We start from the raw sequence: 57,671 nt of genomic DNA, 5'->3' as shown, positions 1-57,671 counted from the left end.
TAGTGCCAAAGGAATTCTCAGGCTTAGTAACATTAATATTTAAATCACTGTCAAAAATCAATCCTTCTGAAAAATCATCAAATAGCTCCAATGTCTTAATATTAACAACTGAGTGATTCTTGATTAAAATTATATCATTATTTTCAGAACCTTCACTTTCCTTAGGACCGTCGCCTAAATACAAGTGGTCCGATTCTAATAATCCATTATCTTTAACATTAATTCTTCCATGAACTTTACTAGATTGCATTTCCAATTTAGAACTAGCAACGTGTGGTTTAGTAATATCACAATTAGAGATTAACGCATAACTATCATTGATGGCACAAATTCCATTACCATTATTTTTATGTTTTACATTACAGGAAGTCAGAATGCAGTTGCTGTTCTCAAGCCAAAGCAGCGGATAGTTACTATCAGCATTGCTTTCAAAAGCAACATTATCTGCGATTAGCTTACTATCATTTTTAATATTACATAGATTATATTGTGCGCCTTCGTTAATTAAGCTTATTTTTTCCAGCTTTGCTGTACCACCACCATTGATAATCAAGTGCGTATGCAAAATAACATCATCTGGAGAATTACCATTACCACAAAGTTCAACATAACCTTTATGCGGAATCTCCAAGTTATCAATCTTGTATTCACCTGGATCTAAAATAATGCGGTCACCACTTTTAGCTTGATTAATTGCATCCTTAAGGTTATGGCACTTCCCAAAACCATCACCCACTAAAATTACATGTTTCATTAATATCACTCCCCCCAATTACTTATAAAATCTCCTTGCTTGCACAACGATATAAATTAATCCAAATAGCCCCGTCAAAAAACTAAAGGCATATCTCAACATAAAGATAAATAGTTTTATCAAAATCCAGATAATAACGGCACGGGAGCCCAGACCATTAACTGATAACGAGAGCGATGATGCAAAAAACATTTGGCTAAAAGTGCTACTATCACCAACTTTGCTGCCAATTTCTCTTAAAATCGTAACTGTAAATGGATATAATACCAAATTCAATAAATTATATATTCCTGAATTAATAAAAAACCAGCCATAAATAATAAAACCAATGATTCCGAAACCATATTGAACCAACCAAAAGCTTAGTGGTTGCATTTTAAAAACATTGATTATCCATTCAAGGACTGCTATATGACCATTTTTGTTCCGATTGTTAAGCCTAGAACTATTATTAACTTTTCTATGTAATCGCGATTTATTTTGATCATCATCATTATCAGAATAAGTGCCAAATCTTGGCTTATCACCCATAAACAACCACTCCCATATATAATTTAACTTAATATAATTTTATTATAAGACTAGTAAGTGTGCAAAGTTAATTATCTAAATGTTTAGTGGAATGGTATCGTAGGTTAATGGGACGAAAGCAAACAAATACCTTGTACACAATCTATTTTGTGATATCATGAAAGATGTTAATTGATATTTATTAACCCCCAATATTATTCAGTTGAAATGATTCAGCGAATAACCAAAAAGAAGCGCTATTATAACGCTCCTTTTTTGTAGGTAGATATATTAAGGAGGAAGCAGCATGAAGAATCCACAATACGATTACGATGTAATGTTCATTGGCGCAGGGCATGCTTCGGACGGGGCGTCACTACTAGTTCGAAATGGCTACAAAGTTGCTAAAATCGAAGCTGAACGCGTCGGTGGCACCTGTGCGAACTGGGCTTGTAACGCTAAGGTCGTTTTAGATGGTGCCGTTGAACTAGCTAGAACCCAGGAACGATTAGCTAAGATCGCACGGGGCGATTTAAAAATGAGCTGGGATGCTAACATGGCACATAAGCATCAAGTGATTAGACCGCTAGATAAGAATATGGAAAAACGATTCGTCAATGCGGGCATCGATGTCATTCGGGGCTGGGCTAAGTTATTGGATGCCCATACTGTCGACATTGATGGGCACAAATTCACTTCGGATCAATTCGTAATTTCAACTGGGCTGCACCCAAATAAATTAAACGTACCAGGAATTGAATTGACTCATGATAGTAAGGATTTCTTAGACCTTGAACCGCTCCCCAAACGAATGACGATCATCGGCTCTGGCTACATCAGCATGGAATTTGCAACGATTGCCAATGCATTCGGTAGCGAAGTCACCATCATGATGCACGGTAACCGCGCGTTACGTAAATTTCATGAACCATACGTTCAAAAGGTAGTCGATGACCTCACTAAGCGTGGCGTTAAATTTATCCCCAACGCAAACGTAACTGGTATTACTCAGGATAATGACCAGCTCGTTGTTGAATATCAAGATGGCCAAAAATTAGCTACTGATTGGATTTTAGATGCTACTGGACGGAATCCCAACCTCACTGGTTATGGACTAGATGAACTAGGAATTAATTATAGTGACCGTGGGATTCAGGTTAATGGTAAGATGCAGACCAACATTGCGAATATCTTTGCCGCAGGTGATGTTGCTGATACCGACCAACCTAAGTTGACCCCGACCGCAACTCATCATTCTAATTACATCGCCCACTTTATTATGGGCGATACTGACAAGGACATGCAGCCCTACGTGGTTCCGACCGTGACATTTACATCACCTCGCATCGCTGAAGCTGGGGTATCAGTTGAGGAAGCAAAGGCCCATCCCGAACAATACAAATTAGTTGAAAGCGACGTTACGGGAGCATGGTTTCGACAAATTACTCAAGATCAGATTGCTGATCAAGCATTAATTTTTGATCATGATGACCATCTAGTTGGTGCTACTGAAGTAAGTGAAGAGGCCGAAGATTTCATTAATGGAGTTTTACCAGCAATCGCACTGAAGCTCAACCGTGAACAAAGGGAACAACTGGCGCCACTATTCCCTTCGATCATGCATGAAGGTTGGAAAAATTTAATCTAATTAAAATTTACACTTGCTTTAATATTTTCTTAATGATATATTAATATTAATTTAAAACGAACGGAGGAAATATTGCTATGTTATTTGTAGACCCAAAAACTGAATTTTGTATGTGTTCAATTTTAGTCGACATTGACGATTGCAATGTTTCTAGAATCTTTTTGTGCTAGATAAGTAGATTAATTGAACACACTTAATTAATAGCATGAAAAATTTAGAAAAGCCTCGTTAGATGTCGCTAGTCGACACCTAACGGGGCTTTTTTGTTTGTTAAAATTAATTTATATATATTGGAGTGAAGTTTTATGGCAACCCGTTTTAAAAAATTAAGTCAATTTGGATTAACAGCTGCACTAGCAGTATTGGTGTTAGCTGGGTGTAGCAACACCAAGAATTCTTCGGATTCTAATGCTAGTTCCAAGAAGACTTTGGAATGGATGAGTCCTGCATCAATTGCCACTCTAGATCCATCCAAAGCCGTTGATCAAATTAGTGATCAGACCCTTTATAATAGCAACCAGGGATTATTGGTCCTTGCAGGTGAAAATAAGGTTTCGCCTGGGATCGCCAAAAGTTATTCAGTATCTAAGGATGGTAAAACATATACTTTCAACCTACGTCACTCTAAATGGAGTAATGGTAAACCGTTGACTGCCCAAGATTTCGTATATGGAATCCAAAGAAGTGCCAATCCTAAGACCGCTTCTCAAATGGCCTATTACCTTGGTAACATTACTGGATACGATGCAATTCAAAGTGGCAAGGCAAAGCCAACGACCCTAGGGGTTAAGGCAGAGGGTAAATACAAGCTCGTCTTTAATTTGGTAAAACCACAAACTTACTTCAAGACGTTAGTTACGCTGCCAATCTTCTACGCCCAAAGCGAAGCCGTGGTTAAGCAATATGGATCCAGTTACGGAACCACCAGCCAAAAGATCGTTTCCAATGGACCATTCACGGTTACCAAATGGACTGGTAGCAATGATAAATGGTCGCTTAAGAAAAATCCTTACTACTGGAATGCTAGCGCCACTAAGCTAAATAATATTAACTACCACGTTATTAAAGATCCACAAACTGGTTTAAACCAATACCAAACTGGTAAATTGGATGAATTACAACTTTCTGGAAAAGAACAAGTTAAAAACTTTAAAAATAGCAAGCAATTAGTTAACCGAAACACCCTTTCAATGGTTTACCTTTCTGTTAACCAAACGACAGTTCCCGCATTCAAGAATTGGAAAATTAGACGGGCCCTTTCACTTTCGATCAACCGAAACCAATTAGTAAATGATATCTTAGGTGATGGATCGCTTGCTGCTAAGGGATTCGTTCAAGAGAAGCTCGCATCTAGAAATGGGCAGGACTTCGCTGATGCCGCTTACGTCCCAGATTCTTCTAGCTACAACCTAACAAAGGCTAAACAACTATGGAAGCAAGGCCTAAGCGAAGTTGGTATCAAGAGCCTTAATGTATCAATCCTAAATAGTGATGATGATTCAAGTAAACAGGTAAATGAATTTGTTCAAAGCCAATTCCAGAAACTACCTGGCTTAAAGGTTACGAACGAATTATTACCACACACCACAGTTACAGGTAAGACACTTAAGTCTGATTACCAAATCAGTGTTTCTGGTTGGAACCCATCCATCACAGACCCCGTTTCACCACTTCAAACTAAGGTGACCGGTAACGCGATCAACACTTCTAAGTGGTCGAACAAACAATACGACGAACTAGTTGCACGTTCAAAGGATCAAGATGCCAATGATCCAGCAAAACGGTGGGATGATTTAGTATCTGCTGAAAAGATCTTAATGAAAGATCAAGGGGTAATTCCACTTTACCAAAAGAGTATGCCTGAAGTAATTAAGTCCAATATCAAGGGGATTAAGTACTTCCCTAACGGTCCAATTTGGGATTTTGCCCATGCATACGTAGATTAGTTTTAAAAAAGCCGCTCATTGAGCGACTTTTTTTATTACCATAATCATGTATAATTAAAAATGATTAATTTGCTGTAATTTTAAATTACACAACCAGCGTTGCTTCCGAACACGGCTGGCTAAAAACAACAAGGAGATTTTTAAATGAAAACAATTAGTATCACATCATTTTGGAACGGCCTAATCCGCATCCCTAATGATTTAAGAGTTATCTTTAATCCGAAGCGAATCGTAAATGAGTTAATTTCATTAAAACCATTTACAATGATCTTAATGGTGTTAATGACCATTACAAACATTATCGTATTCATATTTGCTAAGGATTTTTCCTGGCTCGGTTGGATTGGGTTAGCTACCACGATTTCAACCGTCTTCAACCTCATCTTGGTTGACCAAGGACGAATCACCAACTACTTTTGGGGCTTGATCAGCGTCAGTGTGTGGTTAATTATCGCAGCCGAGAATCGCCTCATTGGTGATATCGCTTCCCAGTTATTTTACTGGGTCATGCAATTCGTGGGCCTATCGGTTTGGAATGCAGAAATCAATCGCCAAGATGACCACCGCGAATTGAATGCTCGGAAGATGACATTCTTACAGGGCCTTTGTTGGACAATTGTATGTATCATTAGTTACTTGGTCGTGTTACATTTCAGCAAGGCGTTAAACGGCACACAGATCTACCTCGATGCCGCCCTACTCCCGCTTGGTATCGTAGGCCAGATATTAATGACCTACGGATATAGCTCGCAGTGGGTTGCCTGGATCATTTTAAACGTTATTAGTCTTGTCATTTGGTTCAACCAATTTCAAGCGCTTAGTCCAGCATCCACAACCATGCTAGCGTTGCAAATTATGAAGTTAATCAACTCAATCTATGGGTATTGGCTTTGGCGGCATAACGAATAAACCATTTTGACCAGCAAATTAATCAATTAAATCAAACTAAAATAGCCACCATGGGGATTTCCCCTGGTGGCTTTGTTATTATTCATCCTTATATTGATTAAAATTATCGGTAATAAATTGAGCGGACTTAGCTAACTTCTCTTTTTCGTCATCAGTTAAATTAATTGGCACATCTTCAATGATGCCATGCCGTCCAACAATGACTGGATATGACATGTAGTTATTGAAATCAGGACGGTAATTGGAGACCACCACTTCGGTCTTCCCATCATTTAACACAATCGTTGCTAACCTAGTAACAGCTGCTGCAATGGCATAATTAGTATACTTTTTACCGAAAAAGACCTTATCACCATCGCTAATTGATTGTTGTGATAATGCATCTAGATCCAAGTGGCCATCTTGATTCAACTCAGCCATAGAATGACCACGAACTGAAACTGTTGACCATGCTGTAAACTGTGAATTACCATGTTCACCCAAGTTAAAGCCATTAACTGAACGGGGGTCCACGTTAAACTGTTTGCCGACAATCGTCTTCATCCGTGCTGAGTCGAGCATCGTTCCACTTCCAAACACCCGCTTTTTATCAAAACCAGTAAACTGTTGATAAACTTGGGTGATTACATCACATGGATTGGTAATGACAATTAAAACACCTTGATAATTAATTGCCTTGAGCTTTGCACTAACCTGCTTAGCCTGTTGGATATTGAACACCATTTCACCAAAGCGATTGCCATCTTCTTCAATGCCAATGTTACCTAGTGCTGAAATCACAATATCTGCATCTTGTAACGCATCGTAATCATTCGTTATAATATTCGTTTTGGTTGCTAGATTTGGCATTGCTTGTAAGTAGTCCAAACTATCCGCTTGTAACTTTTCTTCGTTTGGATCAATCAATACTAAGTCATCAACTAATCCAGCAACGATAATTTGATGGGCTACCGTTGAACCAACGTGTCCCAATCCAATAATTCCAATTTTTCTAGCCATAAATTCAGCCCCTTTATCATCTAATTGGGTTAATTATAATCCAATTTGACTACTTATGATATGGTGATCCAGCATTGATCATAAATGCACGGTAAATTTGTTCAGTTAATACTAAACGCATCAATTGGTGGGGAAGTGTAAACCGCCCGAATGAAATCTGGGTATCGGCACGTTTTAATACCGCTTCTGATAGCCCTAGCGATCCACCAATCACGAACGTAATGTCGGAATGACCATAAGTCGCCAGTTGATCGATTTCCTTAGCAAATTCTTCGGAAGAGCGTTCCTTCCCTAAAATAGCAAGTGCATATACATACTCCCGATCACTAACTTTTGCTAAAATTCGGGCCCCCTCTTTTTCGATCACATCATTCATTTGGGCTTGACTTAGGGACTCGGGAGCTTGCTCATCGGGGACTTCTACGATTTTAAATTTGCAGAATCGCGAGAGGCGTTTAGCATATTCTTGGATCCCCGCTTTAAAATACTTCTCCTTTAATTTGCCAACCACTACCAGTTTTATGTTCATTTTTATACATCTCCTTATTAGTTATCCACAGTTTTTCATAAACCTGTGGATAACTTGTGGATAACTACCCCTGTATTTTGTGTTTGGGACAATTTTTTTACCCATATATTGATTTTTGATAAGTGATTAATCCAATAACAGCATAATAATGAATAATTACTATTAAAACAACGTGAAGCGCAATTGTTTCACGTTGTTTATTTTGATATTTCACAAAATGCTAAATTAACTTCCTTATAAACACTAGAATATTTTAACATTTTAAAAATTATTTTTCACAATCAATTCAGCTTGTTTCCCAAAATGAATATTTAAGAATAAAAAAGACCTTGATCATCAATCAAGGTCTCACATAATTATTTTTCTTCATTCGTTAGTACAGCTGGTGAAAAAAGATGTTCAATTTCATCAATTGGTAATAACTTCTCTTCGATCGCAACATTTTTAACGGATCGATTTTCTGCTAAGCCCTTTTTAATTAGGCGAGTTGTTTTTTCATAACCAATCTTAGGACTTAGAACGGTTGCAGTAACTGCGGAATTATCAACATCAGCAGCACACTGTTCTTCATTTACTTTAAGATCATTCAAACAGTTATCTACCAAAGTTTTAATCGCCCCTGTTAAATGCTCTTCAGCAGTCAAAATGCTCTTAAACATGATTGGTTCAAAGGCATTCAATTCTAGTTGACCAGCCTCTGCAGCCATCGAAACTGTCGTATCAAAACCAGCGACCTCAAACGCCACTTGATTAACTACTTCAGGAATTACCGGGTTAATTTTATCTGGCATAATAGATGAACCCGCCTGGCGCTTAGGCAGGGCCAATTCGTTCAATCCTGCCTTAGGACCACTTGCTAACAATCTCAAATCGTTACTTACCTTTGAAAGGTCAAGTGCCAATGTCTTTAACACCCCAGAAAACGTAACAAAATGGTCGCTGTTTTGAATTGCGTCAATTAAATCTTCATCAGTCGCTAATTCTAGTCCTGAAACAACGTTCAAAGCTTCTACTACATGTTTCTGGTAATAATCAGTCGCATTAATCCCCGTTCCGATTGCAGTTCCGCCAAGGCTGACGGTCTTTAATTCATTTGTTGCCGCACTGATTCGTTTTAGATCGCGTGTAAACAGAGTTGCATAAGCATTAAAACTCTTTCCATATGTAGTGGGAACAGCATCCTGTAACTGAGTCCGCCCTACTTTAATGGTTTCACTATAGCGATTGCTTAAATTTTTAAATTGATCAACCAATCGTTTTACCTGTGCACGTAAAGGTGGCAGTAGCTTTAGCATTGCCATTTTACCAGCAGTTGGGTAGGTATCATTAGTTGATTGACTTTGGTTAACGTCATCATTAGGATGAATTTTAACATCTGGATGCAATTTCATTGCGACGTTGGCAACAACTTCATTCGTATTCATATTAGTAGAAGTCCCAGCCCCACCTTGAATTGATGGAACGATAAAAGCTGAAAAGTCCTTTTCATGTAATAACTTATCACATGCATCCACAATTGCACTTGCTTTTTTTCGATCTAGAGTTTCTGCATTAGCATTGATTTGAGCCGCTGCTTTTTTAATTTCAATGTAACTTTGAATTAACAAGGGGTCGTTCTTTTCCTTTGTTATTGGGAAGTTACCAGCTGCTCGTAAAGCATGAATCCCATATAAAGCATCGTCTGGAACTTTCATTTCGCCAACACAATCTTTTTCAATCCGCATCAAAATGCATCTCCTTAAATTCACCATATGTTATAAAACGTTACATTAAGTATACAAGGAATAAAATATTTGTCAATATTAGTGGCTTAATTTATGTTAAAATACGGTTAATAATAATATGAGCATTGAGGGGAATTCAACTTGAACAAATCAATTAAGGGATTGAGTGCAATTATTGCAATCCTATTTTTAACAATTAGCCTTGCGGGTTGTGGTAAAAAAGCAACGCGAGTAAAAATCGGCATTATTGATACTGACGTTAAAATATGGCAACCAACAGTTGATAAACTCAAAAAGCAGGGCATCGACCTAGTCCTAACCCAGTTCAGTTCGTATGATCAACCCAATGGCTCTTTGTTCCACAATGAGATTGATATCAATGCCTTTCAAACTAATGCCTACCTAAAGGATTGGAATCATGAAAATAAGGCTAACTTAACGGCAATTGGTAAAACTTATACGTCACCAATGGGGATTTATTCGCGCTCCATCAAAAAGTTATCGGAGCTTAAGCGTGGAGATACGATTGCATTGCCAAGTGATGATGCTAATAAAGCACGTGCACTGCGCCTATTACAGGATGCAGGGGTATTAAAGCTCAATCACGATCCAACACCCCAAGTTAGCGATGTAACCAAAAATCGGCATAAATTTAGATTTTTCACAGTTGATGCATCCCAAACCGTCCGTGATATGAGTGATTCTACAATTGCGGTCGTAAATAATAACTTTGCAATGGCAAACCATTTAACTACTAAACAGGCACTTTATTTAGAACCACAGCGACTAATAAATAATGCTGATGTAAATGTAATCGTAGTGAATAAAAATGATCGAAATAAAAAGGTCTATAAAAAAATTGTTAAGGCCTTTAGGTCAAATCAAAATAAGCAATACATCAAAAAAATCTCTGATAATTCAGATCAACCACAATGGTAAAAAATAAGCGGCTTTCCAATTGATTGGAAAGCCGCTTATTTATATGTTTCACGTGAAACATTTTATTTTTGAGAACTACTACTACTGCTGCTATTATTAACCTTTAATTGAGAAGATTCCTCAGTTAGTTTAACATTAGTCGTTTTCTTTTCACCATCACGGTAGTAAGTCAATGAAACAGTATCGCCTAATTTATAGGAGTAAAGGATATTTCTAATTTGATCTTGATTAGTAATTTTCTTGCCACCCAATTCGGTAATTACATCGTACTTCTTCAATCCAGCATTAGCTGCTGGTGAATTTGCAGTAACAGTCATAACTGCAGCTCCAGAAGTAACATCATCAGGAAGTTTTAAGATGGACTTTCGATCGCTACTTGAAACATTCGATAGGTCAACATATTCAATCCCCAGTGCAGGACGCACGATCTTTCCACTCTTGATCAACTGGTTAATGATCTTAATAACTTCGTTACTTGGAATTGCAAATCCAATTCCTTCAACACTAGTCCCAGAGGTATCAGAGGATAACTTCATCGAATTGATTCCAATCACTTGGCCAGCTAGGTTAATCAATGGGCCACCTGAGTTACCAGGATTGATGGCGGCATCGGTTTGAATTACAGAAGCGTAGTTACCGGTGGCTTGCCCACTTTCTGTCGTAAGTGGCACCTGACGATTCTTAGCCGAAACGATCCCTTGGGTAAGAGATGAAGCGTAATTCGTTCCCAATGGAGAACCAATTGCAAGCGCAGTTTCACCGACCTTAATATTATCGGAATCACCAAATGAAGCGACTTGAGTCACCTTGCTAGAGCTAATTTTAATAACTGCTAGGTCAGTAACTGAATCCTTCCCCACAATTTTAGCTTGCATTTTTTGCCCATTGCTCAAAATAACCTGCAAAGCTGAAGAACCAGCAACCACATGGTTATTAGTAACAATATAAGCACTATCACCACTCGTTTTATAAATCACCCCAGAACCTTCACTAGTGGTTTGCAAAGTAGAACCAGATGACTTAGAAGAATTACCGAATAATGATGCAAAGGAGTCGCTAGACGAGCTAACCTTTTGGAGATTAATAACTGATACAACTGAATTTTTGACGTTTTTATAAACCGATTCAGCCTGAGTTTGAACATTTACTTTTAAATTACTATTTTGAGCAGTTCCGCCAGAATTGGATCCATTAGGAACAGCTACTTCTCCAGTAATTGGATTATCGTTTTGGAGATAGGAAATGCCACCATATGCAATCCCTCCACCAAGGAGCCCCGTAACAAGAGAAGTCAATCCGACCTTAAAAAGTAGCGATTTTGATTTCATAGACAGCGCGTTAATAAAACGCTTCCTCCCTTATTTCTTTTAACATATCATACCTAATTTTAAATTAGAAATGGTAATGTTTTAAATTATTTTTACCATTTTATAAATTAATTAATTTTGTTGGTTCACATACATCTGTATCATAAATTGAAAAATCATTCTCAACATCGAACCCCTTGGCCGTCAATATATCAGCGACTGTTTGATGGGCAACTAGCTTAGTGTTGTTATGATGGCTTCGATGGGTAATAAAAATCGCCTTGGTATCATCGCCAATTACGTTCGCCAAAACAACAGCCTCATCTTCATTAGACATATGTCCAGTATCATTTATAATCCGTTGCTTCAAAGGCCAAGGATAAGATCCGTTCATTAACATCTCAACATCGTAATTACATTCTAATGCGAATGCACTCGAATCATTAATGTATTTCTGAATCGTTTCTGAAATATATCCAGTATCAGTAATTAGAACAAATTTCTTAGTCCCACTTTGAAACATATAACATTGTTCCAGTGCTGCATCATGGGAAACCCCAAAACTTTGCACTTTAACATCATCGAATTCTTGAATCGTGCCCACTGGAAAAACGACCCGTTGTTTTTCTGCAATTACACCTATTGAATTTGGGAAGGCATCCCAAGTCTCTTGGTTAGCAAAAACTTTCAGCTTCGGGCAACGTCTGGCTAGGACCCCGACCCCCTTCGCATGATCAGAATGTTCATGTGAAACAAAAAGCATGTCGATGTCATTAATTGAACGATCGATTTTTTTCAATAAATTGCTAATTTTGATACCACTCAATCCCGCATCCAATAAAATTTGGTGCTCATTAGTTTCGATATATGCGACGTTGCCTGAACTTCCGCTAGAGAGAATACTAACCCGCATTATATTTGAATCATTACTCATTTATTTAATCACGCATTTCTAATTATTTTTACATATTTGCCAGTTGATTTTTGAGACTATCATTATCGATGATCGAACCACTAAACGCATTAATACACTTAATTTGTAACCCATCAGAGTTAGCCGTCTTATATGCAATAATCCATGTTGGAATAAAAATATAGTTTTGTTTAACGGCAATATATTGGGTATATGACAAGCTAGTCCATTCAATTCGTGAATTATTAGGAATTTCATTATATTGATACAACGCACTTAATGCTTGTTCTTCAGAAATTGTCTGTGATTTTTCACGAAGCGTTACTAAGTTATCCAAATAAGTCTGAGTATAACTGACCAATCTTTTATCACCATCATTATTACTAATGTTAAAACGAATCTCTCCATAATTTGAATATAATTGAGAACCATATGACTTTTGGACGTAAACAATGGTTGAACTGCTGGATAGTTGACTATTATATTGATAGTCACTTCCATTAATAACAAATGAATCACTCTTGATCAACTGGTTCAACTTTTCTTCAGGATGAGATGAATACATTGCAATTGGTCGTTTAAACTCACTTTGCAAGGTGTGATTACTAAATTTAGTCGTTTGATTTTCTAATTGACCAACAGATTGCCTAATTATGTCATCACGAGTTCCAGAAATATAGTAACCGTTACCATTCGTCTTAGTTGGCGTTTTTAACGTAATTTGATCATTTCGCATTTCTTTAATAATGTTTGAATCCCCAGAACCATCAGTTTGCGTTTGCGGATTTATATTCTGATTCAAAATGGAAAATAGCATGATGTCGATAATTATAAACGTAATTAAAAAAATAATTTGAATTCTTTTAAAGTTCATCTTCTATCCTCCATTATTTACCAGCTAAAATATCATCGTAACTAATCCAATTATTGCCATAACGAACATACCAAGTTGGAATTAAGTTAACCAATACATCCGTTTTAGAGCTACCATGCCAACTATACCCTAACTCAATTCCATTGATCTTATTGCTCTTATAACCTAATTTCTTAAGGGTTTCCAAAACATCCTCCGTACTTGGTAGCTTCACATCAGGCACCCCACTTGGGACTGGAATTTGTAAACTAGCCAGTGAGAATTGGTATTTTAATGAGGAGTTATTATCCACTTGCATGCTAATGAACCCAGAATTAATGTTATTAAAAATTGGAAATCCTTCAACATAGCCACGATAAGTCGTGGTTTGGTTCTTATCGTTATAACCAAAGTACTTCACATTATCCAATGAGATTCCAGAATTAATTAACATATTATAATTATTATACAAAATTTGATTCAGGCTATCTGGGATGGACTTTGGTCGTTCATCAACGTACTTAACATCATTATTACTATAAAAAGTTATCTGTTTGGAGTCTTGGTCATTATAAACCGTTGAATGACTTTCATGTTTAACGTTAAAGTTCAGCGATTCGCCTAGCAATCTGGTAACATAGTAATTTTGCTGTTGAACGTTCACTAAATAAGCATACTGAGGCATTTCTTGATCTTTTTTAAAGTAGATTAATGGTTGGTTATTGAAAAATTTCATTGAAACATCAATTCGTTTCATCTTAGTATCCAAAAAGTCATTCAAACTACTTAAGCTATGCTTTTTAATTGATATCTTATAAATCCTGTACCCATTATCATTTAATAAATAAATGTGTCTGGAATCATCCAATGGCAAAATCACCCGATTCACCTTATAATCAGGAAATTTACCAAAACTCTTATTCATAAATTCGTTTAAGATTGGCATTGAAACTTGGCTAGAATAATTGAGCATATATGAATCAGAACGTCTCAACAACCTAAGGTATTCTTCCTTAGATCCAAAGGTAGTGGATTCAATTTTCACATCCTTAAAATTATGGATGTCCTCCCTAATTTCACCAATTAAGTTAATCGATTGATTAACTAATAAATGCTGATTACCATTTTCATCAATATGCATTAATTGGGTCGGTGCATAAACATCATACAATGGCTTGTTATTTAGTTGATTTTTAATATTCGTACCTGCACTACTAGAAGCATTATTTTTATAATGCGATGGATTCAACCAAAGCGATCCAGATAAAATAATACTAATGATCACTGCCACAGTCAGTAAAAAAGGTAGTAAATATTTTCCCAAGCGATTAATTCTCATCCCATAAATCCTCCTCCATTGGTTCATAAGGGAGCGAAATAAAGAATGTCGAACCCTTGCCATCCTCACTTTTAACCCAAATATGACCACCTTGCGCTTCAATTACCTCACGCGAAATAGAAAGCCCTAATCCAGTCCCACCTTGGGCTCTGGAGCGCGCCTTATCAACCCGATAAAATCGGTCGAAAATATGGTCAATTGCATTCTTCGGGATTCCTAGTCCCTGATCGGAAATGCTCAAGATAACTTGATTATGAGTTTCATACAGTGAGCAGGTGATTTGTCCTCCATCTGGTGAGTATTTCATGGCATTGTTCATAATATTATCAATCACCTGGGTAAAACGATCGGCATCGATTTCAACCCACAGAGTTTGTTTAGTAAAATTACGAATGATTTTATAATTATTATTTACGTCAATTCCCTGTTCGGTTTTATTGCCGTTCTTAATGATCATATCAAATTGATTTAAAATATAATTGAACAACTCATTTAAATTAATCATCTCTTTATTGATTTTTTGAGTCCCGGAATCCATCCGTGAAAGGGTCAATAAATCGTTGATCATCCGAATCATTCGATCAGTTTCGTCTTGAGCAACCTTCAAGAAGTTCGGGGCAATTTCCTTATCTTGCCAAGCCCCATCCTGTAAAGCTTCAATATACGAATGAACACTGGTCAACGGGGTCCTTAATTCATGGGAAACATTAGATACAAATTGTTTTCTATCTTTATCAATCTTTTGTTGCTCAGTAACATCCCGTAATACACACACTAACCCACTAATAAAACCAGACTCCCGTTGGATCGATGTAAAATGGGCATGCAAAATTAAATCACGCCCCTCATGGGTGTAATCTAATGAAATCTCTTCTGGTTGTTCTAGTAATTGACGGAGTGAGTAATCATCTTGAATCCCTAAAATATCAAGGATTGAATGCCCAATGATGTGTTCTTCAGCTAAATCCAAGAACTTTGCAGCTTCATAGTTGACAATAATAATATTTCCACGTCTATCAGTAGCTAACACTCCATCGGTCATATTAGAAAGAACTGAATCCAGCCGCCGCCGTTCAGATTCAGTCGTCTCTTGTGATTCTTCAACCTTCACAGAAAGGTTGTTGACCGCCATTGCTAATTGGCCTAACTCATCTTTTCCATAGACCTGCACTTGTCCAGAATAATCGCCTCGCGCAATTTGCAATGTCTGCTTCTTCATTTCATCAATCGGACGGGTGATCGCACGTGAAATCACAATCGACATTAAAATACCCAATAGCACCGCAATTGCAGCAGCAGCTAAATAGATGATCGTAATATTATTAATCGTTGTATAAACTGGATTTAGACTCGCTTTGATGTAAATCGCACCAACAACGTCCCCATTTTGGCTCCGTAAAAGAGGCGTTACCTTAATAAAGTACTTATTATCATCAGGCTGAATCGTCCTCGTCACAGTTTTATTATTATGAATGGCATCTTTAATGCCAGAATCAACCGATTTTTGGCCAACGATAGCTTGATTATTCGCTTGATTAGTCCCCCGAATGATTCCCTTGCTATCGATGATCTGCACTTGATTATCATTATTATTATCAATATCAGAAAGCAGCGAACGAATCGAAACGTCAGCCTTTTTAGTATTGGTTTTGGAAAGTTGGTTGGTTAGAGCGTTATTAACGTAAGTTGGTAATTGTAGCTGATTTTCAAATGTTTGTACGTTTTTCTTTTCCAACTGGGTAACAAAAACGCCACCGACAATTTCCAAAGTTACTAATAGCATTAAAACGAACACTAATGCCATTTTAAAATCAATTGATTGAAAGAACTTGAATCGCTTATTCAAAACAGGAATACCCCTTTAAAAGCTAGTCCCCTTACTCGTTTTCTGAGTTTCTAAGGTAGTAACCAACCCCACGGCGGGTCACTAACCATACTGGATGACTAGGATTATCTTCTATTTTTTCACGTAACCGTCGAACGGTAACGTCTACGGTACGGACATCACCAAAGTAGTCATATCCCCACACCGTTTGTAACAAATGTTCACGGGTCATCACTTGACCAATGTGTTGTGCTAAATAATGTAATAATTCAAACTCACGGTGCGTTAATTCAATGCTTTCGCCCCGTTTGGTAACTGAGTAAGCTTGGGGATGAATTACCAAATCACCGATTTTAATATCTTGGTTATCATCATCGGAAGAGTTATCATTAGCGGTTTGCCGACGTAGATTAGCCTTTACCCGCGCTACCAATTCTCGATTTGAGAACGGTTTGGTAACATAGTCATCAGCCCCTAATTCTAGCCCTAACACCTTGTCTAACTCAGAATCCTTAGCTGTCACCATGATTATTGGTGTGTCATGACTTTTCCGCACTTGACGAGCAACTTCTAGTCCATCGATTTTGGGAAGCATTAAATCCAAAATAATCAAGTCTGGATTTTCTTCATCGACTTTTTCAAGTGCTTCTTCTCCATCGTAAGCGACTGAAACATCATAGCCCTCTTTTACCAAATTGAATTTTTCAATATCAGTAATTGGCTTTTCATCATCTACTACAAGAATTTTTTTCATATTTAATTTACCTCTTAAAAAACGATTTCTAGTTATATTTTCTTTTTTTGGTACTTTCGATTACTTTTAGGTTTGAACAGCTAATAAATTATCAGCTTCAAATTAAATTATATCACGGACATACCCTTTGTTCATTGTATTAAAATGCAATTAAAGAACTTTTTTAAACTTTTTTGAAAAAAAGGGTTGCCTTTTTATTTCTCAAATGATATTATATAAATCGTTGATATTTTAGTGATATCGATTTCCGAAACATTTGGGCAGTTAGCTCAGCTGGCAGAGCAACGGACTCTTAATCCGTGGGTCCAGGGTTCGATCCCCTGACTGCCCATCAAATGAGAAGTAGCTATTATGATAAGGTTTTATAAAGCCTATCGTGATAGCTTTTTTACATTCTAGAGAAGATTTTTAAAAGTAAAATAAGTGATTAAAACTTAGTCATTCACTTAGTCAGTAATTTTAGCAATATAATAAATAATATCGTGGGTGTAGTGGGATGTAAGGCTATTCAATTTATTTTGGGTAGCCTTTTCATTTGGCATTTATTGGACATCAACTTTATGAAAATTAAAAATGGTAACCGACTTTAACCCTTAGTCAGTTACCATTTTTTTACTTATGAAGCACTTCCTTATCCATCCCAGAAATAAAGGTCAACTTGTTGCCGCTCTTTACTAATGAAAATGGTTGGGAAGATTTATTAGCAACACTCCGCCAATGATTAGCACTAGTTTGCTTAATTTTGACGTACTGACCATTAACGTTGGCCCGCTTGCCACTTACCAATACCTTTAAATCACTATTATGCCAATAGCCATTCAGCGACGCAGCATTCGCTGTTGTAGCACCAGCCATCGAAAGACTAGCCGCCGCAAATAGAAGCAAAAATAATCTTTTCATTTGATTACCCTCTTATGTAAATTTAGGATGCATCATTATTATACACCTAAATTTAATCACAATTGTTTACAACAGTCGGTCCAGTTGCATGCGCTTTGCTAAATACTTGCCCGTCTGGCTTTCCTTAGATTTAGCGATGTCTACTGGGGTGCCAGTAGCCACCACTTTACCACCTAGGTTACCACCCTTAGGACCCAGATCAATGACGTAATCGGCATTCATGATCACGTCCAAATCGTGTTCGATCACAACGACTGTCGCACCCTTATCAATTAACTGTTGAAAAACTTGGTTCAAGACCTCAACGTCCTTGGGATGCAACCCGACAGATGGTTCATCAAATACGAATAGGGTATCATCTTGCTTGCGCCCCATTTGAGATACCAGCTTCAAACGTTGCGCCTCACCACCGGACAAGATGGGCGTACTTTCGCCCAGAATCAAGTAACCGAGCCCCATCTGTGCAAGTGCATTTAAGGTGGCTGCGATCTTTGGTTCATCCTTGAAGACTTGCAACGCATCGGTAACTGACAACGCCAAAATATCGGCAATGCTGTAGTGATGCCACTTTACAGCTAGGGTATCAGGAGCATAACGCTTCCCATGACAAACTGGACAAGTCATCGTCATATCGGGAAGGTATTGAACATCTAGTGAGATGGTTCCCGTCCCCTGACAATTAGGGCAGGCCCCGTCCTTAACGTTGTAGGAGAAGTGCCCTTCGTTCCAGTGGTGTTTTTTAGCCAACGGGGTATTGGCAAATAATTTGCGCACTGGATCCCAAATTCCACAATACGTTGCCACCGTAGAACGTACATTTTTACCAATGGGGACCGAATTAATTTCAATCACCCGACTAAGCCCGTTGCTGTTAAAGTGGTCAATGTAATTTGGCAGTGGCTGCGCATCTGCTTGGCATTGCATGACTTTGACCAATCCACCCATGACTAGCGTTGACTTACCCGCTCCAGAGTATCCTGAAAAGACGGTCAGCCGGTTCTTTGGAATCTTAATCCCAACATCGTTCAAATTATGCCGCTTGGTGATATGGAGCTCAAGTTGCCCATTTTGAAAAATTTGATTTGCAGCTGCTTGAGGGCGTTCGATAATTTTCCCCTGGCCCTTTAAAAAAGGTGCAATGATCGAATTGGGTTTTTGTTTAATCTCATCAGGCGTTCCATAATCAATTACCTGGCCACCCAGGCGTCCTGCCTTCGGGCCAATTTCAATGATGTAATCAGCTGCTGAAATGATATCAATATTATGGTCCACCACGACCAATGAATTCCCCTGGCTAACTAATTGTCGCAAAATTTCGATCAAGCCAGCAACGTTCGCGGCATGCAGCCCCACTGAGGGTTCATCTAATACGTATAAAACACCGGTCGTTTGACTCCGTAGCGTTCGGCCCAATTGAATCCGCTGCAATTCACCAGTCGATAATGTATTCCCAGCACGCCCCAATGTTAAGTAGTCTAATCCCAGGTCATATAACGGTTTGATGGCCGCCTTAAATTCGTTGATTAGACTAGTTGCCAGTTCATGCATATCATTTTGTAATGAATGATCTAAATCAGCTAAAAATGGGACTAAGTCGAGGAGCGTCATCTCGCTGACTTCTGCAATGTCTTTACCAAATAGTTTTGTTGTTAAAACATCTGGATCAAACCGCTGCCCGTGACAACGTGGGCATGTATCAAAGGCATAAAAGCGATTCAAGCGCTTGATCGAACGGGGATTCTTGGTGGTCTTCATACTATCTTCAACGGCTGCGAATGCATTTTCATACTTCGCATTCAAGTTGAACACCCGTCCCGTCTTAGATGGCATGCTGATTTGATACTTCTTACCAGGTCCATTGAACACGAGGTCCTTTTCGCGTGCGGTCAGGTCCTTAAACGGCACGTCGATGCGAATCCCTACCTCCCTAGCAACAGTTGGCATGAAGTTTCGACCTGGTAAGTGCCAAGAAGCAACGGCACCATCTTCAATCGTTTCGTTCTCATCCTCGATCAACGATGATTTAAGGATTTGGCGCACCTTACCAGTCCCTTGACATTCCTTACATGCCCCCTCGGCATTAAATGCAAATGATTCCGCACTGGGGGCGGAGAATTTAACCCCACAGGTTGGACACTGAATCTTGCCCATCTCATGGCCCTCAACATCCATTGCCTGGGCCACCTTAATCGTGGATGGCACCGTGTGACCGTTCGGGCAGGTATAAGATCCCAGCCGTGAGAACATTAATCGTAAAACGTTCAACCCCTCAGACATGGTACCGACGGTCGAGCGATTCCCAGGAACCGTTGGCCGTTGCCTTAGTGCAATTGCTGATGGTAAGTACTCGATTTTATCAACTTTGGGATGGGCGTCTTGTCCAATTCGCCGCCGCGTGTAAGTAGAAAGCGCATTTAAATAGCGCCGCGCCCCCTCGGCATACAGTGTCCCCATCGCAAGTGATGACTTGCCAGAACCAGAAACTCCAGTGATCGCAACGAATGCGTTCAAAGGAATTGATACGTTAATGTTTTTTAAGTTATTGACTTTGGCCCCGTAGACTTTGATGTCGTCGGGGATCGTTTCCTTATGTTGAATCGCCATATTGAATCGCCCCTCTTTATTTTTATAATTTAAACATTGTCAAAAATCAACTAGTTAATAACCCTAAATCCATGATTATTATTTCATAATCGTGAATTTTAATTTACAAAAGGATAACATTTATAAATAAATGTTCATTTAGGAATATGATTAATATAATTACATAAATTTTAGAGGTGAATTGAATGTTTCACAAATCAAGTATCAAAAGATTTTCAATTATTTTAGTGACCTCCGTGACTTTCGGTACGGTTGCTACAACTGCGGTTACAAATGCTAGTTATACACCAGATTACAATGCTTCAACAGGAGTCACTGGTGATGATGAACTAATTACTTCCGCAACTGCACTTAGTAAACTTAAGAATAGTGCGGTGGCAGCCGCTGCAATGGATTCTAGTACCGGTCAATTTGTATATTCCAAAAATGGTAGTACTAAATATGCAATTGCATCTACCACCAAGTTATTGACCCTCTACCTCGCCATTCAAAAGGCCAAAAGATTAAATCAATGGGGACACTTAGTAACGATTTCCAGTAGCCTTAGTAAGATGAGCAAGAGTTATGATCTAGGTAATTTTAGGATGAACACAGGGAGTCGTTATACCGTTCGCAGCCTTTATAAAGCCGCTTTGATCGCATCATCAAATAGCGCTGCGATTGCTTTGGGCCAATACGTTGCTGGATCAAATAATAAATTCATCGCAATGATGAATAAGCAAGCTGATGCTTGGGGAATTTCCAACCAAGCCCATTTTGTTTCAGCATCTGGATTGGAAAACACAGACCTTTACCGTTACGGATTCAAATACGGTAGTCGTTCTGATTATAACAAAGTCAGCGCAAGAGCAATAACAACCATTGCCCAACACCTACTTAAGTTATATCCATCAATCGTCAACGATGCTAATCATCGTTACGCTACTTTAGATGGTCAAACACTTAAAAATGAAAATGAACTGCTTCCTGGTGGCAGTAGTTACAATCCCGCCCTTAAGGTCGATGGCCTCAAGACGGGTTATACTCCACTTGCTGGCTACTGTTTAGTAAGTACGAGTAAGAATAACGGTCAACGGTTGATCGTTACCACCTTAAATGATAAAAAGGGTTCTAAAGACCAAGCAAGAATGATTGCAGCAATTTACAAATATTCATCACTATTCAATGATTAATAAAAATGCACTTCAAAATGAAGTGCATTTTTTTATTATGATAATGGTTTTAAAATCGTATCAAGTTGTTCAAAAGTCTTGAACCGATCACCGATTAAGACCCCGTCAATCCCAAGTTGCTTAGCTAATTTAGCTTCTCGTGGTTCAACGTGACCACCCAATACTAAACGATACTTAACATTGTCATACTTAGAGAGAATCTTTTTGAGTTCTTTGAAGGTCCGTTCGGCAGTCTCATCAGTATAAAGCCGCTTGCCTTCCAAGGTCGACTTAATTGATTCCCATGAAATGATTACTTCATGATTACTTAAGTCCAAGTCCCCAACAATTTTATTGAATTCTTCTTCAATTCCATCTTCATCGTTTTGAGATCCCATACAGATGATTGGAACAATTTTATGACGCAGGGCATTTTCCAGCTTGTTGTGAATAATGTCGTATCCTTCGTGTAACTGAATCCGCCGTTCCAAGTGTCCAACAAAAGCATACTTGATGCCAAGGTAATGCAATTCATCAGCGGATGGTTCACCGACAGTCCGCTTGGTAATTGTAATGTTTTGGGATGCTTCTTGGAAATGATTAAAATGATTAGGTTGCAACATCACTGGTGAAATGATTAAGTCAGGTTCAAATGAATGCTTTTCAACATCATCCATCATTTTTTGTTGTTCTCTAACAGGCATTAAAGTCTTAAAATTCATAATACATAGCATATTGAATTACTCCTTAGTTATGAAAAATACTTAATAGGTCAATAATAGCACATCTGTATATCAGACAGATAATATTTTCACCTACGAATTAGCCAAATTATGATTAACACCGCAACTAGCAAAATTAAAACATTTTGCTTTGTTTTCCCATTATTAGCTCGAATGAGCCATTCATTAAAGCGAATTAGGTTAAGGCGTTGGACTAAGCGGGGATGCTTAATTAATAGCCATTTCCAAAAACGGTATATTAAGTAAAATACAAGTAGCACGATTACACCGTATAGAACTATCCATGATGCAACTATGATCAGTGCAATGATCACCGCGATCGCTAAAATCGTTCCTAAACAACTAAAAAATAATGAAACTCCACCAAATATCAATAAAAGTAATAATAATAAAAATACCATCGTTTTCACCACCGTTGCAATTCATTTTACATTAAAGAACCGCCGAATAGTAGCACTTTACCAAATTTGGAGCGTTAGTCCGACCATATAGATTCCAAATCCCATCACAACTAAACTAAGGCTAATTACAATCCAGCGATAAAGCCCCTTCATTCGGTACTTTTTAGGAAGTGCCTTCGCTTCTAGCAATAACAAGAATCCCAGCACGATTGGTAACATCAAGGCGTTGATCACCTCTACTAGCACCGCTAATTCAACTGTATGAGAATTGAGAAGGGCCACTGCGGCACCACTAATGTAAATCAAGATCAATATGAAGTAGAAACCGAAACTTTGCTTATTAAAGCGGTCATTGACGCTATGGCGAATGTGCAAAACCTCTGTAATCCCCCAAGTTCCAGACAAACTAACCACGATTGCGGCAACAAGAGCTCCGCCAAGCAGGCTGCCACCAATAATTATTTTGGCCATCCCACTACCTAAAAACGGCACTAATGAATTAACCAGGTCCGCAACCGTATTTAATGGTAGCTGACCATTTTGAGTCGTAATCGCAGCAAATAAAACTACAAAACCAATCATGATTCCCTGGGTAATCAACGTGCCGATTCCAGTGTCTAATTGTTCTCTACGAATCATCTTTGGCGTTAATTGCTTATCGATCACCGCTCCCTGTTGATAAAAAATCATCCAGGGCATGATGACCGCCCCAACGTTGGCAGCGACTAAGTATAAATATGATGAATCATGAATGGGCATGGAACGCATGCCGTTAACAATGTCATTCCCGTTCGGTTTAACGACAAATAATGCAATGATGAACAGTAGTTCAAATAAACCGACCGCCACCCCGATTCGTTCAACCCGATGGTAGGAATTACGGAATACGATGCTAATTAGTAAAAGGGTTGCCAATGGTACTGTCACCCATTTGGAAATTCCAAATAGTTCCCCAACTCCAGCGATTCCAATCATTTCAGTCAGTAACGCACCAACAACTGAAATCAATAACGTCGCTGCGGAAAGAACTGCCCAACTACTCCCAAAGTGTTCACGAATCAATTCACCATGTCCCTTTTTGGTGATGATTCCTAATCGAATCGTCATCTCTTGGGCCATAAATAAAATCGGTATCAACAGTAATTGCGGTAAAATCATTGAATAACCAAATCTGGATCCCGACTGAGCGGCGGTTATTAAACAACCAGCATCCGTATCAGCTAGCATTACAATCATCCCTGGGCCACATCCCTTTAGAAATTGTTTCATCCGATTGCTAACCATATTAGAACGAAACGTTATCGTCGTTCGTTGCAAAATCCATCACTCCTTGTTAATCATTACTTCCATCCTATTACATAATTATTAGAAGAAAAAGACTACCAAACACAATATGTATGTGTTATGAATGATATATAGCACAATATATAGTATGCGTAAACATAAAAGCGGGATTAACTGCCGTTCTAGCAGTTAACCCCACTTTGTGAAAATCAAAAATTATTTTAAACTTTTTTGCATTCCGAACCATTCAATTCCACCAAAATTAGAATTTGAATGTCCCAATAGTTCAAACCCATGTTTTTCATAGAATGGGATTAAGCGTTCACGACAATCAAGGATCAATCTTGATAGTTCTTGTTTTTTGGCCAGTTCTTCAATTCGGTCCAATAGTTGGGTTGCGATTCCCAATCCTTGGTAATCAGGAGAAACCGCAAGTCCTAATATTCCCAGATACTTATCGCTTGGTTTTCGAGTTAAGTCCTTCGTGTAGCTATCATTGTTCAATAAGTTATCGTTAGTGGTCCTACCGATCAACATTCCGACAGCTTTACCATCCATTTCAGCAATCAAAGTTGTTTGGGGAAGATAATTGATAAAGTTAATGAAGTCTTTTCTGTTGGCTCTTTCTTCAGGTTCAAAACAACTTTGTTCCACGTGTAACAATTCGTCTAAATCATCCATATTAGGTGGTCTAAATGTAATTTGCATTTGCTTAATGCTCCATTCTTTTTTATTATCCTTATTTTAACAGTGATTTATAAAAATAAGATATAGCGTTTAAGGTTATTTAAATAATTAAGTAAAAAAATAAAGAAGTGTTCAAAAGAACACTTCTTTATTTAACGACCATCATCCATGTATGAAATAGATGAGAACTTATTATGTGATTTCACAAATAAGAGCTTTATCGTTCCTCGGGCTCCAGAACGGTTCTTTTCAATGATCACTTCAACTTCTCCAATATCTTCATTATCCTCTTTAGGGTCACTATTATCATCATCATTATTTCCTTCACGTTCATAATAGTCATCCCGATAGAGAAAGGCAACGATATCTGCATCTTGTTCAATCGACCCTGATTCACGAATATCGGAAAGAACTGGCCGCTTATCCTGACGCTGTTCAACCCCACGTGAGAGTTGTGACAACGCAATTACGGGCACTTTTAGCTCGTTAGCTAATTTTTTCATTTGGCGTGAAATTGCAGAAACTTGTTGTTGTCGATTTTCACGATTGCCACCTTCAATTAGTTGAAGATAATCAACCACGATTAGGCCTAGGTTATTCTTCTCCTTAGCTAAGCGTCGACTCTTAGCCCTAATTTCTGACATTTTAATTCCTGGGGTATCGTCAATATAAACACTGGCTCTAGACAAGCTCCCCATCGCTACGATTAGGTTATTCCACTCATCGTTATCTAAATTACCAGTTCGTAAGTGATTGGCATCGATACTACCTTCAGCACAAATCATTCGATTCACTAATTGCTCTGCGCCCATTTCTAAACTAAAAATCGCAACCGTTTTATCTGACTTAGTAGCAACGTTTTGGGCTACATTCAGAGCAAATGCAGTCTTCCCGACGGCCGGCCGTGCTGCTAGAATAATTAATTCACCCTCATGCAGCCCAGTGGTTATTTCATCTAACTTTTGAAAACCAGTTGAAATTCCCGTTACAGTGTCACTATTTTTAGCTAGTTTACTAATATCACTAAGCGTATTTTTTAAAACATCATCAATTTGTTTAAATCCTGATTGCCCACGATTTTCGGAGATTTGTAAAATCTTAGTTTCAGCATCATCTAATAGGGTGGTAATATCATCGCTATTATTGTAACTTTCGGTGGCAATACTAGTCGCCGTTTCGATTAGCTTCCTAGCAATTGATTTATTGCGAACAATTTTGGCATAGTATGCAATATTAGAAGCGGTCGGAACAGACTGGGATAGTTCTGCTAAATAAGATGGGCCACCAACATCATCTAATTTTTGGTTTGATTTTAAATAGTCAACTACGGTCACAAAGTCGATCTTATCATCACGATCGCTTAATGCCTCCATTGCCTGGAAGATGATCCGATGAGCATTTTTGTAAAAATCATCAGATTGCAGTTGTTCCATAGCATCCGGCAATGATTCAGTATCCAGAAAAATTGCACCTAATACCGCTTTTTCTGCATCAATATTTTGCGGTGGCATTTGACTCATTACTTCATTACTCATTGGATTTCCTCTTTTTATTTTTAATCAAAAATACTGGAGCGTGTTGGCCCCAGTATTTCTTGGTATTGTTTTAATAGCTCAAATCATTACTTTTCATCAACATGAACTCTAATTGTAGCAGTCACAGTTGGGTGTAATTTAACGGGTACGTTTGTATAACCGAGTGAGCGAATTGGATTTGATAATTCAATTTTCCGCTTATCAATTTTGATATTAAATTGTTTATCCAATGCTTGGGCAATTTGTTTACTTGGAATTGAGCCAAATAAACGTCCATCTGAACCAGCCTTAGCAGTTAGTTCAACAACTGTATTATCATTTTCCAAGGTTGTTTTTAATTCTTTGGCATTCGCAAGTTCTTCGGCTTCACTTTTAGCTTCAGCACGTTGTTCAGCCTTAAGCTTACCAATTGCTGAACCAGTAGCAGCCTTAGCCTTACCATGCTTAATTAAAAAGTTTTGTGCGTATCCTTGTGGGACATCCTTAACTTCGCCGCGTTTTCCTTTTCCGCGAACATCTTCTAAGAAGATAACTTTCATTTAGAATCCACTCCTTTGTACTGATTTAATTAAATAAATCAGACTCTTTAAATCTTACTCATCTATTTTATCATTACTATCCGAATCCGTCTCGTCTGAAAGAACATCTTTAATCGTTTCAACTAAAATTGGTTCAACTTCAGATACTTTCTTATCACTGATTTGAGTAGCTCCACTTGATAAATGACCTCCACCACCAAGCCGTTCCATGATTATTTGAACGTTTACTTCTCCATTACTACGAGCAGAAATTCCAACCACTCCACCAGGACGTTGGGTTGCAACGAACGAAGCCTCCACTCCCGACATGGAGAGGATTGAATCAGCGGCTTGAGCAGCTGTAACTGGATCATAGGTCTTATCATCTTCACCGATCACCATTGCAATATGACGATCTTTATCCACAAATCTAACCAAAGAAATGAGGTGGTTTCTAGCAAGATAATCATCCACATTCTCTTCCATGAACTGTTGCATCTCCTCAGAATCAGCACCAGCAGACCGCAAATAACTTGCTGCATCAAACGTTCTGGTTCCAGTTCGCATCGAGAAGGACTTAGTATCAATAAAGATTCCAGTCAACATGGCTGTTGCTTCTAGTTTATTAATTGGTTCTGCATCTTGTGATTGATATTCAAACATTTCCGTAATCAATTCACAAGTTGATGATGCATAAGGCTCAATATAAACCAAAATTGGGTTTGGAGGGAATTCCTCACCACGGCGGTGATGATCAATAATTACCACTCGACTAGCCAAACGTTTATAAAGATCCTGAGAAATACTCATTGATGGTTTTGAATGGTCAACCATAATCAATAAGCTATTATCAGTTGCCTTTTGTAGAGCCTCTTCAGGAGTAATAATCGAATCATAAATTTCTGGATAATCCTTACTAGTTGCAATTAAGCGTTTTACATCAGAATGCAATTGTGATTGATCAACAACGATCCAACATTGTTTATTATTCATCTTAGCAATTCTTCTGATTCCAAAACAAGCTCCAATTGCATCCATATCTGGACGTTGGTGACCCTGAACAAAGATTTGATCTGATTCCTTCATAATTTCTTGAAGGGCTTGCGAAGTCATCCGTGCCCGAACACGAGTCCGTTTTTCCATTGGATTTGTTTTTCCACCATAGAAACGGGCCTCTTTATCCTTAGCCTTAACAACCACTTGGTCACCCCCACGTCCTAACGCAAGGTCTAAATCACTTTGGGCTTGATCAGCCAGACTATTTAAATTGTCATCACCATAAGCAATTCCGACACTCAGTGTTAATGGGAAATTTTGCTTAGACGTGCTTTCACGAATTTTATCTAAAATCTTGAACTTATCATCCTCGATTTCAGCTAGCGATCTAGCATATGCAATAATCATAAAATGATCATCATCAATTTGTTTTAAATACATCCCGAACTCACGAGCCCAAGCAGTTAGCTCATTGGTGACATAATTCAAAAGATTAGAAATTTCTTGATCGGTCATCGACTGAGTAATTTCATCATAGTTATCTAAAAAGATTTCTCCAATTGAAACCTTTTCATTATTATAACGTTCCTCAATATCGTAATAACTAGTGACATCCATTAAATAAACGGTATGAAATTCTTTTTGAACTAACATTGAAAAATGATGGTGGTTCCAAGTAACATCATTTGCTTCATTCGAATTCCAATATTTGGAAATTAAAGAATTTAAGCCTGGTGCAACTTCAACTACTGTATTCCCAAGCACAACCTGATCACCAAAGTATGGTTGTAAGTACGGATTAACCCATTCGATTTTTTGATCATCACTTAGAATCATCACACCCATTGGCATTTCAAGCATTGTTTCGCTTTCACCACGGTGAATCCGATATGATAAATCCGAAATATACTGATTACGATTAGCGCTTAAATGATTCAATAAATTGAAAGTATACGCCAATCCAATGCAAACAAATGTCAAAAGGACTATTCCAGTGTAGATACTATAAAGAAATGCAATTACCGTTCCTAAAATCGATAAAACGGAAGTAAACAAGGTTACCCATCTTAAATTTTTATTTTTAAGAAAGGGTGGTATGTTTTTAAATGAATCTTTTTTCTTCATTATGATACCTCTTATATTTTGAGATAACTATATTTTATCACAATCTGATTTTGATAGTAAAAAAAGGAGTAGGACCAATTGATCCCACTCCCCTTCTAACTAATCTGATTAGTCTTCGCTTACAAAGGCCATTAAGCCCATGATCCGAGCACGCTTGATAGCAGCAGTCAACTTACGTTGATTCTTAGCGCTGGTACCAGTAACTCGACGAGGTAAAATTTTACCACGTTCTGATGTAAAACGATTTAATAAAGCTACATCCTTGTAATCGATGTAATCGATATGATTAGCAGCAATATAATCGACCTTACGACGACGACGTCCGCCTCTTCTTTGTGCCATTATTTTCACTCCTTTATAATTTAATTTTTATTTAACAACTCTAATTTTAAGTTTAATTTAGAATGGTAAATTATCATCGGAAAGCTTTAAGTTTCGATTATTCTTATCATCTTTCCCTTTAAAAGGAGCTTTATTGTCGTTTCGATCATTATAATCATCTTTACCTGAATCAGGTTTTTGATTATTATTCAAATCATTAGGATTTGAATTTTCAGTTTGGTGTCCACCATCCACATTGTCTGAATGTGGGGTTTGATTCCCACCATTCATATTATCTGTAAATGGAGTTTGGTTCCCACCGTTCATATTATCTGAAAATGGAGTTTGGTTCCCACCGTTCATATTATCTGAAAATGGAGTTTGGTTCCCACCGTTCATATTATCTGAAAATGGGTTTTGGTTACCACCATTCATATTATCTGAGAATGGAGTTTGGTTCCCACCATTCATATTATTTGGAAATGGGTTTTGATTCCCACCGTTCCAACCATTATTAGGCTGGGGGTTATTATAATTACCATTCCCAGAAACATGATTATCGAATCCATTCATATTTCCATTTTGAAAAGATGAACCATTATCGTTGTTGTAACCACCATTACCAAAATTATTCACGCTTGCTGCACCCCGATTAGAGTTAGCAGAATTACGTGATTCTAAAAATGAAAAGTTTTCAACAACAACATCAGTAGTATAAATGCGAGTTCCTTGTTTGTCATAACTACCAGTCTGAATACGACCTTCTACACCAATTAAGCTTCCCTTGTGTACGTACTGAGAAAGGGTTTCAGCTGTTTTCCCCCAAGCTTGACAGCTAATAAAATCAGTGTCTCGATCACCATTGGCACTCTTGAAGTTACGATCTACCGCTAATGTAAAATGAGCAACCGCTCTTTTTGATTGTGTGTATCGAAGATCTACATCTCGGGTTAAACGTCCAGTTAATGCAACAGAATTAATCATGCTGAAAAACTCCTCTCTTTTATTACAATGATCAGTTTAATTATCTTAAAACAGTCATTTGACGTAAGATACCATCACTATACTTGGATAAACGATCAAATTCTTGTAATGCTTCGTATTTATCAGTAGTTAAGTTAACAATGTGGTAAGTACCTTCATTGAAACCACCAATTTCGTAAGCAAAACGGCGCTTTGACCAATCCTTTGAATCAATAATCTTAGCACCATTATCAGTCAAGATCTTGTCAAAACGATCAACTAATTCCTTCTTAGCTGGTTCATCTAAATCAGGACGAATGATGTAAGTAATTTCGTATTTCTTTTCTTCCATGAGTTACACCTCCTTGTGGTCTGAGGCCCCATAGCCAATTCTAAGGGGCAAGGAAAATATTGGAAAACACCAATATTCACAAGTAAAAATTATAGCATGCTTGCTAAAAATAATCAATAAAATTAATAACGAGATGAGTATTTTCGATACATAGTTAAAATACGCAGACAAATAAAATAACGGCTAAAAAGCCGTTATTTTATTTTAAATTTTTTTATGATTCGTTACTTGAATCTTCAGAATCGTCTTCCTTAGCGACCTTAGCCATTGTAGCAACCTTGGATTCGCCATCCATTCTAATTAAATGAACTCCTAAGGTAACCCGACTACTTTCGGATACGTTATTCGCATCAAATCGAATCGTAACACCCTTATCGGTAATCAACATGATGTCTTCGTCACCGTCAACGGTTGCTAATCCAGCAATGGGACCATTTTTAGCACTAATTTTAGCGGTCTTGATTCCCTTACCGCCACGTCCTTTAATTGCATATTCATTAGCTGGCGTCCGTTTCCCATAACCCTTTTCAGAGATAACAAAGACGAAACTATTTGGAGCTAACACGTCTGCACCGACTACATAATCATCTGGATGAAGATTAATTCCACGAACCCCGCTCGCAGTTCTTCCCATTGAGCGTACATCTTCCGCTTTAAAACTAGCTGCATAGCCTTGATGGGTTCCAATAATAATATTATCTTCCTTATTTACAACGGAAACTCGAATTAATTCGTCATCTTCCTTTAGACTAATTGCCTTAAGTCCATTACTCCGAATATTGAAGAACTCATTAATTGATGTTCGTTTGGAACGACCTAATAAGGTAGTAAAGAATAGGAATTTTTCTTCCTCCTTATTTTTAGCAGAAACATTAATTACCGCTTCGATCTTTTCCTCAGGTTTAATTCCTAGCAAGTTGATAATTGGAATTCCCTTAGCAGTCCGACCATATTCAGGGATTTCATATCCCTTCATTCGATATACCTTTCCTGCATTGGTAAAGAATAGGAGCGTATCGTGAGTAGAAGTGGCAACTAGGTGTTCAATGAAGTCGTCATTATGGACACCCATACCTTGAATCCCACGACCACCGCGATTTTGAGTCTTAAAATCAGAAGTTGGGAGACGCTTGACGTACCCATTATGGGTCAAGGTAACCATCACATCTTCTTCTGCAATTAAGTCTTCATCTTCAATACTTAGAACTTCACCAACCAATAGCTTGGTCCGCCGTTCATCCCCGAACTTATCTTGAATTTCCAATAATTCATTGTAGATAATTTCATTCACTTTTTCACGGCTGGCTAAAATGGCCTTGAATTCTTCGATATCTTTTAATAGTTTTTGATGCTCTTCTTCAACTTTTTCACGTTCCAGGCCTGTCAACCGTACTAATCGCATGTCCAAGATTGCTTGAGCTTGCTTATCAGATAAATCGTAGTTATCAATCAATTGAGCTTTGGCAATCGCACCCGTTCTGGATTCACGAATGATCCGAATGATTTCATCAATGTGATCTAGTGCGATCAATAACCCTTGCAGAATGTGGTCACGATTTTCAGCCCGCTTAAGATCATGGGCAGTCCGCCGTTTGATCACTTCTACTTGGTGTTCCAAGTAGTTTTGCAGGATTTCTTTTAGGCTTAAGACTTTCGGTGCGCCGTGAACAATTGCTAACATATTGAAACTAAATGAAGTTTGTAGCAGCGTTAATTTGTAGAGGTTGTTCAAAACAACTTCCGCACTCGCATCACGTTTCACATCAATCGTGACCCGTAACCCTTCACGGTCGGATTCATCCTTAATGTCTGTGATTCCTTCGATTCGCTTTTCACGAACTAAATCGGCAATTCGTTCAATCAACTTGGCCTTGTTGACCATGTAAGGTAATTCGGTTGCAACGATTTGTTGGTGACCTCTTACCTCTTCAATATCAACCTTAGCCCGCAGTACAATGGTTCCTTTTCCAGATTCATATGCCTTTCGAATGCCAGATTTACCCATTACGACCCCACCAGTTGGGAAGTCAGGACCAGGTAATGCTTCCATTAAATCAGCCGTCGTTGCATCTGGGTTGCCCATTAAAATATGAATAGCACTGATTACTTCACTTAAATTGTGTGGGGGAATATTTGTAGCCATCCCCACGGCAATCCCAGAAGCCCCGTTGACCAATAGGTTTGGAAAACGAGATGGCAGTACGGTCGGTTCTTTTTCAGTACCATCATAGTTATCCTGAAAATCAACGGTATCCTTATTAATATCACGAAGCATTTCCAACGCGATCTTACTTAACCGTGCCTCGGTGTAACGCATTGCGGCAGCGCCATCACCATCGACGGATCCAAAGTTCCCATGACCATCGACTAGCATGTAGCGATAACTAAAGTCTTGCGCCATCCGAACCATCGAGCCATAAACAGCTGAGTCCCCATGAGGATGGTACTTTCCTAGCACATCCCCAACTACTCTGGCTGATTTTTTGTACGGCTTATCGGGGGTCACCCCTAATTCATGCATATCATAAAGGATTCTACGATGAACGGGCTTCAGTCCATCCCGAACATCTGGTAACGCTCTGGCAACGATAACACTCATTGCATAATCCAAGAATGATGTTTTCATTTTTTTGGATAAATCAATATCTGTGATGCGGTGATTTACAATCTCTTCGTCGGCCACTTTATTTGCCTCCATTCATGGTCTATTTTTAATCGATGTTACACGTGAAACATTTAAATTCATGAATCATGATGTTACACGTGTAACAATTAATTAAACGTCCAAGTTTTCAACAAACTTAGCATTCTCTTCAATGAATTTCCGCCGTGGTTCAACTTGGTTCCCCATTAACATTGCAAATACCTGGGCAGCGCCAGCAGCGTTTTCAGAATCGACCCTCAGTAGATGTCGATTATCTGGATTCATAGTTGTTTCCCAAAGTTGTTCTGGGTCCATTTCACCAAGCCCCTTGTAACGTTGAATTTGTGGCTTTGGTGAACCTGGTAGTTCACTTAACAGTTTGTGTAACTCTTGATCAGTATCAAGATAACGTTGTAATTTTCCCTGTCTTAAACGATACAAAGGTGGTTGCGCAATGTAAACATACCCTGCATCTAACAATGGGCGCATGTAATTATAAATCAACGTCAATAATAAAGTTTGGATATGTGCACCATCGACATCGGCATCGGTCATGATGATCAATTTATGATAGTGAACCTTAGAAATATCAAAATCATCACCAAAACCAGTTCCCATGGCAGTGAACAACGAACGGATTTCTTCATTTGCTAAAATCCGATCCATGCTTGCCTTTTCGACATTTAGAATTTTCCCACGGATTGGCAGAATTGCTTGCGTTAATCTAGACCGTCCTTGCTTTGCTGATCCACCAGCAGAATCCCCTTCGACAATGAATAATTCTGAAATCTTAGGGTCATTACTAGTGTTATTAGCTAACTTTCCTGGCAGGTTACTGATTTCCAAACCACTCTTCTTCCGAGTAACTTCACGCGCCCGCTTAGCTGCCACCCGTGCTTTGGATGCGATTGATCCCTTTTCAACGATCTTTCTAGCAACACTCGGGTTTTCCAATAGGAAACGGTTGAAATGTTCACTGAAAATTCGATCCGTAGCAACCCGTGCATCGGAGTTCCCCAACTTGGTCTTGGTTTGTCCTTCAAATTGTGGATCTGGATGCTTGATGCTAATAACAGCAGTTAAGCCTTCACGAACGTCATAACCAGTCAACTTAGCATCCTTACCCTTCAAGAGGTTGTTCTTGCGAGCATAGTCGTTGATCACACGCGTCAAGGCTCGTTTGAAACCTTCTTCGTGGGTTCCACCTTCAATTGTGTGGATGTTATTCGTAAAGGTTAGGAGGTTACTATGGTAATCATCGGTATATTGAAGGGCTACTTCAACGTTAATATTGTTTTCATTGCCTTCAACATAAATCGGCGTCTCAAATAGGGTATCTTTATTTTCATCTAAGTATTCAACGTAATGCTTAATACCGCCTTCATAATGAAAATCATGTTCAATTGGTTTTTCAGGCCGTTCATCCCGAATTGTGATCCGAAGGCCCTTATTTAAGAAAGCCAGTTCACGGACCCGATTCGTCAAGGTGTCCATATCATAAGTAGTGGTTTCGGTGAAAATATCTGGATCTGGAACAAAATGTACCTTGGTCCCATGTTCTTCTTCGGACGTGGTCCCAATTTGTTTCATTTGATCTTGAACGTGGCCGCGCTTGAAGTCAATGTAATAAACTTTACCACCACGTTTGACAGTCACGTCTAATTCTGTTGATAAGGCGTTAACTACTGATGCCCCAACCCCGTGGAGTCCACCAGAAACCTTATATCCGCCACCGCCAAACTTACCACCGGCATGCAGAATCGTGAAAATCGTTTCCAAAGCTGGTTTCCCAGTCTTAGTCATGGTGTCAACAGGAACCCCACGTCCATTATCAGTAACGGTAATACTATTGTCCTTTTCAACCGTTACATGAATGGTATCAGCAAACCCAGCGAGGGCTTCGTCGATTCCGTTATCAACAATTTCCCACACCAAGTGGTGGAGGCCTTGAACACTAGTGGAACCAATATACATCCCTGGTCGCTTCCGAACGGCTTCCAAGCCCTCTAAAACTTGAATCTGGCTGGCATTATACTTTTCAGCTTCTTTTTCACGTCGCTTTTCTTCGTCAGTCACCTTTAACTCCTCCTTTAATCACAAATCATCAATCAACATTTAAATTTCCATCGTTAACATGAAATACTTTTGGATCATGAATCAAATCCTTAGCAACTCCACTTAAGCTCGTCGTTGTCAAAAACGTTTGAACCTTATCTTGAATTGCTCTTAACAGATGGGTTTGTCGATCATCATCTAGTTCTGATAAAACATCATCTAATAATAAAATTGGATATTCACCAGTTTCTGACTTCATTAGATCAATTTCAGCTAACTTAACAGACAATGCTGTTGTTCGTTGCTGACCTTGCGAACCAAACGTCTGAACATCATTTCGGTTAATTTGAAATTTTAAGTCATCACGATGGGGGCCTAAAACGGATGTGCCCATTTTAATTTCACGATTCCGTTCATCTTGAAACGCTTGCATTAGCCCATTATAGATATCCTTAACCGAACCTAACTGCTTTTTTCTTAAGCGCGTAACGTAATTAAAACTTAGGTGCTCTTGGTTTTGTGAAATCGTCGCATGAATTTGACTCGACCATTGTTCCAATTTTTTTAGTAGCATCAACCGATGGTAAATGATCTCTGCACCATAACCAGCTAGTTGATCAGATAAAACATCCAAATACAATAAATCAGAAGCTCTTTTAATTTGCAATAACTTAAGATACTTGTTTCTTTGCCGCAAAACCCGTTGATACTGAACACTATTATAGAGGTATTGATTACTCATTTGACTAAACTCAATATCCATAAAACGTCTCCGAATCTGAGGGGACCCCTTTACGATTGAAAGGTCCTCCGGGGCAAATAAAACTACGTTCAAATTACCAATGTAAGATGATAGCTTAGGCTGTTCAATATGATTAACCCGTGATAGTTTCCCATCTTTACTAAGATTTAATTCTAAGTCTAACTTACCAGATTCCTTATTAACTAAGGCTTTCAACTGGGCACTTTGGTTTTTCCATTGAATTAAATCGTGATTATTATTAGTGCGATGACTCTTAGTCAGTGCTAATACATAAATTGATTCCAATAGATTCGTTTTGCCCTGGGCATTATTACCCAATAAGACATTTACTCCGCTATCGAAATCAACCGCTAAATGCTCATAGTTTCTAAAATGGTTTAATTCTAATTTAGCAATTTTCATTAATCATCCTGCTTTGCTCGAATGAAAAACATCCCAACGTCTGGAATCGAGACATTGTCACCATCGTACAATTTCTTACCACGCCGATTTTCTGGTTCATCGTTCAATAAGACTGTATTTTCACGAAGGTACCATTTTGCCTGACCGCCAGATCCTACAATTGTCTCCTCCTTTAACATTTGTCCTAATGTTATATACGGAGTAGAGATAAAAACAGTTTTCTTCAAATTTTCACCCCTCTTTTACAACCTCTATTATAACCTTAAAATAACAAAAAGTACACTTTAATCACATTATCAGGCCTTTACAGCAATTTTAAGTTGATTATATGTAATTAGTCTAATAAAAGAAAAAACACCTTAAATCGTAAATTTTAGCTGAAATTACGCAAAAAAAGCGTGAAACTAAATAATTAGTTCCACGCTTTAATTTAAGTTAATTTTTATTTGTCAACATAAGTTAGTTCTTTTGAAGTGTGAGTAAATGGTTCAACACCAGTTTCAGTGACGTGAACACAATCTTCGATTCGGACCCCAGCAACATTTGGAATGTAGATCCCAGGTTCAATCGAGAAACACATTCCTGGTTGTAATTCCATCTTATTGCCTTCCATGATTGATGGAAATTCGTGTTCACTCATCCCCATCCCATGACCGAGTCTGTGAATAAAGTATTCACCGTAACCAGCCTTGTTGATAACATCTCTGGCCACCGCATCTAGTTGCTCTGCAGTAATGCCTGGCTTAGCTGCATCCATTGCCTTTAACTGGGCTTCTAAACAAACCTTATAGATATCTAATTCCTTATCAGTTGGTTTCCCAACTGCAACGGTTCTAGATGCATCTGAAATATAACCATCATGAACCGTTCCTAGGTCAAATAATACTAACTGGTTGTTTTGAACTTTAATTTCACTGGTATCACCATGTGGATTAGCTGCATGGGCACCCGCTTGAACTAAGGTATCAAAACTCATGTTACTAACCCCACGCATTTTCAACTCGTATTCCAATTTGGCAGCAATACTCATTTCAGTCACGCCAGTCTTAACCGCAGCAAATCCCTGTTCAAATGCAAAATCAGCTTCGCGACCAGCAGCATCTAGTTTCGCAATTTCATCAGCAGTTTTAAATAAGCGCATGTGATCAATAAATGAAGTCACATCGATATCAAAAGCGGCACTAGTTAACACATTTTGTAAAGCTTCTTCACGAGCAACTGGCAAGTAGGCCTTGTCCAATGCAATGTGTTTAGGGTCTGCAACCCGCTTTTTAATTTGGTCGCCAATCATTTGCCATGGGTTTTCATGGTCTAAGTAACCATAAACAGGATGGCTGAAACCAGTCCCCTTAACAACTTCAACTTCTAGTGCTGGTGCAAATATAAATGGTTCTTGATCTGCAAATACCACTAAAGCTAAAACCCGTTCAACTGGATCACTATAAAATCCAGTTAAATATTCAATCGTCTTTGGATTACTGATGTAGGTAACATCTGCTCCTTGTTCAGCTGTCCATTTTTGAACTGATTCTAATTTTGACATTTAAACCACCCCACAAAAGAATTTTTATTCGGACTCTAAAACGTCCGTACTGGTGTTATTAATTGAATAAAGCTATCGCCATCTTCAGTTGGCTTTAAAGTGAATGGCCGTAATGCTGCAGAAAATGAAATTTCAATCATTGATTTCCCAAATGAATGTAAAGCATCCTTAACGTAATCAGGATTGAATGAGATTTCCAATTCATCGCCAGTCACTGAGTCAGGTTCTAATTCTTCTTCAACCGTCCCAACGTCTGGAGAATCACCAGTAATTTTAATTTTAACATCACTTGGCATAATAGTTAATTTAACTACGTTGTTTCGAGAAGCATGTGAAAGGACTGAAGCCCGTTCAATTGAAGCTAATAATTCAGGGGCAGCTAATTGAATTTTAGTCGTTGATTCTTCAGGAATTAATCGTGAAGTATCTGGGTAGTTACCCTCGAGTAATCTTGAATAGAAGTAGTTATCATCAAAAATAAATAGGACTTGGTTTTCAGCAATTCTCATTTCAAGGTCTTGATGATCACCAATCATTTTGGAAAGTTCGTTCAGACTCTTTCCTGGAATCACGAAACTATATTCACGATCACTACCTGAAAATTCGATCGAACGTTGACTGAGTCGATGACTATCAGTTGCGACTGCTAATAATTTCCCATCACGTAATTCAAAATGAACCCCAGTTAAAATAGGGCGACTTTCCTGGGTAGATACAGCAATTACAGTTTGACTAATTATTTCTTTAAAGATATCCCCAGAAAAAGTAACGGAATCATCAGTATCAATTTCTGGTAGGTGAGGGTAATTGCTGGCATCTAATCCATTAATTGTGAATTCTGATTGACCAGACTTAATGGTTGTTTGTAAATCAGTTCCTACCGATACGGTCATTGTTACTTCTGGTAGTTTTTTAACAATGCTAATAAAGAATCCAGCAGATAATACTACTGAGCCTTCTTCACTAATGACTAATTCGTTTTTAGGGTCATTACTTTTAATTTGAGTTTCAATCGAGATATCTGCATTGCTACCGGTAAGAATTAATCCTTCGTTATCAGCAGTGATTTTAATTCCAGTTAAAATTGGAATCGTAGTCTTTGAAGAGATTGATCTAGATACAGTGGTTAAACTTTTGATGAAAGCAGATCTTTTAATTGAAAATTTCATTTATGATTTCCTCCTGGCGTGGTAGTAATAAGTTATTATATATAATGATGGTGATAAGTCCTGTGGATAAGTCAGCCAAATGTAAGCTAATCGCATGGTGCGTAAGGGATTAACCCTGTGGATAACCTGTGGATAAGTCCTTACTTCCTGTGGATAACCTGTGGATAAGTAAATAAAAACATCCAAAACACATGTTGAAATTATAACATCAAATGATCATTTTAATACCGATAATGGTTATCGAAGTAGCTCAGTTTTTAAATCATTGACCTCATCTTTAATTTGAGGATCATTGTTATCCAATGCCTTCTTTATTTTTTCATAAGCGTGGATAACGGTAGTATGATCCTTGCCACCGAAAGCTTTGCCAATCTTAGGTAAAGAAATTCTTGTAAGTTCCCGCGATAGATACATTGCAACCTGTCTAGGGGCAACAATTTCTTTATAGCGCTTCTTGCCCTTTATATCATCTACAGAAACGTCATAATAGGAGGCGACTTTTTGGAGGATGTCATTAATATCAACGTTTTTCTCAACTCGACTTGAAAAATCAATTCCACCCATCGCTTCCTTTACTAAGTTGGTATTGATCTTAACGTGGTTTCCCTTAAGCTCAGAAAAAGCCTTAACTCTTGATAATGCACTTTCTAGCTCCCGCACGTTAGAGTTAATACTTTCAGCGAGGTATTCTAGTGCTTCGTCTGTAATTTCAATATTGGCATATTTAGCCTTACTTTGTAGTATCTTGGTTCTGGTCGCAACGTCAGGCTCGTCAATACTGACCGCAAGTCCCCAGTTGAATCTAGAAACTAGTCGATCCTGCAGCTTTGCAATTTCGTTAGGTAATCGATCAGAAGTCATGACAATTTTTTTACCATCCTTATGCAACTCATTAAATGTATGAAAGAATTCTTCTTGGGTCTTATCTTTACTAGAAAAGAATTGAATATCATCAACTAGTAGGGTATCAACATTTCGATATTTTTCTTTGAACTTTTCCATTTCGTTGCCACCATGGGCATCCTTTTTAACGGCGCTAACAAATTCATTAGTAAACTTATCACTAGTAATAAATACGACGTTTTTGGTGGGATCTTGTTCTAATATAAAATTACCAATGGCTTGCATTAAGTGGGTCTTTCCTAATCCCACACCTCCATAGATAAGAAGGGGATTATAAATAGTCACTGGTTCTTCTGCAACGGAGAGGGCAGCAGCTTGGGCAAACATGTTTGGGCGTCCCACCACAAATTTATCAAATGTATAATCAGGATTTAACTGATTATTTTTTTCTTCTTCAGGTGGAAACGGTTTGCTTTCAGCTTGCTCTTGTTTTTCATCTTCAACTTGATTTTCAGTAACTAATATTGGATTAATATCCTTGCCAGTGATTTGAAAGGAGTATTCAATTACCTTGCTGGTAATGTTTTTTTGCCAATAGTCAATGTGTAAATCAGAAGGAAGTTGAAGTGTTAATCGATTATGATCTAGTTTAATTGGCTTTACATCTTTAAACCAAGTTCGGTAACTGACGGGGGTAAAATCATTTTTGAGATGATCATTAATTTTTTCCCATAGAGAATTAGCATCCAAAATGCCTACCTCCTTTCTTAAAAATACAAAAAATATTTTAGCATTAAAATTATGAGTTTTCCACAGGCTGTGAATGAAAATAAATTTGTTTCACACCCTGTGGATTACTTTATCCACAGGCTGTGGATAACAGATAAAATAATCGTAAAAAAACAGGTTATCCACAGGGGCTGTGGATAAAAAAAGGGCTTGTAATGTTAATATATAAACATTTATAAAAACTTATCCACAACTGTTGATAACTTTATCCACAGGCTGTGGATATGTGGATAACATGTGGATAACATGTGGATAACTTATTAAATATTTTTGATTTAAAAGTTGAGTAACATTTTTTATCCACAACCCTGTTGATAAAAAATTATGAATGTTTCGGAAAATAACTATTTAAAATTAATTTGAGTTGTGTTATTATATTTAGGAATTGTATTGTAAACTTAAATAGAAATTGAACAAGTCTAAGGAGGGTTAGTAATGAAGAGAACTTACCAACCAAAGAAACGTCATCGTGCTCGCGTACACGGTTTCCGTAAACGCATGTTAACTAGTGACGGACGCAAAGTGTTAGCACGTCGTCGTAGAAAAGGCAGAAAATCATTGTCTGTATAGATCACTGACCACCATTCAGTGGTCTTTTTCATTATTATGTATATTTTGAATCGTTACTTGGAGATGGATTATGCGAAAATCATATCGCGTTAAAAAGGAAGCTGACTTCCAGACGGTATTTGAAAACCATAACTCAGTGGCTAATCGGATGTTTGTGATTTATCAAATGGACAAACCTAGTCAACCTCATTTTCGAGTTGGGATTTCTGTTGGTAAAAAAATTGGAAACGCAGTTCATAGAAACTGGGTAAAGCGACGGATCAGACAATCACTTTTAGAATTAAAACCTGCTTTGCGCAGTGATGTTGATATTTTAGTGATTGCTCGTCCCCATGCGTCAGGCCAATCGATGAAAGCCATCAAGTATAATTTGATTCATGTATTAAAATTAGCAAATTTACTTAGTCCTAATTATAGTGAGGATCAAAAAATTGAATAAAAAACTAAAGAGATACTTAGCGTTAGCTTCTGTTTTTAGTTTAGTCTTCCTATTGAGTGCATGTAGTACGACTCCAATTACTAATCATAGTACTGGTTTTTGGGACGGGGGAATTGTTTTAAACTTCTCACGTGCTATCATTTGGTTATCTAAGCTATTCGGTTCCAGTTATGGAATTGGGATTATCGTATTTACGATTATTATCCGAATCATCATTTTACCTTTGATGATTTTCCAAACTCGGAGCATGAAGAAAACGCAAGAAATTCAACCACAGTTAAAGGCATTGCAAAAGAAGTATTCTTCAAAGGATACTGAAACAATGCAAAAGTTGCGTGAAGAACAACAAAAGCTTTATTCAGAAGCTGGTGTTAATCCAATTGCGGGCTGTTTACCATTAATTGTCCAATTACCGATTATTTACGCACTTTACCAATCGATTTCAAGAACTGAAATCTTGAAGTCTGGTCAATTTTTATGGCTAAAACTTGGTGATAAAGATCCATTCTTTGTTCTACCAATTTTGGCTGCTTTATTGACTTTTGTTAGTTCATGGCTTGCAATGAAATCTCAACCCGAAAAGAATAGTATGACAACTATTATGACGTTTGGGATGCCATTGATTATCTTCTTTACTGCTTTAAGCGTTCCATCTGCACTATCACTTTACTGGGTGATTACCAATGCGTTCCAAGCTGTCCAAACTCTCGTTCTTCAAAACCCATGGAAAATTCAACGGGAACGTGAAGAAAAGGAATTTGTTCGTAAGGAACATGAACGTAAAGTTGCTAAGGCAATTCGCAAGGCGAAGAAGAGCCGTCGAAAATAAATTTAAACCTTAATTAAAAGACACCAAATCTACTTATTTTGGTGTCTTTTTTTGTTGTTCTTGTGCTATCATTATAATGTTAGTCAAAAATTATTGGGGGATTCACATTCATGAACACGTTTACCGGAAAGAATGTTGAGGAAGCGATTCAAAACGGACTCAACAAACTAGCAATCGAAAAAAATCAAGCAAATATTAAAGTAATTCAAACTGAAAAGAAGGGATTTCTTGGCTTTGGCAAGCGCGATGCAATTGTTGAAGTAACGGAAATTCAAAAAACAGCAGAAGAAACACCAAAGTCATCAAGTGATGACCAAGAAATTAATACAAGGGCATCGAATGCTGCTAAGTCAGCTAGCATTGAGTTCAGTCGTTCTCAAAATGAGGATGATGAACCAACTAGTAATTCAGATGAAATTAAAAAAGCAGTTGATCAGCTTCAACAATATTTGGATGCAATTGTAATTCAATTAAGCATCCATGCAACATCAAAAGTAATTTTTAAAAATAGTAAAACGGTTAAGATTGATTTTGAAACAAAAGAAGAAGGATTATTGATTGGTAAGCATGGTTTAACAATCAACGCCCTTCAAACTTTAGCTGAGATTTATTTAAATCGATTAGGAATTTACCATGTCGTTGTTGAATTAGATACCGCTAATTATCGTCAACGGCGCTTAGATATTTTAGAAAAATTGGCAGAAAAGACAGCTCGAGACGTTGTAGCAGAGGGGAAACCAGTTTACTTAGATCCGATGCCATCATTTGAAAGAAAGAAAATTCATAAAACATTAGAGAACCATCAATACGTTCGTACCTATTCGGCTGGAAGAGAGCCCTATCGCGCGGTAGTAGTGGTCCCAAAGTAAAAAAATAAATAAGCAACCAAATTGACAAACCGTTTATATCAATATATGATATAAATGTTATTTGTCGTGTAAAAATTAATATAGCTAGATGAAGTAGTGAAAGTGCTTTATCCACGCGGTTTAAGGGCGTGGTGTGGGCACTTTTTTTGTATTTTAAATTGATTTGAAATGAAAGAAAGGAAGTCATCATATGGCACTAACGACAACTGAATTCGATACCATTGCTGCAATTTCGACTCCGCCTGGTGAAGGTGGGATTGCAATCGTGCGGATTAGTGGTGAAGATGCAATGAAGGTAATTACTACTATTTATCGTGGAAAAGACCTCAACCAAGTTGCTAGCCATACTATTAATTATGGACATATTGTTGATCCAGCAAACGGCAACGAAACCGTCGATGAGGTAATGGTTTCAGTAATGCGGGCTCCCAACACCTACACCAAAGAAGACGTGATTGAAATTAACTGCCATGGTGGAATTGTTGCAACGAACCGCATCTTACAAATTGTGCTTAGCAACGGGGCGCGTATGGCGAATCCTGGTGAATTTACAGAGCGGGCATTTTTGAATGGGCGAATTGATTTATCACAGTCTGAAGCGGTAATGGATTTGATCGAAGCCAAGACTGATCAGTCCATGAAAGCAGCATTAAATCAATTGGACGGGAATCTTTCCCACCTGATTCGGAACTTGCGACAGGACATTTTAGATGTTTTGGCCAACGTTGAAGTCAATATCGATTATCCAGAATATGATGCGGCCGAAACAATGACGACTAAGTTATTGTTAAGTAAGGCCAACGAAGTCAAGGCTAGCTTACAGCAATTATTAAAGACTGCCAAACAGGGGAAGGTGCTCCGTGATGGGTTAGCCACTGCGATTGTTGGTAGGCCCAATGTTGGTAAATCTAGCATTCTCAACCATTTATTGCATGAGGATAAAGCAATTGTTACCAACGTCCCTGGGACGACTCGGGATGTATTGGAAGAATACGTCAATGTTAGTGGGGTGCCACTTAAATTGATCGATACTGCTGGGATTCGGGAAACTGATGACCAAGTGGAAAAAATCGGGGTCGAACGTTCCCGTAAATCAATCAACAGTGCTGATTTAGTACTCCTAGTGCTCAATTCTAGTGAACCACTAACGAACGAAGATCGTGAATTGTTAACCTTGACCAATGATGTGAAACGAATCGTCATTTTAAATAAGACCGATTTACCAACGCAGATTGAATTAGCTGAAGTTGAACAACTAGTTGGTAAGGATAACATCATCTCCACTTCTGCCATGAAGGCTGACGGACTTAGGTCACTTGAGGAACGGATTGCCAAACTCTTCTTTGAAGAGGGAATTGAAAATTCACAATCGAACGTAATGGTAACGAATGCAAGACACATTGGATTGTTGAACCAAGCGACTGCTGCTTTGAACGATGTTATTAACGGAATTGCAAACGACATGCCTGTTGATTTGGTGCAAATTGACATGACTAGTTGTTGGGAGCTTCTGGGTGAGATTACAGGAGATAGCTATAACGACGAGTTGCTTGATCAATTATTCAGTCAATTCTGTTTAGGAAAGTAACTGTGGATAACTTTATTGCAAATAAAAAGTAATTAACATGTGGATAACTTTTTGGAGGAAATTATGAGTGAAATTTTAAGTCACGTTAAGCAGACTTACCAAGGACCAGACTATGATGTGATCGTGGTTGGGGCCGGACATGCTGGTTGTGAAGCGGCATTAGCAGCGGCCAGAATGGGCAACAAAACATTATTACTTACGATCAACTTAGAAATGGTCGCATTTATGCCATGTAATCCTTCTGTTGGAGGGCCTGCCAAGGGAATCGTGGTGCGTGAAGTCGATGCCCTGGGTGGTGAAATGGGTCGCAACATTGATAAAACCTACATTCAAATGCGGATGCTAAACACAGGGAAGGGCCCTGCAGTGAGAGCCTTACGGGCCCAAGCTGATAAGCATGCCTACCACCGCGCAATGAAGCAAACGATTGAAAACCAACCGAACTTGACGTTACGGCAGGGAATCGTTGATTCATTGATTACCGAAGATGGGGTTTGTAAGGGTGTCGTTACCAACACTGGTGCTAAATATAACGCTAAAACGGTGGTTCTATGTACTGGAACTGCTGCTCGTGGTCGCATTATTATCGGTGAGTTACAATACTCATCCGGGCCTAATAATACCCAACCAGCCCTAGAATTATCCAAGGATTTGGAGAATTTAGGCTTTAAATTAAAGCGGTTCAAAACTGGAACTCCACCACGGGTTGATGGCAATACGATTGACTTTAGTCAAACGACTGAACAACCTGGTGATGAAGAAGTGAACCACTTCAGTTACGAAACGCCAGATAGTCAATACCTTGACCTTAAGAATCAACTGTCATGTTGGTTGACCTACACCAATGAAAAGACCCATGAAATCATTCGGGAAAACTTAGGGCGGGCACCAATGTTTAACGGAACCGTTGAAGGAATTGGACCTCGTTATTGTCCTTCGATTGAAGATAAGGTCGTGCGCTTTGCTGATAAGGATCATCACCAGGTCTTTTTGGAACCAGAAGGACGCGAAACCCAAGAATACTACGTGAATGGGATGTCGACTTCAATGCCAGAAGAAGTTCAACAAAACATGATTCATTCAGTTGCTGGAATGCAAAATGCTGAATTGATGCGGCCTGGTTATGCGATTGAATATGACGTTGTCGATCCATACCAATTGAAACCAACCTTTGAAACTAAGGTATTAAAGAATCTTTATACCGCGGGGCAAACCAACGGGACTTCAGGTTATGAAGAAGCAGCGGGACAAGGGATGTACGCTGGAATTAACGCTGCATTACGCGCCCAAGGTAAGGATCCATTGATTTTGAAACGGAACGAAGCCTATATTGGAGTTATGGTTGATGATCTGGTAACTAAGGGGACCAACGAACCATATCGGTTATTGACTAGTCGGGCTGAGTATCGATTACTTTTGCGGCATGATAATGCTGACATGCGGTTAACTGAAAAGGGATACGAATTAGGCCTTATTTCAGAAGAACGGTATCAAGCATTCTTAGCAAAGAAAGCAGCTGTGGAGGGTGAAATTGAACGCCTGAACAGCATTCGGATCAAGCCGAACGATGAGGTCAACCAATTTATTCAAGAACATGGGGATAAACCGTTACAAGATGGGGTTTTGGCCTCAGTATTTCTACGGCGCCCATATGTTACCTACAACATCTTGAAGCGTTTCATTCCAGAACCAGCTAAGCCACTTGGTCGGCGGGTGATCGAACAAGTTGAAATTCGTACTAAGTACGCTGGCTACATTAAAAAGGCTGAAGAAAACGTTGAAAAATTAAAGAAGATGGAAGCAAAGAAGATTCCTGAAAACATTGATTATGACGCAATTGACGGTCTGGCAACTGAAGCACATCAAAAACTCAAAAAGATCCAACCACACAGTATTGCACAGGCATCACGGATTAGTGGAGTTAATCCTTCTGATATCGCGATCTTAAGTGTTTACATTCAACAGGGACGGATTGCCAAAACTAAATAATCATTATTTAAGAAGTCATGTTGGTATTAAAATGCCAACATGGCTTTTTAATTTTTTCTTATAAACTAATTAAATTAGTATTTAATTTTTAAAAAAGGTATATATTAGTTATAAATTACATAAATTTAGGAGTTTTTCAAATTGAAAGAAAATAAAATATTCCAAGCGATTCGTGACTATGTTTTTCCAGTCGTGTTTGCAATTGTGCTCGTGGTTTTATTAAGGGTTTTTGTTGTTGATAAAATGCGGGTCAGCGGGCCATCAATGCAGCCTAACTTAAACGATAAGGAATTATTGGTCGTCTGGAAGCTAGCACCGATTAAGCATCAGAGCGTGATTGTTTTTGATGCTAGTGGAGTTGATCCTAGCGCAACTCCGACTGCTGATTATTATGTTAAGCGGGTTATTGGGTTGCCTGGGGATAAAGTCGCCTTTAAAGATGGAACCGTTTATGTTAATGATAAAAAAGTCCCACAGACTTTCATCAGTAAGTATGAAGCAACTACTGGGACACAAGTCCAAAATACTTCTGATGGGATTCCAACCTTTAAAAATTGGGATTTAAAAACCCTATCTAAGTATTGGAAGGTTGATCAAGGTGCCGTTACCGTGCCAAAGGGTAAGTACTTTGTACTAGGTGACCACCGTAGTGTTTCTAATGATAGTCGTTACTGGGGATTCGTTCCAAAGGATAAGATTATGGGCGTGGTTCATGTTTATGGTTGGCCATGGCCGTTCAATAAGTACAATACAAATAGTCAGCAACGTTATAACATCAATTCGTTGGGATATTAGAATTAAAAGTACCTGTGGATAATTTATCCACAGGTACTTTTTTAAGAAAATATCAACATCGCAAACATTTGCTATAAAATGTTATAATATGAATAAATTTGTCAAAATTGAAACGGGAGACGTTATTGTGAAATCAGAAAATAGAGTGATTCAATTTATCTTGGACTATATTTTACCAATTGTGGTAACATTGATAGTCCTTGGATTAGTAAACAACTTTTTAATTACTAAGGTGCGAGTAAGTGGTCCTTCGATGGAACCGAACCTTAAGAACAATCAATCCATTGTTGTTTACCGCCAAGCAAAAATTAAGCATCTAAGTGTGATTGTTTTTAATGCTTCTGGAGAAGATCCCCAAGCATCTGGGAATCCTGATTATTATGTGAAGCGGGTTATCGGACTTCCTGGTGACAAGGTAGCTTTCAAGGCTGGGACGATTTACGTTAATGATAAGAAGGTCTCCCAAACGTTCATTAGTAATTATGAACAAACCACGGGGACTCAGGTGCCAACTTATAAGATTACAAATTGGGACATTAAGAAATTAGCTGCTAATTGGCCGAAGAATAAACAAGCCGTTACGGTTCCCAAGGGTGAATATTTTGTATTAGGTGATCACCGAAGCGTTTCTAACGATAGTCGTTACTGGGGATTCGTTCCAAAGGATAAGATCATGGGAGTTGTTCACGTCTTTGAATGGCCATGGCCTTTCAACAGCAATAATACTAATAAACAACAACAAAAGAATATTAATTCTTTAGCATATGAATAAAAAAGAAGTTCACATCAATCATGGTGTGAACTTTGAAGAGACCCCCGTATGTTGGACAGAAAATGTTCAGCATACGGGGGTCTTTATTTTGGCAAAATATAGTTATGAATTTAGATTGAAAGTTGTTTTAGAATACCTTTCTGGAGTTGGATCAACTACGTTGAACCATAAATATGGCATTAAGGGTGTTGCAACAATCTACTCGTGGGTAAAGACGTATAAAAAATTTGGTAAAAAAGCGCTTATTGCAAAACATTATAATCAAGAATATTCTTATATGTATAAATTAAAAGTGCTGAAATGGATGCACCTCTACCACAAGTCGTATCCAGAAACAGCACTTCATTTTAATATTGCATCTCCGTCGAGCATCTTTACATGGCAACGGAGATTAGAGAATGGAAGCCTATATTTAATGAATAAACGTAAGTCCCATCAAAAGAATGTTCTCACAAATAGCGCTGTAAAGCAAATTAAACTGTTAAAAAAGCAAAATTTAGCTTTATCGATTAAACTATCCTATGAAAAATTACTAAGCACTAATAATCAATACGAAAGTATTGATTTATTAGTGAAAAAATTTAGTGATGTTGCAATTTCTAGAATATTATCATCAATTTCATTCCCTAAAAGTAGTTATTATCATCATAGAAAAGCTTCGCTTTCGAAAATAAATGATGAGTTTGATACTGAGGTGAAAAAGGCTGTTAAGGATCATCCTGCTTATGGTTATAGAAGAATAACAGCATTATTTAACAATAATGGATACCATGTTAATCACAAAAGAGTCCAGAGAATTATGCAAAAATACAGTTTACAGTGCCAACTATTTGGAAAAAGAAAACGTAAATATAACTCTTACCATGGCCAAGTAGGCCATGTTGCTGATAATGTTTTAAATGGTGATTTTTCATCTAATAATTTTGGAGAGAAGATAACAACAGATGTAAGTGAATTTAGATATGGAAATGAAGATATAAACCATCGGGTTTATCTTTCTCCAGTGATGGATTTATATTCTGATAAAATCATTTCATATGGAATTAGCAGCCATCCAACAGTTGAACTAACATTAAAGCCGTTGAACCAGGCACTAAAAAGAATCCAGAACACTGTTAAGCATTCAATTGTGCATAGTGATCAAGGAATTCAATACCAGAGTCATAGTTGGGTTCAAACACTAAACAAATATGAAGCTATTCAGTCCATGTCCCGTAAGGGGACATGTTTAGATAATGCTCAAATGGAATCATTTTTCCATATCATGAAAATTGAAATGATGAATACGCATTATGATACCAAAAAATCCTTAATCAATGCGATGAAAACATGGATTAAGGATTACAATAACAATAGATTAAAAGAAAAACTAGGATACCAATCACCAAATCAATATTTGGGATTGATATCCTAGCAAAAAGTATTAGTCCAACCTATAGGGGTCAGATCACTTCTTTTTTATTTTTAATAGCTAAATAATATTTATTTTCATTAGAACATTTTGAATAATAGAGTTAAAGTTTGCTTCTGTGAATTGACCTTGCCAAATAATATTATTATTGCCATCCAATACTTGATAATCTTTTGATTCTGAAACAGGCGCTAGTGTAATGTTGATAACACCATTATTGTTTTGGAAATGTTTGACCGAAACATTCCATGTTTTGTGATCAGCTTGGGCTAAAGATTGAACATCTTCAGTAGTTGCTAAGTCACCATTTTGAACTGCCGTTTCAGCATACATCCGAATGTGTTGTTTAATGTTAATCATAATATAATCAGGATCCTTTTATTATGCGTTAATACTTTCAAATCCGTTGTATTGTTCAAATAAATTAGCGAATTTTTGATAATTCTTTAACAAAGCGGGTTCTAAATTAAGTTCTTTACCAGCTTCAAAAGCGGTGTTGAATAGTGAATTCATAAAGTAAGTCGTGTGGAGTTGATCATTTAACTGAATTCCAGTCTTTGCAACCCGCATCGTTTTTTTAAACTCATTAGTTAAAATGTAGTAGTGAGCTAATTGATTACAAATAAAGATGACCTGAATAGAACTGTAATCAAGGCCCTTTTCTGACTTGTAGCTCTTGATAAATTTATCCGCAATGTTGAAGTAGTATTCAGCATTACTGATCTTATCAAGTTTTTTGTAGGAATCACCCTTAATTGTGTAAGCCAAGGTTGTGTAAACGTTAGCATCTTCACTACGGGTGCTTGCAAGAACTTTATCACATTCAAAGATAGCATCTTCGAATTGTCCCTGTCTAAATTTTAAGAATGCGTTGATGAATTGAAATTGGACCAGTGCTTCAGCTTCGATTTGATAATTCTTTAGCTTAGCGATATTGCTTTCAATCTCATCTGCATTTTCATGATTGTAGTTATATAGTGAATGTTCAGCATTATTCAAAAGTGCATCTACGTCACTATCTGGACGGCTAAAGTCAGAAAAGACATCGTTTAATGTGAGGTCAATTCTTTGACATAGCTTGATTAAAATCTTAGTAGTTGGTGGCACATTGTGCTTTTCAATCTTACTAATTGTGTTTTGAGTACAAATATCACTTGCCAAATCAGTTTGGGTGATATTCTTTTCCTTACGTTGTTGAGCAATTTTACTTCCTAAAAACATATTAATACCTCTCACTTAAAAACATATTTTTTACTGAAAAAGTTCTAAAATTTCACTAACAAAAAGTATCTATCATTCACAAATTAATATGTTATCACAATTATTAAATAAATAATACATGAAAATAGCCACCTTTATAAAATTTTTTGATAATCTTTATTTATATAGATAATATTTAAAAATATGTTTCAAAAAATGCTAAAAATCAGCTAAATCCAATAGATAATAGTAATTGTTTATCTAATATAATGGTATAATTTAATCTGTATTAATATTGAGAAAGGATATGATTTAATGAAGATGATCGATACAATTGAATCTGCTGTTGAATCTGTTAAAGCAAATAGTAACTACAGCATTTCAGATTTAAAAATCATCCCAGAAACACCTTACTGGGCAATGGTGGGACTTGTTAATGAGGGAGATTGCGAAATCCAGTTCCAAGTTCATAACGACCATCAAGTTCGGGTATTGATTCCACTTCAATTGGAAGACTGGGGTGTTTTTGATATCAAGGATTATCCAGAACTATCCACTGTAGAAAACTACTTTGAAAAGTTACCTAATCATCGGGTCGATGGTAGTGATTTTAAAATTTATTACTATCGTCCATACCATTGTTTAACGACCACTGTTGATTTAAATGATGTTAATTTAACTGCTGTGATTGAAAAAATGACAAGCACTTATGATGATATTGCCAAATCAAAAGCTTAGTTGATTGCCTTGATTGAGGGCTCCTTGTTAAGGGGGCTCTTTTTTAATTCTACTAATTTGCTTTAATTGGGTGAAAATTATAGTATAGTTACAAATATTTTTAAAACTATTAGCGTAGGGGGAATCGAGAATGGCAAATGAGTTAAATAACACCGATTTAGAACGTTTTAAATCTGCATATAATCGGCAACCACAAGCAGACGTTATTTCGAGAGCAATCCAGGAAAATGGAATTAATAAGGTTGCGATTGATAATCAAGTAAAAGTACGGTTAAATCCAACATTCTCAATTGATTTAAAAGCAAGTGAAAATGATCAAATCACTGATCAAAAACAAGCTGGTTTTTGTTGGATGTTTGCATTAATGAATGTTTTACGGCATGAATTTATTAAAAAGTATAATGTAAAAGGATTTCAACTATCATCTAACTTCTTATTCTTTTGGGATAAAATCGAACGGGCCAATGCATACTATGATCAAATTATTAGAACGGCTGCTAAGGATACAAGCGATCGTGAATTATCAGTGTACTTATCATCACCAGATGAAGACGGTGGTGAGTGGGATATGGCCGTTGCGCTTGTCCAAAAGTATGGGGTATTGCCAGATGCAGTATTTCCAAGAACGCAAGTTGCTAACAATACCGCTGAGTTCGACCGATTATTGTCATTCAAACTACGGCGGGATGGAATGAAGCTTCGCGAACTAATTAACAATGGTGCCAACCCAGATGAAATCAGTAAATTTAGAAAACAAATGTTAACTGAAGTTTACCGCATTGTTGCGATGAGTATTGGCGTACCGCCAAAAACGTTTGATTTTGAATACCGAGATGATAAGGACAATTATCATATTGATAAAAATATTACCCCCAAACAATTTTATGATAAGTATTTTGGAATTGATTTGAATCAATATATTTCCGTATGTAATTATCCCCATCGTGCTTATAACAAACTATACCAACAATCAGTATCGGATAACGTGGTAGGGGGCCAACACATTCATTATTTGAACTTACCAATGGCGGATCTAAAACGAATGGCGTTACAACAGCTAAAGGATGGCGAACCAGTTTGGTTCGGTAACGATGTGGGTGCTCAATCCGATACTAAACCAGGATTACTAGATAGTAAGCTATATCGTCGTGATCGGTTATTTAATGTTGATTTAGACATGACTAAGAAGCAACGTTTTGAATATTCTGAGGCGCAAGCTTCCCATGCAATGACGTTCACCGGAGTCGACGTTATTGATGGAAAGACGACTAAATGGCAAGTAGAAAATAGTTGGGGCAGCAAAGTCGGTGAATCGGGCTATTTCACGATGGCTGATGACTGGATGGAAGACTTTGTTTATGAAGTGATTGTTAAAAAGCAGTATTTAACTGATGAACAGCAAAGAATGCTCACACAGACCCCAATCGAATTGAACGCATGGGATTAATATGAAATTGGAGGAACGATAATGACAGAAAATAATAATAAATTAACTGATGCTGATATTGCAGCACTTGAAGAAGATTATGCTAAGCAACCTCAAGCAGATGTAATTGCTCGTGCAATCCAACAAAATGGTGTCAATAACGTTGCAAAGGATCCAAAAGCTGCCGTTCGGACTAACCATGTTTTTTCAGTGGAAGTTAAGACCGGTGGAGTGACTAATCAACGGCAAAGTGGGCGTTGCTGGTTATTTTCGCTTACAAATAACTTACGGCATCAATTTGCTGAAAAGTATGGTGTAAAGGACTTTGAACTATCGCAAAGCTACCTCTTTTTCTGGGATAAAATTGAACGTGCGAACATTTTTTATGATCGGATGATTAGTACGGCTAATTTACCAACTACAGATCGAACAGTTCAATTTTATCTTGCGGGGCCTGGTAATGATGGTGGCCAATGGGCAATGTCAGCTGCGTTGGTCCAAAAATATGGGGTCGTTCCCACGAGCGTTTTCCCAGAAAATAACGTTACCAAAAATACTCGCGACCTTAATTCATTATTGAACTTAAAATTACGGCGTGATGGAATGCGTTTACGGAATTTAGTGAATGACGGCGTTAGTGATGAAGAACTAACTCAGGCACGGCAAAAAATGTTGAGTGAAGTTTACCGCATCGTTGGTTATTCAGTCGGGGTTCCACCTGAAAAATTTGATTTTGAGTATCGGGATGATAAACAAAATTACCATTTAGACCAAGGGTTAACTCCCAAGCAATTTTTTGATAAGTACTTTACAGATGATCTGGATGATTATGTGGTACTTTCTAATGCTCCTGATAAGGAGTACAACCAACTATATAGTTTGCCTAGTCAAAATAACGTTGTCGGTGGCAAACAAATTCAATTTTTAAATCTACCAATGAATGTTTTGAAGGCAACTGCCATTCAACAACTAAAGGATGGCGGGACCGTTTGGTTTGGCAATGACGTTGTTGAACAATCGGAACGCAAAGAGGGGATTTTAGATGCTAATCTTTACCATCGAGCTGAATTGTTTAACATTGATCTGGTGATGAGTAAAGCCGAACGTTTTCAATACCATCAAGCTGAAGTTTCACATGCAATGGTGTTAACTGGAGTTGACTTAGTTAATGATGAACCCGTCCGTTGGAAAGTAGAAAATAGTTGGGGCGATAAGAACGGCAATAAGGGTTACTTTACTATGGATGACAGCTGGATGGATGCATTTGTTTACGAAGTAGTGATCAATAAGAAGTATCTTTCCGATGCCCAACGCGATTTATTGAACCAATCGCCAGTCGAATTAGCTCCATGGGATTCCCTAAGTTAAATTGTAACGAAAGCGTAGGACTGATGTAATTCAAGTCATACGTTTTTTTGTGGTAAAATAAATGGGAAAGAGACTGGGGGCGACACACAGATGGCAAAACGCTTTAAATTATTAGAGGAATCTTTTACTGGCGTTTCAGTATATGTTGATCGTGAAACTGGCGTTGAATATGGTGGATATGGTAGTTCTTTGATTCCACTGTTGGACGCTAATGGTTCCGTTAAAATTAATGCCAAAACTGCCGAAAAGTTATTGGCTGAAAAAAGGCGAAAAAAAACAAGGGATGACTAGTTGGGGGAATTAGGATGCTATTATGGCTTCACATCATTTTTGCTTTGATTATGATTATCTCTACAGTGATGGCCCTATCGCTTAGTAGTGGCAACCAATTCTATGTAATGATAGTTCGGTTTTGTTACTTAGTTTTTATTGTTAGTGGAATAGTTTTATTCCCGCACGCCTGGGCGCGCAGTCCATTTCTTGCCGTGGCTAAAGTAGTTGCAGCGTTTGGATTAATTGGTGTCATTGAGGTTTCATTTGCAAAACAAAAGCATAATCAACTCAATAAACGAATGGTTTTAATTTTAGCGACGCTTTTAATAGTAGTAATTTTACTAGGGGTTATCGTTGCTGGTGGCCATCCGTTTGTGAGATAAAAAAAGACACTCAATGAGTGTCTTTTTTAACCCCTTTTGATCACTGCAACTCCCTTATTTTCAGGCATTTCACTGTTGTTTAATAGGAAAACGTTTCCGCCAAATCCAATGACGGTAATGGCAAGGTCATTTAAAATATGGTTTTTAGCTTCTTGGGAAGCAGCAGTATTAATAATTAGGGCATCGATTCGTCCAGCTGGTGCTAGCTTTACAATGTCGTCTAATTTATCACTGGTTAGTTCCATTTGACTAGCTTCATGGTAGTGCACTTTAATGTTTTTGATTGCTGCATCAAAAAGGTGATGTGATCTTTGGATGTGCTTGAACTGGGTATCCATGATTAGTTCAATGATTTTCATGGTATCATCCATAATGATTGATTCATTAACTTCATGGTTTAATTTAAATACTTTTAAAATTGTTGGACCAACATAAATCGCAAGCCCCTTGGTATTTCTCGCGCCGAGCATTCTCGGAATCCGCATTTTATTGAATTTATCTTGATATGGAGACCAATCTTTATCGGGATATTTATTAACAAAGGAATTTTTCACCCGATTACCTAAATTGGTAACAAAGTCACGATCACGAACGTTATCAAGTGGGACAAAAATTGAAATAAATGGTCCAGGTTGTGATTCCAAAGTTAACATACTGCGTAATTGTAAGTTAGTAGCCATCCATGAGTCCTCCAAGTCTTATAATAATTATAATTTAGTATATCACGATTTATATTTTGGTTGTAATAATAATAATTAATGTGATAATGTTACACGTGAAACAATTTAGGGAGGTGTGAAACATCAAGTTTACAATCAATTTGGATGCGCAATTAGCCGATCAAATTAAGCGCGCTGCTGAAGTTGAACATCGGACGGTCGATGAATATATTAAAAATGTGTTGAGAACGACCGTTAAAAGTGGTACCTTAGAGCAGCGCCAGTTTGTTGGCCGCACCGTGAGTGGGAATCAAATTAGCAAAAAGAGCAGACTAGTTTTAATGCAGGGGATTTACTACCGTTATGACCTACTGAATGAATCACAACCATCTGCTTCGGCAGAATATGAAGTGGTGGGGACCAATGGAAACGTGTTATTGCTTCGGCAAAAATAAAAAAGGAGGCATTTAAGATGCCATTTGGATTAAAAATCGTTAAACAAAATTGCGAAGGGTTAGTTGAAACCCTAGGGAAGTACAGTCGAACCGTTCAATCAGGGTTAAATGTTTACGTTCCATTTTTACAAAAGATTAGGACCGTTAGCCTTGCAATGCGCCCAATCTCATTGAAGAAGTATTCGATTATCACTAAGGATAATGCGGAAGTTTCCGCTAGCGTGACTTTAAATTATCACGTTACTGATTCAGCTAAATACCAATATGAAAATACGGATTCAGTTGAATCAATGTCCCAATTAGTGCGGGGGCATTTACGTGATATCGTGGGGCGAATGGACTTGAACGAAGTGCTCGGCTCCACCGCTAAAATTAACCAGGATTTAGCTGAGGCCATCGGTGATTTAACTAATACATACGGAATCAACGTTGACCGCATTAATATTGATGAATTGACACCATCTTCAGCGATTCAAGAAGCAATGGATAAGCAATTAACCGCTGATCGGGAACGTAAGGCTGAAATTTCAAAGGCCGAAGGGGATGCCCAGTCGATTCAACTGCGGACCAAGGCACAAAACGAAGCCTTAATTGCCACTGCTAACGCCAATGCCAAAGCAACGCGAATTAAAGCTGATGCTGAAAAATATCGAATTGATACGATTCAGTCTGGATTAGCGAATGCTGATGAAAAATACTTTGAAAATCAATCGATCAATGCCTTTGCTGGATTAGCTCAATCTGATAGTAACTTGATCGTGACACCAATCGATCAAGCTGATCAATACGGTCGGATGGCGAGTTTAAAGAAGATTTGGGATGCCAATGATAAAAAGTAGCTTCAGTTATTTAATTTAAAAAGCGATATTAAAAATATCGCTTTTTTGCTTTTAAAATTAATTTCTGATATATTTAAATTGTTTCATATTGATTATCAACGGAGATGATATTTATGGTTCTTAGAAAGAAATCATTACTAAGCATGTTATTATTAACTTCACTAGCTGGTTCGATCTTTGTTGCTAGTGATTTTGAAACGAAGGCAAATGCAAGTAAGCCTACATATGTAAAGTCTTTTCCTAAGAGTATTCAGGGGACTTGGTATACTTACATTGGCTTTGATGGCAGCAAGAAAAACTGCATCTAAATGCAAGTGCAACGAAATTCCAT

At 37.8% G+C, this 57,671-nt stretch carries 53 protein-coding genes, 1 tRNA gene and 1 pseudogene (1 of these 55 only partly in view); 23 read left to right on the top strand and 32 right to left on the bottom strand.

Going from position 1 to position 57,671, the window contains the following annotated elements; all coding sequences use genetic code 11:
• Together ACSYTJ_RS00550 and ACSYTJ_RS00545 are read right to left on the bottom strand one after the other, a co-directional pair.
• Window positions 1-754, bottom strand: the 5' portion of a protein-coding gene (locus tag ACSYTJ_RS00550; RefSeq protein ID WP_491719874.1) for an AAA family ATPase. Its footprint begins 1,742 nt before the window's first position; the window shows 754 of its 2,496 coding nt (coding positions 1-754); the start codon lies at window positions 752-754; its stop codon lies off the left edge, out of view.
• 18 nt (window positions 755-772) lie between these two features.
• Window positions 773-1,285 carry a hypothetical protein gene (locus ACSYTJ_RS00545; protein ID WP_491716937.1) on the bottom strand — a complete coding sequence of 171 codons (513 nt, stop codon included), beginning with the start codon at window positions 1,283-1,285 and terminating at the stop codon, window positions 773-775.
• A gap of 286 nt (window positions 1,286-1,571) precedes the next feature.
• Here ACSYTJ_RS00545 and ACSYTJ_RS00540 point away from each other — a divergent pair, with 286 nt between their 5' ends.
• From ACSYTJ_RS00540 to pnuC, 3 genes are all read left to right on the top strand, one after another.
• The gene (locus tag ACSYTJ_RS00540; protein ID WP_491719873.1) at window positions 1,572-2,912 is read left to right on the top strand and encodes a dihydrolipoyl dehydrogenase family protein; all 1,341 of its coding nucleotides are present in this window, start codon (window positions 1,572-1,574) and stop codon (window positions 2,910-2,912) included.
• Between the two features lie 305 nt (window positions 2,913-3,217).
• Window positions 3,218-4,858 (top strand): peptide ABC transporter substrate-binding protein, encoded by a 1,641-nt coding sequence (locus ACSYTJ_RS00535; RefSeq protein ID WP_491716935.1) that lies wholly within the window; start codon window positions 3,218-3,220, stop codon window positions 4,856-4,858.
• A gap of 144 nt (window positions 4,859-5,002) precedes the next feature.
• Window positions 5,003-5,767 carry a nicotinamide riboside transporter PnuC gene (gene pnuC, locus ACSYTJ_RS00530; RefSeq protein WP_491719872.1) on the top strand — a complete coding sequence of 255 codons (765 nt, stop codon included), beginning with the start codon at window positions 5,003-5,005 and terminating at the stop codon, window positions 5,765-5,767.
• Window positions 5,768-5,845: 78 nt separating this feature from the next.
• Here pnuC and ACSYTJ_RS00525 read toward each other — a convergent pair whose 3' ends face one another.
• The 3 genes from ACSYTJ_RS00525 to ACSYTJ_RS00515 form a co-directional block, all read right to left on the bottom strand.
• Window positions 5,846-6,766: a lactate/malate family dehydrogenase gene (locus ACSYTJ_RS00525; protein ID WP_491716933.1), complete on the bottom strand. Its 921-nt coding sequence runs from the start codon at window positions 6,764-6,766 to the stop codon at window positions 5,846-5,848.
• A 49-nt stretch (window positions 6,767-6,815) separates the two neighbouring features.
• Window positions 6,816-7,295, bottom strand: coding sequence for a 23S rRNA (pseudouridine(1915)-N(3))-methyltransferase RlmH (gene rlmH / locus ACSYTJ_RS00520; protein ID WP_491716932.1), 480 nt, complete (start codon window positions 7,293-7,295; stop codon window positions 6,816-6,818).
• A gap of 356 nt (window positions 7,296-7,651) precedes the next feature.
• Window positions 7,652-9,019, bottom strand: a complete 1,368-nt coding sequence (locus ACSYTJ_RS00515; RefSeq protein ID WP_491716931.1) for an aspartate ammonia-lyase — start codon at window positions 9,017-9,019, stop codon at window positions 7,652-7,654.
• Between the two features lie 141 nt (window positions 9,020-9,160).
• Between ACSYTJ_RS00515 and ACSYTJ_RS00510 the strand changes: the two genes are divergently transcribed.
• The gene (locus ACSYTJ_RS00510; RefSeq protein ID WP_491716930.1) at window positions 9,161-9,958 is read left to right on the top strand and encodes a MetQ/NlpA family ABC transporter substrate-binding protein; all 798 of its coding nucleotides are present in this window, start codon (window positions 9,161-9,163) and stop codon (window positions 9,956-9,958) included.
• 62 nt (window positions 9,959-10,020) lie between these two features.
• On the opposite strand, the gene ACSYTJ_RS00505 is transcribed toward ACSYTJ_RS00510, so the two are convergent.
• From ACSYTJ_RS00505 to yycF, 6 genes are all read right to left on the bottom strand, one after another.
• Complete coding sequence (locus ACSYTJ_RS00505; protein ID WP_491716929.1) at window positions 10,021-11,286, bottom strand: S1C family serine protease; 1,266 nt, start codon at window positions 11,284-11,286, stop codon at window positions 10,021-10,023.
• Window positions 11,287-11,386: 100 nt separating this feature from the next.
• Window positions 11,387-12,199, bottom strand: coding sequence for an MBL fold metallo-hydrolase (locus ACSYTJ_RS00500; protein ID WP_491716928.1), 813 nt, complete (start codon window positions 12,197-12,199; stop codon window positions 11,387-11,389).
• A gap of 28 nt (window positions 12,200-12,227) precedes the next feature.
• The gene (locus ACSYTJ_RS00495) at window positions 12,228-13,052 is read right to left on the bottom strand and encodes a two-component system regulatory protein YycI (protein WP_491716927.1); all 825 of its coding nucleotides are present in this window, start codon (window positions 13,050-13,052) and stop codon (window positions 12,228-12,230) included.
• A 13-nt stretch (window positions 13,053-13,065) separates the two neighbouring features.
• Window positions 13,066-14,370: a YycH family regulatory protein gene (locus ACSYTJ_RS00490; protein ID WP_491716926.1), complete on the bottom strand. Its 1,305-nt coding sequence runs from the start codon at window positions 14,368-14,370 to the stop codon at window positions 13,066-13,068.
• Entirely contained in the window at window positions 14,360-16,216 is a 1,857-nt protein-coding gene (gene walK, locus ACSYTJ_RS00485; protein WP_491719871.1) for a cell wall metabolism sensor histidine kinase WalK, read from the bottom strand. The genes ACSYTJ_RS00490 and walK overlap by 11 nt, the downstream gene beginning before the upstream one ends.
• Before the next feature lie 31 nt (window positions 16,217-16,247).
• A complete protein-coding gene (gene yycF, locus ACSYTJ_RS00480) occupies window positions 16,248-16,949 on the bottom strand; it encodes a response regulator YycF (protein ID WP_491716924.1) in 702 nt (233 codons plus the stop codon).
• 258 nt (window positions 16,950-17,207) lie between these two features.
• Between yycF and ACSYTJ_RS00475 the strand changes: the two genes are divergently transcribed.
• Window positions 17,208-17,280, top strand: a tRNA-Lys gene (locus ACSYTJ_RS00475).
• Between the two features lie 281 nt (window positions 17,281-17,561).
• Here ACSYTJ_RS00475 and ACSYTJ_RS00470 read toward each other — a convergent pair.
• Window positions 17,562-17,849, bottom strand: a complete 288-nt coding sequence (locus tag ACSYTJ_RS00470; protein ID WP_491719870.1) for a hypothetical protein — start codon at window positions 17,847-17,849, stop codon at window positions 17,562-17,564.
• A gap of 66 nt (window positions 17,850-17,915) precedes the next feature.
• A complete protein-coding gene (locus tag ACSYTJ_RS00465; protein WP_491719869.1) occupies window positions 17,916-20,453 on the bottom strand; it encodes an excinuclease ABC subunit UvrA in 2,538 nt (845 codons plus the stop codon).
• A gap of 185 nt (window positions 20,454-20,638) precedes the next feature.
• Here ACSYTJ_RS00465 and ACSYTJ_RS00460 point away from each other — a divergent pair, with 185 nt between their 5' ends.
• Entirely contained in the window at window positions 20,639-21,625 is a 987-nt protein-coding gene (locus ACSYTJ_RS00460) for a D-alanyl-D-alanine carboxypeptidase family protein (RefSeq protein ID WP_491719868.1), read from the top strand.
• A 35-nt stretch (window positions 21,626-21,660) separates the two neighbouring features.
• Here the strand turns inward: ACSYTJ_RS00460 and ACSYTJ_RS00455 are convergent, their stop codons facing one another.
• The 16 genes and pseudogenes from ACSYTJ_RS00455 to dnaA all read right to left on the bottom strand — a co-directional run bounded on the left by ACSYTJ_RS00455 (window position 21,661) and on the right by dnaA (window position 40,701).
• Complete coding sequence (locus ACSYTJ_RS00455) at window positions 21,661-22,338, bottom strand: triose-phosphate isomerase (RefSeq protein WP_491719867.1); 678 nt, start codon at window positions 22,336-22,338, stop codon at window positions 21,661-21,663.
• Between the two features lie 467 nt (window positions 22,339-22,805).
• Window positions 22,806-24,032 (bottom strand): NRAMP family divalent metal transporter, encoded by a 1,227-nt coding sequence (locus ACSYTJ_RS00450; RefSeq protein ID WP_491720140.1) that lies wholly within the window; start codon window positions 24,030-24,032, stop codon window positions 22,806-22,808.
• Between the two features lie 216 nt (window positions 24,033-24,248).
• Window positions 24,249-24,740 (bottom strand): GNAT family N-acetyltransferase, encoded by a 492-nt coding sequence (locus ACSYTJ_RS00445; protein WP_491719866.1) that lies wholly within the window; start codon window positions 24,738-24,740, stop codon window positions 24,249-24,251.
• Between the two features lie 131 nt (window positions 24,741-24,871).
• Complete coding sequence (gene dnaB / locus ACSYTJ_RS00440; protein ID WP_491719865.1) at window positions 24,872-26,254, bottom strand: replicative DNA helicase; 1,383 nt, start codon at window positions 26,252-26,254, stop codon at window positions 24,872-24,874.
• An 86-nt stretch (window positions 26,255-26,340) separates the two neighbouring features.
• On the bottom strand, window positions 26,341-26,793 hold the full coding sequence (gene rplI / locus ACSYTJ_RS00435; protein ID WP_491716916.1) for a 50S ribosomal protein L9: 453 nt from the start codon (window positions 26,791-26,793) through the stop codon (window positions 26,341-26,343).
• Between the two features lie 54 nt (window positions 26,794-26,847).
• Window positions 26,848-28,893, bottom strand: coding sequence for a DHH family phosphoesterase (locus ACSYTJ_RS00430; RefSeq protein WP_491719864.1), 2,046 nt, complete (start codon window positions 28,891-28,893; stop codon window positions 26,848-26,850).
• A 108-nt stretch (window positions 28,894-29,001) separates the two neighbouring features.
• Window positions 29,002-29,238: a 30S ribosomal protein S18 gene (rpsR, locus tag ACSYTJ_RS00425; RefSeq protein WP_491717269.1), complete on the bottom strand. Its 237-nt coding sequence runs from the start codon at window positions 29,236-29,238 to the stop codon at window positions 29,002-29,004.
• A gap of 312 nt (window positions 29,239-29,550) precedes the next feature.
• Window positions 29,551-30,198, bottom strand: a pseudogene (locus tag ACSYTJ_RS00420) (single-stranded DNA-binding protein); the annotation flags it as partial.
• 40 nt (window positions 30,199-30,238) lie between these two features.
• Window positions 30,239-30,529 carry a 30S ribosomal protein S6 gene (rpsF, locus tag ACSYTJ_RS00415; protein WP_219053897.1) on the bottom strand — a complete coding sequence of 97 codons (291 nt, stop codon included), beginning with the start codon at window positions 30,527-30,529 and terminating at the stop codon, window positions 30,239-30,241.
• Between the two features lie 214 nt (window positions 30,530-30,743).
• Entirely contained in the window at window positions 30,744-33,212 is a 2,469-nt protein-coding gene (gene gyrA, locus ACSYTJ_RS00410) for a DNA gyrase subunit A (protein ID WP_491716912.1), read from the bottom strand.
• A 93-nt stretch (window positions 33,213-33,305) separates the two neighbouring features.
• Window positions 33,306-35,249: a DNA topoisomerase (ATP-hydrolyzing) subunit B gene (gyrB, locus tag ACSYTJ_RS00405; protein WP_491716911.1), complete on the bottom strand. Its 1,944-nt coding sequence runs from the start codon at window positions 35,247-35,249 to the stop codon at window positions 33,306-33,308.
• A gap of 28 nt (window positions 35,250-35,277) precedes the next feature.
• Complete coding sequence (recF, locus tag ACSYTJ_RS00400) at window positions 35,278-36,393, bottom strand: DNA replication/repair protein RecF (protein ID WP_491716910.1); 1,116 nt, start codon at window positions 36,391-36,393, stop codon at window positions 35,278-35,280.
• Window positions 36,393-36,620 (bottom strand): S4 domain-containing protein YaaA, encoded by a 228-nt coding sequence (gene yaaA / locus ACSYTJ_RS00395; RefSeq protein ID WP_219053893.1) that lies wholly within the window; start codon window positions 36,618-36,620, stop codon window positions 36,393-36,395. The genes recF and yaaA overlap by 1 nt, the downstream gene beginning before the upstream one ends.
• A gap of 215 nt (window positions 36,621-36,835) precedes the next feature.
• Complete coding sequence (locus ACSYTJ_RS00390; RefSeq protein WP_491719863.1) at window positions 36,836-37,936, bottom strand: M24 family metallopeptidase; 1,101 nt, start codon at window positions 37,934-37,936, stop codon at window positions 36,836-36,838.
• 35 nt (window positions 37,937-37,971) lie between these two features.
• A complete protein-coding gene (gene dnaN / locus ACSYTJ_RS00385; protein WP_491716908.1) occupies window positions 37,972-39,105 on the bottom strand; it encodes a DNA polymerase III subunit beta in 1,134 nt (377 codons plus the stop codon).
• A 237-nt stretch (window positions 39,106-39,342) separates the two neighbouring features.
• The gene (gene dnaA / locus ACSYTJ_RS00380; protein ID WP_491717268.1) at window positions 39,343-40,701 is read right to left on the bottom strand and encodes a chromosomal replication initiator protein DnaA; all 1,359 of its coding nucleotides are present in this window, start codon (window positions 40,699-40,701) and stop codon (window positions 39,343-39,345) included.
• Between the two features lie 471 nt (window positions 40,702-41,172).
• Here dnaA and rpmH point away from each other — a divergent pair, with 471 nt between their 5' ends.
• The 9 genes from rpmH (at window position 41,173) to ACSYTJ_RS00335 (ending at window position 50,002) form a co-directional block, all read left to right on the top strand.
• On the top strand, window positions 41,173-41,307 hold the full coding sequence (rpmH, locus tag ACSYTJ_RS00375) for a 50S ribosomal protein L34 (protein WP_491716907.1): 135 nt from the start codon (window positions 41,173-41,175) through the stop codon (window positions 41,305-41,307).
• A gap of 70 nt (window positions 41,308-41,377) precedes the next feature.
• Entirely contained in the window at window positions 41,378-41,746 is a 369-nt protein-coding gene (gene rnpA / locus ACSYTJ_RS00370; protein WP_491716906.1) for a ribonuclease P protein component, read from the top strand.
• On the top strand, window positions 41,739-42,575 hold the full coding sequence (gene yidC, locus ACSYTJ_RS00365; RefSeq protein ID WP_491719862.1) for a membrane protein insertase YidC: 837 nt from the start codon (window positions 41,739-41,741) through the stop codon (window positions 42,573-42,575). Before rnpA ends, yidC begins: the two co-directional genes overlap by 8 nt.
• 110 nt (window positions 42,576-42,685) lie before the next feature.
• The gene (gene jag / locus ACSYTJ_RS00360; RefSeq protein ID WP_491716904.1) at window positions 42,686-43,444 is read left to right on the top strand and encodes an RNA-binding cell elongation regulator Jag/EloR; all 759 of its coding nucleotides are present in this window, start codon (window positions 42,686-42,688) and stop codon (window positions 43,442-43,444) included.
• Between the two features lie 190 nt (window positions 43,445-43,634).
• A complete protein-coding gene (mnmE, locus tag ACSYTJ_RS00355; protein WP_491719861.1) occupies window positions 43,635-45,032 on the top strand; it encodes a tRNA uridine-5-carboxymethylaminomethyl(34) synthesis GTPase MnmE in 1,398 nt (465 codons plus the stop codon).
• Window positions 45,033-45,095: 63 nt separating this feature from the next.
• The gene (mnmG, locus tag ACSYTJ_RS00350) at window positions 45,096-47,021 is read left to right on the top strand and encodes a tRNA uridine-5-carboxymethylaminomethyl(34) synthesis enzyme MnmG (protein WP_491719860.1); all 1,926 of its coding nucleotides are present in this window, start codon (window positions 45,096-45,098) and stop codon (window positions 47,019-47,021) included.
• A gap of 141 nt (window positions 47,022-47,162) precedes the next feature.
• Complete coding sequence (lepB, locus tag ACSYTJ_RS00345) at window positions 47,163-47,816, top strand: signal peptidase I (RefSeq protein WP_491716901.1); 654 nt, start codon at window positions 47,163-47,165, stop codon at window positions 47,814-47,816.
• A gap of 127 nt (window positions 47,817-47,943) precedes the next feature.
• Window positions 47,944-48,588 carry a signal peptidase I gene (lepB, locus tag ACSYTJ_RS00340; RefSeq protein WP_491716900.1) on the top strand — a complete coding sequence of 215 codons (645 nt, stop codon included), beginning with the start codon at window positions 47,944-47,946 and terminating at the stop codon, window positions 48,586-48,588.
• 88 nt (window positions 48,589-48,676) lie between these two features.
• The gene (locus ACSYTJ_RS00335; RefSeq protein ID WP_491719859.1) at window positions 48,677-50,002 is read left to right on the top strand and encodes an IS3 family transposase; all 1,326 of its coding nucleotides are present in this window, start codon (window positions 48,677-48,679) and stop codon (window positions 50,000-50,002) included.
• A 57-nt stretch (window positions 50,003-50,059) separates the two neighbouring features.
• Here the strand turns inward: ACSYTJ_RS00335 and ACSYTJ_RS00330 are convergent, their stop codons facing one another.
• The gene (locus ACSYTJ_RS00330; RefSeq protein WP_491716899.1) at window positions 50,060-50,359 is read right to left on the bottom strand and encodes a hypothetical protein; all 300 of its coding nucleotides are present in this window, start codon (window positions 50,357-50,359) and stop codon (window positions 50,060-50,062) included.
• A 21-nt stretch (window positions 50,360-50,380) separates the two neighbouring features.
• Window positions 50,381-51,220 carry a helix-turn-helix domain-containing protein gene (locus tag ACSYTJ_RS00325; protein ID WP_491716898.1) on the bottom strand — a complete coding sequence of 280 codons (840 nt, stop codon included), beginning with the start codon at window positions 51,218-51,220 and terminating at the stop codon, window positions 50,381-50,383.
• A gap of 294 nt (window positions 51,221-51,514) precedes the next feature.
• On the opposite strand from ACSYTJ_RS00325, the gene ACSYTJ_RS00320 reads away from it, so the two are divergent.
• From ACSYTJ_RS00320 to ACSYTJ_RS00300, 5 genes are all read left to right on the top strand, one after another.
• Window positions 51,515-51,937 carry a hypothetical protein gene (locus ACSYTJ_RS00320; RefSeq protein ID WP_491716897.1) on the top strand — a complete coding sequence of 141 codons (423 nt, stop codon included), beginning with the start codon at window positions 51,515-51,517 and terminating at the stop codon, window positions 51,935-51,937.
• A gap of 130 nt (window positions 51,938-52,067) precedes the next feature.
• On the top strand, window positions 52,068-53,384 hold the full coding sequence (locus ACSYTJ_RS00315) for a C1 family peptidase (protein ID WP_491719858.1): 1,317 nt from the start codon (window positions 52,068-52,070) through the stop codon (window positions 53,382-53,384).
• Between the two features lie 21 nt (window positions 53,385-53,405).
• A complete protein-coding gene (locus ACSYTJ_RS00310) occupies window positions 53,406-54,731 on the top strand; it encodes a C1 family peptidase (RefSeq protein ID WP_491716895.1) in 1,326 nt (441 codons plus the stop codon).
• A gap of 90 nt (window positions 54,732-54,821) precedes the next feature.
• A complete protein-coding gene (locus ACSYTJ_RS00305; protein ID WP_491716894.1) occupies window positions 54,822-55,022 on the top strand; it encodes a DUF6440 family protein in 201 nt (66 codons plus the stop codon).
• Window positions 55,023-55,036: 14 nt separating this feature from the next.
• The gene (locus ACSYTJ_RS00300; protein ID WP_491716893.1) at window positions 55,037-55,387 is read left to right on the top strand and encodes a DUF1516 family protein; all 351 of its coding nucleotides are present in this window, start codon (window positions 55,037-55,039) and stop codon (window positions 55,385-55,387) included.
• Between the two features lie 26 nt (window positions 55,388-55,413).
• Here ACSYTJ_RS00300 and ACSYTJ_RS00295 read toward each other — a convergent pair whose 3' ends face one another.
• On the bottom strand, window positions 55,414-56,067 hold the full coding sequence (locus tag ACSYTJ_RS00295; protein WP_491716892.1) for a hypothetical protein: 654 nt from the start codon (window positions 56,065-56,067) through the stop codon (window positions 55,414-55,416).
• A 140-nt stretch (window positions 56,068-56,207) separates the two neighbouring features.
• Here ACSYTJ_RS00295 and ACSYTJ_RS00290 point away from each other — a divergent pair, with 140 nt between their 5' ends.
• The 3 genes from ACSYTJ_RS00290 to ACSYTJ_RS00280 all read left to right on the top strand — a co-directional run bounded on the left by ACSYTJ_RS00290 (window position 56,208) and on the right by ACSYTJ_RS00280 (window position 57,648).
• Entirely contained in the window at window positions 56,208-56,501 is a 294-nt protein-coding gene (locus ACSYTJ_RS00290) for a toxin-antitoxin system HicB family antitoxin (RefSeq protein WP_491719857.1), read from the top strand.
• Between the two features lie 17 nt (window positions 56,502-56,518).
• Window positions 56,519-57,340 carry an SPFH domain-containing protein gene (locus ACSYTJ_RS00285; protein WP_491716890.1) on the top strand — a complete coding sequence of 274 codons (822 nt, stop codon included), beginning with the start codon at window positions 56,519-56,521 and terminating at the stop codon, window positions 57,338-57,340.
• 113 nt (window positions 57,341-57,453) lie between these two features.
• Window positions 57,454-57,648 carry a hypothetical protein gene (locus ACSYTJ_RS00280; protein WP_491719856.1) on the top strand — a complete coding sequence of 65 codons (195 nt, stop codon included), beginning with the start codon at window positions 57,454-57,456 and terminating at the stop codon, window positions 57,646-57,648.
• Window positions 57,649-57,671: the final 23 nt, after the last annotated feature.

The organism is Nicoliella sp. ESL1113 (genome assembly GCF_058509245.1).
Note: the sequence above shows the minus strand (reverse complement) of the source record. Positions and strands in the feature narration are given on the sequence as shown.

Bases quoted from the DNA above. Each gene is read 5' to 3' on its own strand.
- rplI (WP_491716916.1), bottom strand. From the start codon at position 26,793: ATGAAAGTTATCTTCTTAGAAGATGTTCGCGGAAAAGGAAAACGCGGC.
- ACSYTJ_RS00455 (WP_491719867.1), bottom strand. From the start codon at position 22,338: ATGCTATGTATTATGAATTTTAAGACTTTAATGCCTGTTAGAGAACAA.
- ACSYTJ_RS00280 (WP_491719856.1), top strand. From the start codon at position 57,454: ATGGTTCTTAGAAAGAAATCATTACTAAGCATGTTATTATTAACTTCA.
- ACSYTJ_RS00505 (WP_491716929.1), bottom strand. From the start codon at position 11,286: ATGAAATCAAAATCGCTACTTTTTAAGGTCGGATTGACTTCTCTTGTT.
- mnmE (WP_491719861.1), top strand. From the start codon at position 43,635: ATGGCACTAACGACAACTGAATTCGATACCATTGCTGCAATTTCGACT.
- rlmH (WP_491716932.1), bottom strand. From the start codon at position 7,295: ATGAACATAAAACTGGTAGTGGTTGGCAAATTAAAGGAGAAGTATTTT.
- ACSYTJ_RS00325 (WP_491716898.1), bottom strand. From the start codon at position 51,220: ATGTTTTTAGGAAGTAAAATTGCTCAACAACGTAAGGAAAAGAATATC.
- ACSYTJ_RS00495 (WP_491716927.1), bottom strand. From the start codon at position 13,052: ATGAACTTTAAAAGAATTCAAATTATTTTTTTAATTACGTTTATAATT.
- rpsF (WP_219053897.1), bottom strand. From the start codon at position 30,529: ATGGAAGAAAAGAAATACGAAATTACTTACATCATTCGTCCTGATTTA.
- ACSYTJ_RS00430 (WP_491719864.1), bottom strand. From the start codon at position 28,893: ATGAAGAAAAAAGATTCATTTAAAAACATACCACCCTTTCTTAAAAAT.
- ACSYTJ_RS00470 (WP_491719870.1), bottom strand. From the start codon at position 17,849: ATGAAAAGATTATTTTTGCTTCTATTTGCGGCGGCTAGTCTTTCGATG.
- mnmG (WP_491719860.1), top strand. From the start codon at position 45,096: ATGAGTGAAATTTTAAGTCACGTTAAGCAGACTTACCAAGGACCAGAC.
- ACSYTJ_RS00465 (WP_491719869.1), bottom strand. From the start codon at position 20,453: ATGGCGATTCAACATAAGGAAACGATCCCCGACGACATCAAAGTCTAC.
- ACSYTJ_RS00445 (WP_491719866.1), bottom strand. From the start codon at position 24,740: ATGCAAATTACATTTAGACCACCTAATATGGATGATTTAGACGAATTG.
- ACSYTJ_RS00330 (WP_491716899.1), bottom strand. From the start codon at position 50,359: ATGATTAACATTAAACAACACATTCGGATGTATGCTGAAACGGCAGTT.
- rpmH (WP_491716907.1), top strand. From the start codon at position 41,173: ATGAAGAGAACTTACCAACCAAAGAAACGTCATCGTGCTCGCGTACAC.
- ACSYTJ_RS00305 (WP_491716894.1), top strand. From the start codon at position 54,822: ATGGCAAAACGCTTTAAATTATTAGAGGAATCTTTTACTGGCGTTTCA.
- ACSYTJ_RS00300 (WP_491716893.1), top strand. From the start codon at position 55,037: ATGCTATTATGGCTTCACATCATTTTTGCTTTGATTATGATTATCTCT.
- ACSYTJ_RS00545 (WP_491716937.1), bottom strand. From the start codon at position 1,285: ATGGGTGATAAGCCAAGATTTGGCACTTATTCTGATAATGATGATGAT.
- ACSYTJ_RS00515 (WP_491716931.1), bottom strand. From the start codon at position 9,019: ATGCGGATTGAAAAAGATTGTGTTGGCGAAATGAAAGTTCCAGACGAT.
- ACSYTJ_RS00460 (WP_491719868.1), top strand. From the start codon at position 20,639: ATGTTTCACAAATCAAGTATCAAAAGATTTTCAATTATTTTAGTGACC.
- ACSYTJ_RS00390 (WP_491719863.1), bottom strand. From the start codon at position 37,936: ATGTCAAAATTAGAATCAGTTCAAAAATGGACAGCTGAACAAGGAGCA.
- ACSYTJ_RS00450 (WP_491720140.1), bottom strand. From the start codon at position 24,032: ATGGTTAGCAATCGGATGAAACAATTTCTAAAGGGATGTGGCCCAGGG.
- ACSYTJ_RS00310 (WP_491716895.1), top strand. From the start codon at position 53,406: ATGACAGAAAATAATAATAAATTAACTGATGCTGATATTGCAGCACTT.
- ACSYTJ_RS00320 (WP_491716897.1), top strand. From the start codon at position 51,515: ATGAAGATGATCGATACAATTGAATCTGCTGTTGAATCTGTTAAAGCA.
- ACSYTJ_RS00535 (WP_491716935.1), top strand. From the start codon at position 3,218: ATGGCAACCCGTTTTAAAAAATTAAGTCAATTTGGATTAACAGCTGCA.
- ACSYTJ_RS00285 (WP_491716890.1), top strand. From the start codon at position 56,519: ATGCCATTTGGATTAAAAATCGTTAAACAAAATTGCGAAGGGTTAGTT.
- ACSYTJ_RS00525 (WP_491716933.1), bottom strand. From the start codon at position 6,766: ATGGCTAGAAAAATTGGAATTATTGGATTGGGACACGTTGGTTCAACG.
- rnpA (WP_491716906.1), top strand. From the start codon at position 41,378: ATGCGAAAATCATATCGCGTTAAAAAGGAAGCTGACTTCCAGACGGTA.
- ACSYTJ_RS00295 (WP_491716892.1), bottom strand. From the start codon at position 56,067: ATGGCTACTAACTTACAATTACGCAGTATGTTAACTTTGGAATCACAA.
- recF (WP_491716910.1), bottom strand. From the start codon at position 36,393: ATGAAAATTGCTAAATTAGAATTAAACCATTTTAGAAACTATGAGCAT.
- jag (WP_491716904.1), top strand. From the start codon at position 42,686: ATGAACACGTTTACCGGAAAGAATGTTGAGGAAGCGATTCAAAACGGA.
- ACSYTJ_RS00490 (WP_491716926.1), bottom strand. From the start codon at position 14,370: ATGAGAATTAATCGCTTGGGAAAATATTTACTACCTTTTTTACTGACT.
- dnaB (WP_491719865.1), bottom strand. From the start codon at position 26,254: ATGAGTAATGAAGTAATGAGTCAAATGCCACCGCAAAATATTGATGCA.
- yycF (WP_491716924.1), bottom strand. From the start codon at position 16,949: ATGAAAAAAATTCTTGTAGTAGATGATGAAAAGCCAATTACTGATATT.
- ACSYTJ_RS00315 (WP_491719858.1), top strand. From the start codon at position 52,068: ATGGCAAATGAGTTAAATAACACCGATTTAGAACGTTTTAAATCTGCA.
- ACSYTJ_RS00500 (WP_491716928.1), bottom strand. From the start codon at position 12,199: ATGAGTAATGATTCAAATATAATGCGGGTTAGTATTCTCTCTAGCGGA.
- pnuC (WP_491719872.1), top strand. From the start codon at position 5,003: ATGAAAACAATTAGTATCACATCATTTTGGAACGGCCTAATCCGCATC.
- dnaN (WP_491716908.1), bottom strand. From the start codon at position 39,105: ATGAAATTTTCAATTAAAAGATCTGCTTTCATCAAAAGTTTAACCACT.
- ACSYTJ_RS00540 (WP_491719873.1), top strand. From the start codon at position 1,572: ATGAAGAATCCACAATACGATTACGATGTAATGTTCATTGGCGCAGGG.